This is a genomic window from Desulfatitalea alkaliphila (assembly GCF_022968795.1).
In the GTDB taxonomy this organism is placed as follows: Bacteria; Desulfobacterota; Desulfobacteria; order Desulfobacterales; family Desulfosarcinaceae; genus Desulfatitalea; species Desulfatitalea alkaliphila.
In genome coordinates this window covers 1-57,671 of the sequence record NZ_JALJRB010000017.1, presented here as the reverse complement: position 1 = coordinate 57,671, position 57,671 = coordinate 1, and the positions used below count along the sequence as shown (strand labels likewise).

Annotated in this window: 44 protein-coding genes and 1 tRNA gene (1 of these 45 running past the window's edge); 24 read left to right on the top strand and 21 right to left on the bottom strand. The window is 61.2% G+C overall.

Annotated elements, in window-relative coordinates:
* The 6 genes from tssH to MRX98_RS14460 all read left to right on the top strand — a co-directional run.
* Positions 1-819, top strand: the end of a protein-coding gene (gene tssH / locus MRX98_RS14485; RefSeq protein ID WP_246910971.1) for a type VI secretion system ATPase TssH. The gene continues 1,800 nt to the left of window position 1, outside the view; the window shows 819 of its 2,619 coding nt (coding positions 1,801-2,619); its start codon lies off the left edge, out of view; it ends in the stop codon at positions 817-819.
* Positions 816-3,002 carry a type VI secretion system Vgr family protein gene (locus MRX98_RS14480; protein WP_246910962.1) on the top strand — a complete coding sequence of 729 codons (2,187 nt, stop codon included), beginning with the start codon at positions 816-818 and terminating at the stop codon, positions 3,000-3,002. The genes tssH and MRX98_RS14480 overlap by 4 nt, the downstream gene beginning before the upstream one ends.
* A 6-nt stretch (positions 3,003-3,008) precedes the next feature.
* Entirely contained in the window at positions 3,009-5,588 is a 2,580-nt protein-coding gene (locus MRX98_RS14475) for a DUF2169 family type VI secretion system accessory protein (RefSeq protein ID WP_246910959.1), read from the top strand.
* Complete coding sequence (locus tag MRX98_RS14470) at positions 5,588-6,715, top strand: pentapeptide repeat-containing protein (protein ID WP_246910954.1); 1,128 nt, start codon at positions 5,588-5,590, stop codon at positions 6,713-6,715. Before MRX98_RS14475 ends, MRX98_RS14470 begins: the two co-directional genes overlap by 1 nt.
* A 39-nt stretch (positions 6,716-6,754) precedes the next feature.
* On the top strand, positions 6,755-7,405 hold the full coding sequence (locus MRX98_RS14465) for a DUF3540 domain-containing protein (protein ID WP_246910944.1): 651 nt from the start codon (positions 6,755-6,757) through the stop codon (positions 7,403-7,405).
* Positions 7,406-7,488: 83 nt separating this feature from the next.
* Positions 7,489-7,890, top strand: coding sequence for a DUF4150 domain-containing protein (locus MRX98_RS14460; protein ID WP_246910942.1), 402 nt, complete (start codon positions 7,489-7,491; stop codon positions 7,888-7,890).
* 9 nt (positions 7,891-7,899) lie between these two features.
* On the opposite strand, the gene MRX98_RS14455 is transcribed toward MRX98_RS14460, so the two are convergent.
* Complete coding sequence (locus tag MRX98_RS14455; protein ID WP_246910936.1) at positions 7,900-8,130, bottom strand: hypothetical protein; 231 nt, start codon at positions 8,128-8,130, stop codon at positions 7,900-7,902.
* 31 nt (positions 8,131-8,161) lie between these two features.
* On the opposite strand from MRX98_RS14455, the gene MRX98_RS14450 reads away from it, so the two are divergent.
* Positions 8,162-8,938 carry a hypothetical protein gene (locus tag MRX98_RS14450; RefSeq protein ID WP_246910933.1) on the top strand — a complete coding sequence of 259 codons (777 nt, stop codon included), beginning with the start codon at positions 8,162-8,164 and terminating at the stop codon, positions 8,936-8,938.
* A 16-nt stretch (positions 8,939-8,954) separates the two neighbouring features.
* Here the strand turns inward: MRX98_RS14450 and parE are convergent, their stop codons facing one another.
* The 9 genes from parE to mnmG all read right to left on the bottom strand — a co-directional run bounded on the left by parE (position 8,955) and on the right by mnmG (position 20,194).
* Positions 8,955-10,880, bottom strand: coding sequence for a DNA topoisomerase IV subunit B (parE, locus tag MRX98_RS14445; protein WP_246910930.1), 1,926 nt, complete (start codon positions 10,878-10,880; stop codon positions 8,955-8,957).
* Between the two features lie 98 nt (positions 10,881-10,978).
* Entirely contained in the window at positions 10,979-11,773 is a 795-nt protein-coding gene (locus tag MRX98_RS14440; protein ID WP_246910927.1) for a protein-L-isoaspartate(D-aspartate) O-methyltransferase, read from the bottom strand.
* A gap of 121 nt (positions 11,774-11,894) precedes the next feature.
* Positions 11,895-11,971, bottom strand: a tRNA-Met gene (locus tag MRX98_RS14435).
* A 140-nt stretch (positions 11,972-12,111) separates the two neighbouring features.
* A complete protein-coding gene (locus MRX98_RS14430) occupies positions 12,112-15,072 on the bottom strand; it encodes a DUF3426 domain-containing protein (RefSeq protein WP_246910923.1) in 2,961 nt (986 codons plus the stop codon).
* Between the two features lie 16 nt (positions 15,073-15,088).
* Positions 15,089-15,610 carry a hypoxanthine phosphoribosyltransferase gene (hpt, locus tag MRX98_RS14425; protein ID WP_246910920.1) on the bottom strand — a complete coding sequence of 174 codons (522 nt, stop codon included), beginning with the start codon at positions 15,608-15,610 and terminating at the stop codon, positions 15,089-15,091.
* A 206-nt stretch (positions 15,611-15,816) separates the two neighbouring features.
* Positions 15,817-16,731, bottom strand: coding sequence for a DnaJ C-terminal domain-containing protein (locus MRX98_RS14420; protein WP_246910916.1), 915 nt, complete (start codon positions 16,729-16,731; stop codon positions 15,817-15,819).
* A gap of 124 nt (positions 16,732-16,855) precedes the next feature.
* Positions 16,856-17,653 carry an ABC transporter permease gene (locus tag MRX98_RS14415; RefSeq protein ID WP_246910914.1) on the bottom strand — a complete coding sequence of 266 codons (798 nt, stop codon included), beginning with the start codon at positions 17,651-17,653 and terminating at the stop codon, positions 16,856-16,858.
* On the bottom strand, positions 17,650-18,300 hold the full coding sequence (locus tag MRX98_RS14410) for an ABC transporter ATP-binding protein (protein WP_246910911.1): 651 nt from the start codon (positions 18,298-18,300) through the stop codon (positions 17,650-17,652). Before MRX98_RS14410 ends, MRX98_RS14415 begins: the two co-directional genes overlap by 4 nt.
* Positions 18,284-20,194, bottom strand: a complete 1,911-nt coding sequence (gene mnmG, locus MRX98_RS14405) for a tRNA uridine-5-carboxymethylaminomethyl(34) synthesis enzyme MnmG (RefSeq protein ID WP_281432364.1) — start codon at positions 20,192-20,194, stop codon at positions 18,284-18,286. The genes MRX98_RS14410 and mnmG overlap by 17 nt, the downstream gene beginning before the upstream one ends.
* 354 nt (positions 20,195-20,548) lie before the next feature.
* On the opposite strand from mnmG, the gene MRX98_RS14400 reads away from it, so the two are divergent.
* Positions 20,549-23,077 (top strand): glycogen/starch/alpha-glucan phosphorylase, encoded by a 2,529-nt coding sequence (locus MRX98_RS14400; protein WP_246910909.1) that lies wholly within the window; start codon positions 20,549-20,551, stop codon positions 23,075-23,077.
* 176 nt (positions 23,078-23,253) lie between these two features.
* Here MRX98_RS14400 and MRX98_RS14395 read toward each other — a convergent pair whose 3' ends face one another.
* Together MRX98_RS14395 and carB are read right to left on the bottom strand one after the other, a co-directional pair.
* Positions 23,254-24,657 carry an amidophosphoribosyltransferase gene (locus MRX98_RS14395; RefSeq protein ID WP_246910906.1) on the bottom strand — a complete coding sequence of 468 codons (1,404 nt, stop codon included), beginning with the start codon at positions 24,655-24,657 and terminating at the stop codon, positions 23,254-23,256.
* A gap of 66 nt (positions 24,658-24,723) precedes the next feature.
* Positions 24,724-27,960, bottom strand: coding sequence for a carbamoyl-phosphate synthase large subunit (gene carB / locus MRX98_RS14390; RefSeq protein WP_246910897.1), 3,237 nt, complete (start codon positions 27,958-27,960; stop codon positions 24,724-24,726).
* Positions 27,961-28,203: 243 nt separating this feature from the next.
* Here carB and MRX98_RS14385 point away from each other — a divergent pair, with 243 nt between their 5' ends.
* Both MRX98_RS14385 and MRX98_RS14380 read left to right on the top strand, forming a co-directional pair.
* Entirely contained in the window at positions 28,204-28,716 is a 513-nt protein-coding gene (locus MRX98_RS14385; RefSeq protein WP_246910874.1) for a GNAT family N-acetyltransferase, read from the top strand.
* 475 nt (positions 28,717-29,191) lie between these two features.
* Positions 29,192-31,303, top strand: coding sequence for a fibronectin type III domain-containing protein (locus MRX98_RS14380; protein WP_246910872.1), 2,112 nt, complete (start codon positions 29,192-29,194; stop codon positions 31,301-31,303).
* A 66-nt stretch (positions 31,304-31,369) separates the two neighbouring features.
* Here the strand turns inward: MRX98_RS14380 and MRX98_RS14375 are convergent, their stop codons facing one another.
* On the bottom strand, positions 31,370-32,959 hold the full coding sequence (locus MRX98_RS14375) for a PAS domain S-box protein (RefSeq protein ID WP_246910869.1): 1,590 nt from the start codon (positions 32,957-32,959) through the stop codon (positions 31,370-31,372).
* Between the two features lie 284 nt (positions 32,960-33,243).
* Between MRX98_RS14375 and MRX98_RS14370 the strand changes: the two genes are divergently transcribed.
* The 3 genes from MRX98_RS14370 (at position 33,244) to MRX98_RS14360 (ending at position 36,935) form a co-directional block, all read left to right on the top strand.
* Complete coding sequence (locus MRX98_RS14370; RefSeq protein ID WP_246910866.1) at positions 33,244-34,467, top strand: LL-diaminopimelate aminotransferase; 1,224 nt, start codon at positions 33,244-33,246, stop codon at positions 34,465-34,467.
* A gap of 22 nt (positions 34,468-34,489) precedes the next feature.
* A complete protein-coding gene (locus MRX98_RS14365) occupies positions 34,490-35,749 on the top strand; it encodes a diaminopimelate decarboxylase family protein (RefSeq protein WP_246910862.1) in 1,260 nt (419 codons plus the stop codon).
* Positions 35,750-36,194: 445 nt separating this feature from the next.
* Positions 36,195-36,935 (top strand): hypothetical protein, encoded by a 741-nt coding sequence (locus MRX98_RS14360; protein WP_246910859.1) that lies wholly within the window; start codon positions 36,195-36,197, stop codon positions 36,933-36,935.
* A 29-nt stretch (positions 36,936-36,964) separates the two neighbouring features.
* Here MRX98_RS14360 and MRX98_RS14355 read toward each other — a convergent pair whose 3' ends face one another.
* Positions 36,965-37,906, bottom strand: a complete 942-nt coding sequence (locus tag MRX98_RS14355; protein ID WP_246910856.1) for an SDR family oxidoreductase — start codon at positions 37,904-37,906, stop codon at positions 36,965-36,967.
* A 139-nt stretch (positions 37,907-38,045) separates the two neighbouring features.
* Between MRX98_RS14355 and MRX98_RS14350 the strand changes: the two genes are divergently transcribed.
* From MRX98_RS14350 to MRX98_RS14340, 3 genes are read left to right on the top strand one after another with little or no spacing between them, the layout of a single operon-like run.
* Positions 38,046-38,258, top strand: coding sequence for a uracil-DNA glycosylase (locus MRX98_RS14350; protein ID WP_246910854.1), 213 nt, complete (start codon positions 38,046-38,048; stop codon positions 38,256-38,258).
* A gap of 45 nt (positions 38,259-38,303) precedes the next feature.
* Positions 38,304-38,546 (top strand): MoaD/ThiS family protein, encoded by a 243-nt coding sequence (locus tag MRX98_RS14345; RefSeq protein ID WP_246910852.1) that lies wholly within the window; start codon positions 38,304-38,306, stop codon positions 38,544-38,546.
* Positions 38,547-38,549: 3 nt separating this feature from the next.
* A complete protein-coding gene (locus MRX98_RS14340; protein WP_246910850.1) occupies positions 38,550-39,413 on the top strand; it encodes a HesA/MoeB/ThiF family protein in 864 nt (287 codons plus the stop codon).
* Here MRX98_RS14340 and MRX98_RS14335 read toward each other — a convergent pair.
* Positions 39,410-41,341 carry an oxidoreductase gene (locus MRX98_RS14335; RefSeq protein ID WP_246910849.1) on the bottom strand — a complete coding sequence of 644 codons (1,932 nt, stop codon included), beginning with the start codon at positions 41,339-41,341 and terminating at the stop codon, positions 39,410-39,412. The two genes, MRX98_RS14340 and MRX98_RS14335, sit on opposite strands and share 4 nt — an antisense overlap.
* A gap of 265 nt (positions 41,342-41,606) precedes the next feature.
* Between MRX98_RS14335 and iorA the strand changes: the two genes are divergently transcribed.
* From iorA to MRX98_RS14320, 3 genes are read left to right on the top strand one after another with little or no spacing between them, the layout of a single operon-like run.
* Complete coding sequence (iorA, locus tag MRX98_RS14330) at positions 41,607-43,463, top strand: indolepyruvate ferredoxin oxidoreductase subunit alpha (protein ID WP_246910847.1); 1,857 nt, start codon at positions 41,607-41,609, stop codon at positions 43,461-43,463.
* Positions 43,464-43,470: 7 nt separating this feature from the next.
* A complete protein-coding gene (locus MRX98_RS14325) occupies positions 43,471-44,064 on the top strand; it encodes an indolepyruvate oxidoreductase subunit beta (protein ID WP_246910845.1) in 594 nt (197 codons plus the stop codon).
* A complete protein-coding gene (locus MRX98_RS14320) occupies positions 44,064-45,179 on the top strand; it encodes a S1C family serine protease (protein WP_246911109.1) in 1,116 nt (371 codons plus the stop codon). The genes MRX98_RS14325 and MRX98_RS14320 overlap by 1 nt, the downstream gene beginning before the upstream one ends.
* A 127-nt stretch (positions 45,180-45,306) precedes the next feature.
* Here the strand turns inward: MRX98_RS14320 and MRX98_RS14315 are convergent, their stop codons facing one another.
* Positions 45,307-46,998 carry an ATP-binding protein gene (locus MRX98_RS14315; protein WP_246910843.1) on the bottom strand — a complete coding sequence of 564 codons (1,692 nt, stop codon included), beginning with the start codon at positions 46,996-46,998 and terminating at the stop codon, positions 45,307-45,309.
* A gap of 566 nt (positions 46,999-47,564) precedes the next feature.
* Here MRX98_RS14315 and MRX98_RS14310 point away from each other — a divergent pair.
* The 3 genes from MRX98_RS14310 (at position 47,565) to mepK (ending at position 49,506) form a co-directional block, all read left to right on the top strand.
* Positions 47,565-48,026: an Hsp20/alpha crystallin family protein gene (locus MRX98_RS14310; RefSeq protein ID WP_246910835.1), complete on the top strand. Its 462-nt coding sequence runs from the start codon at positions 47,565-47,567 to the stop codon at positions 48,024-48,026.
* A gap of 33 nt (positions 48,027-48,059) precedes the next feature.
* On the top strand, positions 48,060-48,470 hold the full coding sequence (locus tag MRX98_RS14305) for an Hsp20/alpha crystallin family protein (protein ID WP_246910833.1): 411 nt from the start codon (positions 48,060-48,062) through the stop codon (positions 48,468-48,470).
* A 490-nt stretch (positions 48,471-48,960) separates the two neighbouring features.
* Positions 48,961-49,506 carry a peptidoglycan L,D-endopeptidase MepK gene (gene mepK / locus MRX98_RS14300; protein WP_246910831.1) on the top strand — a complete coding sequence of 182 codons (546 nt, stop codon included), beginning with the start codon at positions 48,961-48,963 and terminating at the stop codon, positions 49,504-49,506.
* Here mepK and MRX98_RS14295 read toward each other — a convergent pair.
* The 5 genes from MRX98_RS14295 to MRX98_RS14275 form a co-directional block, all read right to left on the bottom strand.
* Entirely contained in the window at positions 49,452-51,251 is a 1,800-nt protein-coding gene (locus MRX98_RS14295; RefSeq protein ID WP_246910828.1) for a L,D-transpeptidase family protein, read from the bottom strand. The two genes, mepK and MRX98_RS14295, sit on opposite strands and share 55 nt — an antisense overlap.
* 22 nt (positions 51,252-51,273) lie before the next feature.
* The gene (locus MRX98_RS14290) at positions 51,274-51,732 is read right to left on the bottom strand and encodes a ferritin-like domain-containing protein (RefSeq protein ID WP_246910825.1); all 459 of its coding nucleotides are present in this window, start codon (positions 51,730-51,732) and stop codon (positions 51,274-51,276) included.
* Between the two features lie 210 nt (positions 51,733-51,942).
* Complete coding sequence (locus MRX98_RS14285) at positions 51,943-53,025, bottom strand: AI-2E family transporter (protein ID WP_246910822.1); 1,083 nt, start codon at positions 53,023-53,025, stop codon at positions 51,943-51,945.
* A 13-nt stretch (positions 53,026-53,038) separates the two neighbouring features.
* Positions 53,039-53,383: a cupin domain-containing protein gene (locus MRX98_RS14280; RefSeq protein WP_246910819.1), complete on the bottom strand. Its 345-nt coding sequence runs from the start codon at positions 53,381-53,383 to the stop codon at positions 53,039-53,041.
* On the bottom strand, positions 53,380-54,570 hold the full coding sequence (locus tag MRX98_RS14275; protein WP_246910816.1) for a THUMP domain-containing class I SAM-dependent RNA methyltransferase: 1,191 nt from the start codon (positions 54,568-54,570) through the stop codon (positions 53,380-53,382). The genes MRX98_RS14280 and MRX98_RS14275 overlap by 4 nt, the downstream gene beginning before the upstream one ends.
* Before the next feature lie 155 nt (positions 54,571-54,725).
* On the opposite strand from MRX98_RS14275, the gene MRX98_RS14270 reads away from it, so the two are divergent.
* Both MRX98_RS14270 and ssb read left to right on the top strand, forming a co-directional pair.
* The gene (locus MRX98_RS14270) at positions 54,726-55,832 is read left to right on the top strand and encodes a DUF362 domain-containing protein (protein ID WP_246910813.1); all 1,107 of its coding nucleotides are present in this window, start codon (positions 54,726-54,728) and stop codon (positions 55,830-55,832) included.
* Positions 55,833-55,910: 78 nt separating this feature from the next.
* Positions 55,911-56,375: a single-stranded DNA-binding protein gene (ssb, locus tag MRX98_RS14265; RefSeq protein WP_246910810.1), complete on the top strand. Its 465-nt coding sequence runs from the start codon at positions 55,911-55,913 to the stop codon at positions 56,373-56,375.
* Positions 56,376-57,671 lie beyond the last annotated feature (1,296 nt).

Below are 57,671 nucleotides of genomic sequence, written 5' to 3'. Positions count from 1 at the left end.
CAGCCATTGGGCGTGTTTCTACTGGCCGGTCCCAGCGGCGTCGGCAAAACCGAAACCGGCCTGGCCATGGCCGACCTCTTGTTCGGCGGCGAGCACTTCATGGTCACCGTCAACATGAGCGAATTTCAAGAAAAGCACACCGTCAGCCGCTTGATCGGCTCCCCGCCCGGTTATGTCGGCTACGGCGAGGGGGGGGTACTGACCGAAGCCGTTCGACAAAGGCCCTACTCGGTGGTGCTGATCGATGAAGTGGAAAAAGGCCACCCCGAGGTGATGAACCTGTTCTATCAAGTGTTCGACAAGGGGGAGTTGGCCGACGGTGAAGGGCGGGCCATCGATTTCAAGAACACGGTCATCTTCATGACCAGCAATCTGGGCACCGATATCATAACGGAAATGTGCAGCGAATCCCCTTCGCCCCCCCTTGAAAGCCTGGGCGCCGCCGTGCGCCCGCTGTTGAGCAATCACTTCAAACCGGCGCTGCTGGCACGCATGAAGGTTCTGCCCTATCAACTGCTGCCCGCCGATGTCCTCAAAGAGATCGTCGTTCTCAAGCTGGAGAAACTGGTGCGGCGCCTGCACGCAACGCATCGCATCGCCCTGAGCTATGCACCGGCGCTCGTCGACCAGATCGCCGAACGCTGCACGGAGGTGGAAACCGGTGCCCGCAATATCGATCACATCATGAGCGGCACCATCATGCCGCGGCTCTCGCAGGAGATCCTCACATGCATGAGCAGCGGCGAATTACCGTCCAGCGCGCACCTTGCGCTGGATGACAGCGGCGGCTTCACCGTCGTTTTCGGAGGTCCATCATGAGCCTGTCGAGCGCGGCCAATGCCTCCCGCTTCTTCCTCGAAGCAGGGGGGCATGAATGGCAAATCGTCGATTTCACCATTGATGAAAAGGTTTCGGCACCCTTCCAGGCGGATGTGAATCTGGCCTGCGAGGAAGAGGTGCCATTTGAGGATATCATCGGCCAAAACGCCGTGTTGACCATTGAGAGCGCCGACGGCGAACGCTATCTGCACGGCATCGTCAACCGTTTTGTGCACACTGGCCTTGCCGGCCGCTTCCTGCTCTATCGGGCCCGGATCGTGCCCCAGATGTGGCTGCTGAGCCTGGCGCAGGACTGTCGCATCTATCAAGACCAAACCGTACCGGACATCGTACAACAGGTACTGGAAGAGTCGGGCATTACCGCCGACCTGTTCGACTTTCGCTTGAAGAATCAATACCCGGAAAGAACCTATTGCGTGCAGTACCGCGAAACGGACCTCGCTTTTGTTTCCCGCCTGCTTGCCGAGGAGGGCATCTTTTACTTTTTCGAACACAGTGACGAGAAGCATCTGCTGATCTTCGGCGACGGGCCGGTCAACTATCAGCCCATTGCCGGAAACGACCAGGTCCCATTGAACATCGGCAGCGGAACGGTGGCCGAGGAAGAAGCGGTGCTGACCTTCCAAATGCAGCAGCAGCTGCGACCGGGCAAACTCACATTGAAAGACTTCAATTTTGAAAAGCCCTCCGTAGACCTGACCGCCGACCAAACCGACAGCGAAAACGAGTCACGGGAGATCTACGACTATCCGGGTGCCTACACCACGACCGAGCAGGGGCGCAAAATCGCCCGGGTGCGCCTGCAGCAGGAAACCATGGCCAAGACGCAAGCCGACGGCACGAGCGTGGTGCCGCGATTCATCCCCGGCTGCACCTTCGCCTTGACCGATCACACCATTGATCGTTTCAACAGCGAATACCTTTTGGTCGAGGTGCGCCACGAGGGGGCCCAGCCCCAAGTACTGGAAGAACAAACCGGAGCCGGCGGCGCCACACGTTATGAAAACCGATTCTTTGCCATACCCTCTTCGGCGACCGTCCAGCCGGAACGCAAGAAGGCCAAACCGGTGATGGACGGAGTGCAGACGGCGATCGTGGTGGGGCCGTCAGATGAAGAAATTTACACCGACGCGCATGGTCGCGTGAAGGTGCAGTTCCACTGGGACCGTTTGGGAGGACGCGACGAAAACAGCTCGTGCTGGATCCGCGTCAGTCAAGCGTGGGCGGGCGCGGGATGGGGCGCCATGTTCATCCCGCGCATCGGCCACGAAGTGATAGTCGACTTCATCGAAGGCGATCCCGACCGGCCCATCGTCACCGGCCGCGTCTACCACGGCACCAATTCACCCCCCTACACACTACCCGACGAAAAAAGCAAAAGCACCCTCAAATCCAACACCACCAAGGGCGGTGAAGGGTCCAATGAATTGCGGTTCGAGGATGAAAAAGGCAAAGAAGAAGTTTACCTTCATGCGCAGAAGAATTGGACCATCGGCGTCGAGAACGACAAAAACCAGACCATCGGCAACGATGAATCGCTCAGAGTGAAAAACGACCGCGAGAAGAAAGTCGACGCCAACCAGAAAGAGACCATTGGCGGCAACAAGACCATCGATGTGACCGGTGCCCACAAGGAGAAGATCGGCGGCAACCAAACGGTCAACGTGGGGGCCAAGCGCAATCTGACCGTCAACACCGAGGAAGTCGTCAATGTGGGCACCAACCGGACACTGAAGGTAGGCGGTATCCAGAAACACACCATCACCGGGCAAAACGATTTGACCTGCGCCACGGAAAAGTACACCGTCAGCGGCAATCGCACCGTCACCGCCGGCACCGAAAGCAAAACGGTCAACGGCATGCGCACCCTGAGCGCCAACGTGGAAAGCTATACCGTCAGCGGCAATCGCAATCTCACCGTGGGCAATGAAACCCGTACTGTGACCAACCAGCAGACATTTTTGGGCATGGACGTGACCACCGACTCGGGTGCCAAATTCGAGAATTTCGCCGGTCTCAAAGTCTCCAACGCCTTCGCCCTGTTGATGGAGTTGAAACAGATCAGCATTTCGGTCGCCAACGCCTCGATCGGCTACACCTCTTTCAACCTGAGTCAGGACGGCATCAAAGTGAACACCAACGCCCTGCATGTCATTGGATAGCGCGCCATGAAAGTGGTCAAACCGCTCAAGCTGGGTATCCTGCACCGCAGCTTCGAATACCGGAGCCGATGCTTCTGGGCGCCTACCGTGCTGGCCTTCTTCGACTTCGAGGACGGCCAGGCCCCGAAGCTGAGCACCGAAATCGATATGTGGACCTTCTGCGCCGACGAGCTGGGCAAGGCGGCCGTGGTGGATGAAGGCATGCCCAAAGAAAGGGGTGAAGTGCTGGTGCACGGCGCCTTTCATGCGCCCGGTGGCCAACCGGTGCCGGCCGGCCGGGTGCGTCTGCGATTGGGCGGGATCGACAAAACCCTTTTTGTTTTCGGTGACCGCCATTGGCGCCGGAATTTTCACCTGGTGGCGGACATCAGCGCGCCCGTCCCCGCCACCCGGATTCCCATCACCTACGCCAACGCCTTCGGCGGGCCGCGGTTCAAAGCCAACCCCCTGGGCAAGGGCCTGCCACCGGAAACGGAGGCCGGCGCCGGCGCCGCTATCGCACTGCCCAACGTGGAGCACCCGGATCACTTGCTTGGATCGTTGCGCGATCGCCCCGAACCGGCGGGATTCGCGCCCCTGGATCCCATGTGGCCCCAACGCTACCACAAATGCGGCACCTACGATGAACAGTGGTACCGGGAACGGTTTCCCGGCCTGGCCGACGACATCGACTGGACCTTTTTCAACACCGCCCCGGAGGACCAGCAGATCGAGGGCTTCTTCAACGGCGACGAACCCTTTCTCATCGAAGGCATGCACCCGCGGATGCAGCGGATCGAAGGACGCTTGCCGGACTTGCGACCGCGCTGTTTCATCAATCGACGCGGACAAGGGGAGCAGACCTTCGAGGAGGTGTCGCTGCAGCTCGACACGCTGTGGCTGTTTCCCCATGCCCAACGCGGCATCCTGGTTTACCACGGCCTGGTGCCCAGCGACAGCGATACGGCCAGGGAGATCGACCATCTGCTGATCGCCTACGAGGCCGGTCGCGACCCGCGCCGCGACCTGATGCACTACCACGCGGCGCTGCACCGTCGGCTGGACAAGGAGAACGGCGCCCTGGCCCTGCTCGACGAGACCGATTTGATCGCCGCCGGCGAACGCTCGGGCTACACTGAAATGATGGCCTCCGAAAGCGTTGCCGCCATGCGGGGCGAAGGGTTGCTGCAGGCCAAGCAGAAAGAACGCATGGATCGGGATCTGGCCGCTGTGCGCGCCCTGATCGCCGCCCAGGGAAGCGACCCGGACCAAGTGCTGCCGCTGCCGGTCGCGAACGAACCCGGCGACGGCGATCTGGATTTCGATCATATCCTCACCCAAGCCCAGGACCAGCGCAAGGCGGCCGACGAGCGACTGGCGGCCCAGCTCCAAAATTTAGGCCTGGACAAGGAAACCCTGCTGCAGCAGGCCGCAACCGAACCGGCACCGCGCCCGACCTTCACGGCGGCGGAAGCGGTGGCCACCTTTCGCTCGCTGGGCGTCAACGACCCCGATTTGGAAAACAAGATGGCCCTCATGGAGACCGGCTTCCAGCGCGCCTACCGCCAGGCCGGCCACGCCCTGCCGCCGATCCTGTCGGCACCGGACCATCTGCCGGAGCAAAGACGCCAGGCCCTTTTGGATGCCCACGGGGCCGGCAAACACTCGCCGGACAAGGATCTGGCGGGCATCGACCTCAGCGATGCGGACCTGCCCGGCATCGACCTCGCCGGCGCCCTGCTGGAGGATGCCCGCTTGCACGGCACCCGGTTGACCAAGGCCGAGTTGACGGAGATCGCCCTGATGCGCAGCGATTTGAGCGGCGCCGACCTGTCCGGCGCCTGCTTGAAGGGGGCCGGCATGGGCCGGGCGTGCCTGGCAAAGGCCGACCTGACAGGCGCCGATCTGTCCGGTGCCGCCCTGGTGGCCGCCGATCTGGGCAAAACGGTGCTGCGCGGTGCGAACTTGGAAGAAGCCGACCTTTCGGAAGTCAAGGCCGGCGGCGCCGATTTCAGCGACGCCCGCATGTCGGCGGTCCGATTGCTGGAGGCGGATCTGTCAAAGGCCTGCCTGGAGGGGGCCGATCTGCGCAAGGCGCTGTTGTATAAAACCCGCCTGACAGGGGCCGTGCTGGACCGATGCCGCCTGGAAGAGGCCGTCCTGGTCGAAGTCGAGGCCGCCGGGTGCCGCTTCCGCGGCGCGCAGATGGCGAACCTGCGGGCGGCGTTCCAGTGCACTTTGACCGGCGCCGATTTCAGCGATGCCGATTTGCGCGGCTGCAATTTCCGAGGGGCCGATCTGACCGGCGCCTGTTTTGCCGGCGCCGATCTGACCGGCGCCGATTTGAGCGAAGCGGTACTGAAGGACTGCAATTTCGTCCGCGCCAATGCGAGCGGCTGCCTCTTCATGGACGCCGACCTGACCAACGCCGACCTGCAGGCCGCCAACCTCTTCGAAAGCCTGCTGCACCGCGCCACCCTGTTCGACACCCGGTTCACCGGCGCCAATCTCTACGGCGCCGATTTCATGAAAGCCCGATTCCGGAACACGGATGTGCGCTTGGCGTTACAAGACCGATCCACCCTCAACCGATGGGCCCCCCGCTGATGGCAATGGAAGAAGAGGCGATTTTCAAACGCATGCGCGAGCAGTTCGGTTTCCACGACCGACCCCGCCGTATGACCCCCGCCGAGCTGGTGCGGCGCGTGGCCGATGGCGATTTTCTTTCGACCATCGATTGCGCGGCAACCGACCTGCGCGGCGCCGCCCTGACCGGCTGCATTTTCGAAAAGACCTCCTTTCGCAATGCAAATTTGCGTGGTGCCGACCTGCGTGAATCGGTGTTCACCCACTGCGATTTCAGCGGCGCCGATCTAACCGGTGCCCGTGCCGATTTGGCGGTTTTCCAGAACACCGACCTGACCGATGCACGCCTGCCCCAAGCGAAGCTCGACTTTGCCAAATTTCTGGAGTGCACTGCTCGGCGGATCGATCTGACCGCGGTCGATCTGACCGGCGCCCTGGCCTACCAGTGCGCGCTGCAAGAGGCCTGCCTGGACGACGCCGACCTGGAGCGCGCCATATTTCAGGAGAGCGACCTGGCCGGCGTACGCCTCGCCCGCATTCGCTGCCCCCAGGCGTTGATGAACGGCCTCGATTTCACCCAAAGCGTGCTCGACGGCGCCGACTTCCGCCAGGCGATCCTGATGAACAGCTGCTTTGCCGGCATGAACCTCGGCGGCATGGCATTCGCCCAGGCCCAACTCAACGGCACCGACCTGCAGGGGGTCGATTTCAGCAATGCCGATTTGACCCAAACCAGTTTTGTCCAGTGTCGTATGGACGGGGCCTGCCTGGAAAGAGCCCGGGCCCCCCTGGCCCTTTTCATTGAAGCCCGACTGCCGAACGCCCGCATGGGCGGCGCTGTCTTGCGCCAAGCCTCGTTTCAAAAGGCCGATTTATCAGCGGCCGACTTGAGCGCCGTCGATGCAACGGCGTCCGTCTTCCAAAAGGCGCTATGCCGGAATACAGGATTCAGGAGTGCCCAGCTGACCGATTGCGACTTCGCCCATGCCGATCTGTCCGGCGCCGACTTCACCAATGCCCGGCTGTTGCGCGCCAAATTACATCGCTGTGTCCGGGAACAAACCATCTGGACCGGCAGTGATGTCCAGGCCGCCTTCGGCGACGACCCCGTGCGTACGGCAGGAGAAGAATGGCAGCCGCCGTTCTGATCCCATTGCGCCAAACAAAAGCCCTTTCAAGAGGTGTTTATGAACCATTCGGCCCGCCAAACGTTTTCCCCGGAGATGGTCCAGGAAGAGGCCCGCGTTCTTCTCGCAGATGGCCGCCAATGCCGCTTGAGGTCGGCTTCGGGGGTTTACGATGCCCGCAGGGCGGTCAGTTGTCTGCTGGCGCCCCGCGCCGGCGACCGGGTCCTGGCCGCCCTCGACGCCCAAGGCAACGCCTGGGTGCTGGCCATCCTGGAACGCGAAACGACCGATGCGCAGCAAATCGCGCTGGAAGGCGATGTGCAACTGAAAGTCGACGGCGGACGCCTCTCCATCCTCGCCCGGGACGGCCTTGAAGTGGAGACGGCCCGGGATATCCGAACCCTGTCCGGGACGCTCGACGTCCGATCCATCCAGGCCGCGGTCCACTTGCAGGAGGGCGAGCTGCAGGCCGGCCGTCTCAGCGGTCGCGTCGGGGCCCTCCACTGGATTGCGAACACGGTGAACAGCCTGGTGGAAAGGATGACCCAACGGGTCAAACGGCTCTATCGGACGGTGGATGAATTCGAGCAGGCCAAGATCGGGCGGATGGACTATCGGATTGACAAACTGCTGAGCTTCCGCAGCCGCTACACCGTGATGACGGCCAAGGAGGATGTGAAGGTGGATGGCGAACGCATTCACATCGGCTGAAAGGGTCTGCGGTTCCACTGTCGCCGATGCGTTCCTTGATGAAAATGGCAAATGGTTGAAACAAAAAACGGAGGTATACACCCATGTTCGCCAACACCCAGATGATGGGCATGGACACCGGCTTTCCCGATGTTTGCCTGACACCGGCGCCGCCGTCGCCGGCACCGGTGCCCGTTCCCTATCCCAACGTCGCCATGGGCCCCATGGGGGTGCCCGCGGCCTACACGGTTCTCTTCATGGGGGCGCCGGCCCACAACATGGCCACCTCCATCCCCATGACCAACGGGGACAACACCGGCGTCGCGATGGGGGTGGCATCGGGATCGGTCATGGGCCCGCAGCGCCATTTGACCGCGGCTTTCACGGTGCTGGTCAAGGGCATGCCCGCCACGCGGCTCACCAGCATGTCCTTGCAGAACTCCACCAATTGCCCGGGCGCCCGTATCGTCCCCAGTCAGGTCAAGGTGATGCTGCTGGCGCCTTGAGAGATCGAATCAGCCGACCTTGTCCCACTTTTGGGCCACCCTTTTGAGGATCGCCGCATCGGTCAAATAATGTTCATAGTGACCACAGGTGGTGCACACCAGGGTCATCCGGTCGGTCGCGGCACTGCCGATCAGGGCCGTGCCGCGCACGAACACATTTTTACCGGAAGCGGTGGTGACGCCGTTACGCATCTGGTAAACGGTTTTGGATTGACACCGGGGACAACGTCCATCGCGCATGATGCAACTCCTTTTGCGGAAAGGTTGACGGATGATGAAAATAGGGTTGAGCGTGCTGTCCACACCCGAAGCGCAGGTCCACACACTCCTGCGCCGATTGAAAACCTACGGCTTGGAATGCGCCGCGCATGAGTGGCAGGACGACCTGACCGCCATGGCCTGGCGCGCCCCCAAAGCGACGCTGGTCAACGCCGATTGCGCCATGTGGGCCATCATGGGAGCCAAAGCGGCTTTCCGCCGAGCGGAAACGCGCTACGGCCTTTCCCTGCTCGCATTGTGTGTGCAGTCCCAGCGCGGACGGGGGTTCCCCATTGTGGTGTTGCAGACCGACGACGAACCGTTCACGGCGCAGGAGCTGCCGACGCCGTTGCAAAACGTCACCATACTTCCGGCCGCGGACGCCGGCACAGCGGCCAAGCTGGTGGCCAGGGCCCACGGCCGGTCCACATTCATTGCGCCGCCCTTTCATCTGGACATGGTGGGCGACCCCCGTCTCGGCCAGTGGCTTGAAGTGCGCCCGACAGCGGAAGAATGGCCGGGCATCATCTTCGGCATCGACGAGGGGGAGATCCAATTCCAGGCCGTGGGACCCGCCGGCGCCCTGCCCGCCACCAGCACCCTCCATTTTCCGATGCAGGGACTGCAAATCGAAGCCGGCGGCCGCACTTTCAGCGCCTGGGCCGTGCGCAATCCCATCACCCCCGAATCGGCCTATTTCGTCAAGCTGGCAGGGATGCCCGCGCGTTTGCTGTTCGGCCCGTTCTCCGAAGAAAGCACGGCCGAAATGGTGATCATCGACCTGCAATGAAAACACTCGCGGGCCATCAGACCGTATCGGCCCGGTCCCCCTTGCTTTCCAGCCACGCCTTGCGCTGGTCGGCCGCTTTCTTGCCCAGCAGCATGTCCATCAAGGTCTCGGCCGAAGCGGCGAATTCGGGGGTGTAGTCGAGGCGCAGCAAGCGTCGGGTGTCCGGGGCCATGGTGGTTTCGCGCAGTTGGGCGGGATTCATCTCGCCCAAACCCTTGAACCGCTGAATGACCGGCTTGGCCACCTGCTTGGCATGCCGCTTGAGAATCGCGGCCTTCTCATGTTCGTCCAGGGCGTAGTAAACCTGCTTGCCGATATCGATGCGATACAGCGGCGGCAGGGCCACATACACGTGCCCTTTGTCCACCAGGGGGCGGAAATGTTTCAGAAACAGCGCGCAGAGCAAGGTGGCGATGTGCAGGCCGTCGGAGTCGGCGTCGGCCAGAATGCAGATCTTGTGATAGCGCAGCCCGTTGATCTCGTGGGCACCGGGGTCCACCCCCAGGGCCACGGCGATGTCATGGATTTCCGCCGAGGCCAACACCCCGTCGGAGGGATCTTCCCAGGTGTTCTTGATCTTGCCGCGGAGGGGCATGATGGCCTGGATCTGGCGGTCGCGGGCCTGCTTGGCCGAACCGCCGGCCGAATCGCCCTCCACCAGAAACAGCTCGCAGCGGGCCGGATCCTGGTGGATGCAGTCGGCCAACTTGCCCGGCAGCACCGGTCCGGCCACCGCTTTTTTGCGCGCCACCGTCTTGGCGGCTTTCAAGCGCAAACGGGCGCTCTCGATGGCCGCTTCGGCCAACCGCTCGCCGATCTCCACATGTTGATTGAGGTAAATGCTGAAAGCATCCTTGACCACGCCGGACACCAATGGGGTGCACTGACGCGATCCGAGCCGTTCCTTGGTCTGGCCGGAAAACATGGGATCGGACAATTTCACCGAGAGCACATAGGCGCAGTTGTCCCAGATGTCGTCCGGTCCCAGTTTGATGCCCCGCGGCAACAGCTTGTGGATATCGCAGAATTCGCGCAAGGCGGCCAGCAATCCGGCACGAAAGCCGTTGACATGGGTGCCGCCCTGAACAGTGGGAATCAGGTTGCAGTAACTTTCGGCGATCACCGGGCCGCCCTCGGTCAACCAGGTCACGGCCCAGGCCACTTGCTCCAGCTCGCCTTCGAAATCCCCGGTGAAAGGCGGGTCGGGCACCCGCTCCGAAGCGTCCAGGGATTCGGTCAGATACTGCGCCAACCCCGTTTCGTAGTGCCAGTGGTCCACCTCGCCGGTTTTGCGGTTGTCGAAGCGCACATGCAGCCCCGGACAGAGCACCGCCTTGGCACGCAGGATGTGTTTCAAACGGCTGATGGAAAAAACGGGATGGTCGAAATAGCGGGGATCCGGCCGGAAACGCACCGTGGTGCCGGTGCGGGCGCGCCCGACCTTGCACACCGCCGTCAGGGGCGCCACCGTCTCGCCCCCTTCGAAGGCCATGGTGTACTGCTGCCCATCGCGCATCACCGTCACCTCCAGGCGCCGCGAGAGGGCGTTGACCACCGACACCCCCACACCGTGCAACCCGCCGGAAAATCGGTAATCTTTCTGACTGAACTTGGCCCCGGCATGCAGACGGGTCAGAATCACCTCAACGCCGGACACCTTTTCCGTCGGATGGCGGTCCACCGGCATGCCACGCCCGTTGTCGCTCACCTCCAGCGAACCGTCTTCGTGTAAAATTACCTCGATGCGATCGGCAAAGCCGGCGATCGCCTCGTCGGCGGCGTTGTCCACCACCTCCTGGGCCATGTGGTTGGGCCGCTGGGTGTCGGTGTACATGCCCGGGCGCCGGCGCACCGGGTCCAGCCCTTCCAACACCTCCACCGAAGCGGCCGTGTAGCCGCTGTTGGATTTGTTTTTGCCGTTGAACATATCACCGTTTTTCATATGGATCTCTCACGCATGGGCCGTTCAGCGCCTCCTTTTCCAAGTGGTCGTGTTTAGCACGCACCATGCTCGAATCACAATAGCCGCAATCAGCACCGTCAATAATTTTCGCCTCGCTCGTCCACCATGGGCACGAAACGCACATCGATGATCTTCTGCTGTGCGATGCGCCCCTCCACGCGCCGGAGCAGCACCAGTTCCTGAACACCGCCGGACCGGCCGACCGGTATCACCATGCGGCCCCCCTCGGCCAGCTGCTCCTGGAGCGGCTCCGGTATGCGCGTGGGGGCGCAGGTCACGATGATGGCATCAAACGGTGCGTGCGCAGGCCACCCCTTGTAACCGTCGCCGATTTTGACATTCACCCCGTCATAGCCCGCCTCGGTCAGCGCCGCCGCGGCCTGCCGGCCGAGTTCCGGCACAATCTCGATGCTGTACACCGCGACGTCCATGGCCGCCAACACCGCCGCCTGATAACCGGACCCGGTACCGATTTCCAGCACCCGCTGCCCCGGCGCCAATTCCAGCAAGGCGGACATCAAAGCGACGATATAAGGCTGGGAGATGGTCTGGTCGTAGCCGATGGGCAGGGGCCGGTCATGGTAAGCCAGGTGGCGCACCCCTTCCGGCACGAAAAGGTGCCGCGGCACCCGCTCCATGGCCGCCAACACCGCCGGGTCGACCACCCCGCGGGCACTTATTTGCATCTCCACCATTTGATGCCGCTGTTCGGTCAAGGGGTCCTCGACCTCGCCGGCGTTCACCGGCGAAGGCCCAAATCGACCGGATCCTGCCGGAACCACCCATGGCCCGTCCTCGACCTCGCCGGCGTTCACCGGCGAAGGCCCCCAAGCCACTGTTCCGACCAATAGGATATAAACCAATGCACGCATTGAATCACTCTCCTTTCATGTTGCATGAAAAAGCATTTGTACGCCGTGTCGAAAGCCCGTCGGTATGCCCCCAACAACGAAAGGGCCGTAACCCATTGGGATTACAGCCCTTGATGTTGTTTGGTGGCGATGCAGGGACTTGAACCCCGGACGCTGCGGATATGAGCCGCATGCTCTAACCAGCTGAGCTACATCGCCATTGGGTGTGTCGTGCAGGGCGGCCGCCCCGCGCGACGAACGGCTTTATTAACAGTTCGTCCGGCGACAGTCAACTAGAAAAACAGCGTTCGCGGCTCCTGCGCGCCGCTTGTCGCAGCCACCGCTTGCGATGTGGAGCGTCAGCTTGCCGGTTGGGAACGGATCAGCTCCACGGCGAACTCGTCCAGCTGATCGGCCGGGGGCAGATCGGCGAAAACCAGCATGAAAGGAACGGTTTGTCCCGCGCGCACAGTGGTCGCCGCGCCGGGTTCCCCCGGGGCCGTCTTGAGCAGTTGCTGAATCTCGACAATGGACTGGCCGGACAGGTCCTGATCGTTGAGCATCAGGCCGGCATAGCTGAATTCGGTTTTGGCCAGCACCTTGCCCTGGGTAAAGAGCCGTCCCTGGACACGAATCATTGACCTGGGTGCACTGTACCCGTTGCGCACCCGCCCGGTGATCACGAACAGTCGGCCGGCATCGGCGTTTTCGATGAATCGGCTGGCGATATCCGTGGTGGAGAGGTTGAGAATTCCCTGGGGATCCGCCGGCGCCGGCTTGAAGTAATCGACGGCTTGGCGGACATAGTCGCTGACGTAGGGAATCTCCACTCCCATCTCTTCGACGGTGTAGTAGAGACCGTAGCCGCCACCACCCAGCAGTGCCAGAACAAGCAGCAGCACCAGGGATTTGCTGGTTTTCTTCTTGGTTCTGTACGGTTTCGGCTTGGGAGGCGCGGTGGGTTTTTTCTCTTCACGGGCCGTGGGCGCCGTTTTGGCAGCGGCGGCGACGGCACCGGCTGTTTGGGAAGCTTTGAACGGTGTTTCCGCGACCTCCTGCTCATCCTCTTCTACATGAAACTCCAGCTCGATATCGCCGCTGTGAATGACATCGGTACCCTTGTCGTCTTCCCCATCCATCAGGTCGGCCAGGCCGAGTTCCTCTTCGTCACCGCTGACGCCCGCGGCGGCTCCGCGTTTGCCCTTGTCTTCAAGCTCCAGATCGAGATCCAGGTCCAAATCCAGGTCCAGCGAATCGTCGGCGCCATCCTTTTCCATGGTCAGGTTGTCCAGGCCGTCGATTTGCAAATCTTTGGCCGTATCCTCCGCGTCCAGATCGAACTCCAGCTCCTGATCGTCCTGGTCGGCGCCATCCACTTTGCGCTGGGGCATGAGATCGGCTTCATCGATGGCGGACTCGATTTCGCTGAGATCGAGTTCATCGTCCGGCCCGCCGAAACCGAGATCTTCCTCAACAGGGGGCGCCGCTTTTGCCTTCGCAGCGGACGCGCCCTCATCCTCCAACATCCGCTCGATATCGGAAAGGTCGATCTCCTCTTCGGCCAGGGTGTCGCCGCCCCGTGCGGCGTCAATGCCGTCTGCCGAAGACACCTCGGTCTCCTCTTCCAGCCGCAGATCGAAATCGAGGGCATCGTCTTCCCCGGTTTGCGCCTCCTGCGCCGCAGGGCTATCGTCCAAGCCGGTGGTCGCCATGAGGGCATCCAAGTCCGACAAATCGAGCTCCTCATCTCCCGCAGAAGCGGACCCCTGGGCGGCGGCCGCACGATCCGGCACAGCATGGTCCGCTGTCGCTTCCGGCTGATCAACGTCCAGATCCAGGTCCAAATCGAGATCCAGGTCGAGGTCGTCCGCGCCACCGGCGTCCGGTACCTGACCGGCAACAGGGGCCTTGGTGCCCATGGTGTCGTCGGTCAATACCGCATCATCCTCTTCTTCGACCGCATCCAGATCGTCGTCCAGGCTGAGTTCCAGGTCATCCGCCAAGGACAAATCCAGTTCATCGGCCGGTGGCGCCGTCTCCGTTTTCCCTTCGGCCGGCGCCGGTTCATCCTCCATGAACAGTTCCAGCTCCTGATCCTCTTCCGTGGCAGGCGCTTCGGCATCGCTCTCCAGGTCGAAATCCAGATCATCTTCCAGGCTCAACTCCAGATCGTCGACGGCCGCTGTGCCTACCTTCGCCGCTTCAGTCGGCGCCGGTTCATCTTCCATGAACAGTTCCAGCTCCTGGTCCTCGTCCGCGGCAGGCATTTCGGCCTCGGTATCCAGGTCGAAATCCAGATCATCTTCCAAGCTCAAGTCCAGATCGTCGGCGGCCGCTGCCTCTTCCTTCGCGGCTTCAGTCGGCGCCGGCTCATCCTCCATGAACAGATCCAGCTCCTGGTCCTCGTCCGTGGCAGGCGCTTCGGCATCGCTCTCCAGATCGAAATCCAGATCATCTTCCAGATTCAGGTCCAGACCGTCGGCGGCCGCTGCCTCTTCCTTCGCCCCTTCGGCCGGCGCCGGTTCATCCTCCATGAACAGCTCCAGCTCCTGGTCCTCTTCGGTCGCGGGCGCTTCGGCCTCGGTCTCCAGATCGAAATCCAGATCGCCTTCCAAATTCAAATCCAGGTCGTCTTCAGCCGCTGCCCCTTCTTGCGCCATATCGGTCGGCGCGGCGTCGGAAGCGCTGTCCGCCGAGGCTTCTTCCGCCAGCATCAAATCCAGGCCTTCCAGGTCCAAATCGTCGGCGGCAAAGGTCTCGCTCTCCGCCGGCGCTTCGTCCGCGGGGCGGTCTGCGGCCGCCGAGGCCGTGTCACGCGCCTCGGCATCCACCGTTGTGCTGTCCAGATCCAGCGCCAGCGTGTCGTGGATCTCAAAATCCATATCCAGGTCCAGCGCATCGACAGCATCCGCCGTTTCGGCGGCAAGGTCCTCTTCCGGCGGCGCCGCCGGTTCCAGGGCGGCTGCGAAATCCATGTCCGGGGACACTTCGTCCACCGGCGCCGCTTCCTCCGCAGGCGCCCCGGCGGCGGGCTGGGTGTCCCCTGCCGCTTCCTTGGCCAAGAGGGCGTCCAGTTCGGCCAGATCGATACCTTCCAACTCTTGCTCGGCGGTGGCGACATCGCTGTCGCCCATCGCCGCAACCGCCGCCGTGGCGGCCGCCGACGCCCAGGGTGCCGCGTCAGCTGCGGACCGGGCCATCGGAGGCTTGGCGACGAACACATGCCGGCACTGGGAACAGCGCACCTTGGAGCCGTCCGGCTGGAGCTGTTGTTCATCCAAACGATAGGTGGTGTTGCATTCCTGGCAGGTAATAAACATGGCACACCCTCTTAATTTATAATTTCAGATGGTAAACTTCCGGCAAATGGCGATATCCCTCGGCATAATCCAACCCGTAGCCGACCAGAAACCCCTTGTCCACGCGGTGGCAGGTGTAATCCGGAGCCAATGCCACCTGCCGACGCTCCTCTTTGTCGATGAATGCGCACAGTTTGACCGAACGGGGATGGAATTGCAGCAGGTGTTCTTTCAGAAAGGCAACGGTGAGACCCGTGTCGAGAATGTCTTCAACAATGAGCACATCCTTGTTTCGGACATCGATGGCGATATCATTGAGCAGGCAGACGGTGCCGCACGAGTGGGCATCGGCGCCGTAGCTGGCGAGGCGCACGAAATCGACGGTCACATGTTCAAGAGAGAGCCGGCGCATCAAGTCGGCCAAGAAAACAAAAGCGCCTTTGAGCACGCCGATGAGGATTAGTTCCGACTCCCGATAATCCCTGGAAATGTCTCGGGCAACACCGGCGACCTTCCGAGCGATGGTTTCTTTATCGAGGACAAGCGTTAAGTCAGGCATTTTTTCTGTTCATGCATCTGCGCAGACGTTCTCTGCACGGCCCATGCCGCACGGAAAAAGCGCTGGTCGGCCCTTTTTCGCGTCTGCTGCTTCACACCCATATCGCCCGTTCGACCCGGCACCTTTAGCAGAATGGTCCACCAGCTTGACTGAATATAGGCTAAAAGCTACATGACCAGAGTACTCTTGTCAATAAATTTAATTCCTTACAGACCTGTATCGGCCAACTGGGAAACCAGCTGGCGCTGTTCCACCGTCAATTGCCGCGGCATGTTCACATGCACCACCACATAGAGATCGCCCCGCTTGTCGCCCTTCATCTGGGGCAATCCCCGGGCCGCCAGGCGCATCTTGGTTTTGTGGCGGGTGCCGGGGGGAATGGTCAGGGTCATCTCCTTGCCGTCCACCGTCGGTACAAGAATCTGGGTGCCCAGCAACGCTTCGCTCAATTTGATGTCGCGGTTGACGAAAAGGTCATGATTCTCAACGGTGAAGCGCGGATCGTCCATGACCACCGATTTGATATAGAGGTCCCCGGCCGGCCCGCCATAGGGGCTGGGCTCGCCCTTGCCGGCAATACGCAGCTTCTTGCCGCTGATCATGCCCTTGGGAATCTTGACATTGATATTTTCCGAACGGCCCTGATGCTGAAAGGCCACACTTTTTTCGGCGCCCCTGACGACTTCGCGCAGGGTCAGGGGCAATTCGTAGACCAGGTCGGATCCCTTGGGGGCCGCTTGACGCCCGGGGCGACCGCCACCGAAGGGGGAACCGCCACCGAAGGTGAAGCGAAACCCACCGTCTCCGGTGGAGAAACCGCGGCCACCGAAGCCGAATTCGCGGAAAATATCGCCGAAATCGAAGTTGCGGAAGATGTCTTCCTGGCTGAAACGCTGCTTGAAATCTGCGGAGCCATAGGTGTCGTACTGCTTGCGCTTCTCTTCGTCACTGAGAACGGCATAGGCTTCGCTGATCTTCTTGAACTTATCCTCGGCCGCCTTGTCATCCTTGGCATGGTCGGGGTGGTACTTCATGGCCAATTTGCGGTACGCCTTTTTGATGTCCGCACTACTGGCATTTTTGTCCACGCCCAGAATTTTGTAATAATCGTTCTCCGCCATCGATGCTTCACTCCATCCAACTATTTTTCGTCACTTTGAAAACTTGCCTAACCACTGGAAAGTAAATTAAAATCAGCTCTGATAATAATGATCGTACCCTGTCCCGTCAAGGCCGGACATCCCCCTACCCTTTGCGCAACCGATCCAGCCGCAGCCGCTGCCGCTCGTCAAACAGGCGCTTGGAACCAAGCCAAACCGCCGTCATGGTGCCTAAACCGGTGCCGCCGGCAATCAGAAACATGATTAAAATCTGATATTTCACCGCATCCATGGGCGCGCTGCCGCCCAGGATCTGACCGGTCATCATACCGGGCAGGCTGACCAGCCCGGCGGCCATCATGGCGTTGATGATGGGAATCAGACCACTGCGGATGCTCTCGCTGCGCAGATGGGAGATGGCCTGCTGTCCGGTTTGACCGAGCATCAAGCGCCCTTCGATGAGGGTGCGCTGGTCCCATGCCGAACCGGTCAGCCGATCCATGCCGATGGCGATGCCGTTCATCGTATTGCCCAGCAACATGCCGAGCAAGGGGATCGCGTAGCGTGGTTCGTACCAGGGTTGGGGGCCGACAATGACGATCAGCGCCAGCACCGTGATGGCAAAGGAGGATACGAACATGGAAAGGGTGCCCAATCCGAAACCCCAAAGCCCGGTGAAGCGTCGCTTCTGCCGACCCACCACTTCCCGACCGGCGGCCAGCAACATCACGCCGGCCATGAGGGCCACCCATCCGGGATGGACCTGGCTGAACAACGCCTTGAGCACCAGGCCGATCAGCAGCAACTGCACGGTGGTGCGCAAGGCGGCCAGCAGCAATTGGCGTTCCAGGTGCAGTCCCATCCGTAAGGAAATGAGCGCCAGCACGATCACCAGGGCGCCAGCCAGGCCAAGGTCCAAGGGGGACAGAACAATGACATTCATAACCGGGGCACCTCCGGGGCACGGTCACCGCCGTCGCCGGCGGCGGCCTCATCCAAAGCGGTCAGCCGGCCATGGGCCAGTACCATGATGTCATCGCAGCAGCGCCGCAGTTGGTCCAGATCGTGGCTGACCCATATCATCACCGGATCGGTTTCCCGCCGCAGGCCTTCCAGCAGGGATTCCACGCGAGCGGTGTTCTTGGGGTCCAGATTGGCCGTGGGCTCATCGAGCAGCATCACCGCGGGCCGCTGCGCCAGCATGCGCAGTAAGCCCAGACGCTGCCGTTCGCCGCTGGACAGATGGCTGATTTGCCACTCCATGGCACGCGCATCGAAACCCAGCCCTTCGAGCCAGGAGGCCGGCAGGGCATCGAAATGGGGCGCCACCGTGTCATGCCACCAGGCGCTTTCGGCCGGCAGCAACGCCACCTTGCGCCGCCATTGGGGCGCCGGCATCCGGACCGCCTCGACCCCGTCGAGGAACATGCGCCCCTCGTAGGGATCCAGGTCGGCCAATGCCCTGAGCAGCAGCGATTTTCCGCTGCCCGACGGGCCGGTCAGCCCCAGGCAGCGACCGGCGGCCAGCTCCATGTTGAGCCCTTCCACCCCGCGGCAGCCGAAGTCGACGAGTTTAAATACGGTGCCCATCTTCCTCCCGCGGTTGCCGGGCCCGCAGCGCCACCATCAACACGGAGATGGCGGCCGGGGTGATGCCGTCGATCCGGGACGCTTGTCCCAGGGATGCCGGGCGTACCCGCGCCAGTTTCTCTTTAAGTTCGTTGGAAAGTCCGTGCACCGCGGCGTAATCGAAATCCTCGGGCAAGCGGATGCGCTCCAGGTGGCGGAAGCGCTCGATTTCCGTCATCTGCCGCCGGATATAACCCTCATATTTGATCTCGATTTCCACCTGTCGGGCCACCGCCGGTGCCACGGGCTCCGCCGCGGGGGCCAAGTGGTGCACAACGTCGTAATCGAGCTCGGCACGCCGAAGGAGTTGGTCCAGCGGCACGCCGTTGTCGATGGCGGTGGTCTGCTTGGCGCGCAGATAGTCCTGGACCGCCGGCAACGGCTTGATCACCGTGGCGCGCACCCGCGCGATCTCCGCCGCGATCTGTTCCCGACGCGCCTCAAGGGCCCGGACGGTGTCCGCCGAGACCAGACCCAGCTCGCGGCCGATGGCCATCAAGCGCAGGTCGGCGTTGTCTTCGCGCAGCACCAAGCGATATTCGGCCCGGGAGGTGAACATGCGGTAGGGCTCACGGGTGCCGCGGGTGACCAGGTCGTCCACCATGACGCCCATATAGGCCCGGGAGCGGTCCAGCACAAAGGGCGGACGGCCCTGGACCCGGCAGGCGGCATTGATGCCGGCCCACAAGCCCTGTGCGGCGGCCTCTTCGTATCCCGAAGTGCCGTTGATCTGGCCCGCCAGGTAAAGTCCCCCCACGGCCTTGGTCTCCAACGTCGGTTTGAGCTGCACGGGATCCACATAATCGTACTCGATGGCGTAGGCGGGGCGGATGATCTCGGCCGCTTCCAACCCGCGCACCGCCCGCACCACCTGCACCTGAATTTCCAGCGGCAGGCTGTTGCCTAGGCCGCTAGCGTAAATTTCCCCCGTATCGATGCCTTCGGGTTCCAGGATCACCGGGTGGCTCTCCTTCTCGCTGAAGCGCACCACCTTGTCCTCGAAAGAGGGGCAATAGCGGGCCGGAACCCCCTTGATCACCCCCCCGTACAGGGCCGAAAGGTGCAAATGGTCGCGTACCAGCCCATGCACCCGCGCATTGGTGCGTCCCATGTAGCTGGGCATGGGAGTGAGGGCACTTACCTGGCCGGAAAAAGAGAAGGGCCGCGCCGGCTCATCCAGCGCCTGGGCGGCAAAGGCGGAAAAGTCGATGGTCGCGCGGTCCAGACGCGGCGGTGTGCCGGTCTTCATGCGCCCCAGGGTCAGGCCCAGTTCGGCCAGATCGGCGGCCAAGCCGTAGGCGGCGAACTCACCGGCCCGACCGGCCTGGATGGCGGTGAAACCGATGTGCACCAAACCGCTCAGAAAGGTGCCGGTGGCCAGCACCACGGTCGCGGCCTGAAAACCGAAACCGGTCTGGTCCACCACACCGCGCACCTGACCATTGTCCACCACCAGCCGCTCGACCAAGGCCTGCTTGATATCCAGGCCGGGCTGCCCTTCCAGAACCGCCTTCATGGCCATGTGGTAGCGTTTCTTGTCGTTCTGGGTGCGGGTGGACTGGACCGCCGGTCCTTTCTTGGTGTTGAGGGTTTTGTACTGAATGGCGGTGCGGTCGGTGATCCTGGCCATCTCGCCGCCCAGGGCATCGATCTCGCGCACCAACTGCCCCTTGGCCATGCCCCCGATGGAGGGACTGCACGGCATGGCGGCCACCTTGTCCAGATCGATGGCCAGCAGCAGCACCGCGCAGCCCATGCGGGCCGCCGCCAAAGCCGCCTCGCACCCCGCGTGGCCGGCGCCCACCACGATCAGATCGTATGATTTTGCGTAAGTTGCCATGTTCGTCCAAGACATGGGCGCAATCGCACCTTTTCCAGGCGTGCCCGCGCCACTGCGCTTCATATTCGCGTTTGCGGCCATTTATATACCCATTGCCCATCAAAAGTCGAGGCCGCCGCGGCAAGGCAATGAAGAACCAGGGTGCATCGATAATCATCGGCACCATCCAAATCCAAATCGAAATCCATTCCACTTGATATCCACATGCGATTTGCCTGGCCCCGCGCGAACCAACCGTTGCTTCCGACTGCAAGTTTCGATAGACTAATATCAATAAAGGCGGCTGCCACCGGCAGCCATCATTCTGCTCCCATCAGAGCATCCGTTTTTCAACAACATCCTTACCCTGAGATTAGAGAGGTGGCCCCCATGTGTCCATCCCCAACCAAAAAGGAAGGCGCAAGAAGCGAGATCGCCGCGTCACCGGCGCGCACCTTGAAAGAGGATATCCTGCACCACATCTGCTACACTTTGGGCAACGATCCTGAGCGGCCCAACAAGTACAAGGTTTACATGGGGCTGGCCTACGCCGTGCGCGATCGGCTGATCGCGCGCTGGATCAAAACCCAGCGCGCACTTTACGACCACCTGGCCAAAAGGGTGTACTTTCTCTCGCTGGAGTTCCTGCCGGGCCGCTTCCTTAAAAACTATCTCATCTCGCTGCGCATGGAGGAGGAAACCCGTGAGACCTTGGCGGAGATGGGCTTCGACCTGGACGATCTGGAAGAGCAGGAGTGGGACGCCGGGCTGGGCAACGGCGGCCTAGGCCGTTTGGCGTCGTGCTACATGGATTCCATCGCCTGCTGCGACCTGCCCGGCTACGGCTACGGCATCCATTACGACTATGGCATTTTCCACCAGGTGATCGACAACGGCTATCAGCGCGAGCAGGCCGACAACTGGATCCGGCACGGCAATCCCTGGGACATCAAACGCCGCCACTACCTGGTGCCAGTGAATTTCAACGGCCGCACCGAAACCTATCGCGACGCCGCGGGCCGCATGCGCGTGCGATGGGTGGACACCGATCTGGTGATGGCCATGGCCTGCGACATCCTGGTGCCCGGTTACGGCGACGATTATGTGACCAACATGCGGCTGTGGGCGGCCCAGTCCAGCCGGGAGTTCAACCTGGAAACCTTCAACCAGGGCGACTATATCGGTGCCGTGGAAAGCAAGGTGATCAGCGAAAACATCTCCAAGGTGCTCTATCCCAGCGACGAAGGCGAATTCGGCAAGGAGCTGCGCCTCAAGCAACAGTACTTTTTCGTTGCGGCCACCCTCGACGACATTTTGCGGCGCTACCGCAAACTGCAACGGTCCCTTGCCGACCTGCCCAACTTCGTCGCCATTCAACTCAACGACACCCACCCGGCCATCGCCATTCCGGAACTGATGCGCCTGCTGATGGACGAGGAGGGGCTGGGTTGGGACGAAGCCTGGACCATTTGCGAAAAAACCTTTGCCTATACCAACCACACCATTTTGCCCGAGGCGCTGGAAAGTTGGCCGGTGGACCTGATCGGCCGACTGCTGCCGCGCCACATGCAGATCATCTTCGAGATCAACCACCGGTTCCTGGAGGCGGTGCGCAGCCGCCATCCGGACGATCCGGACCTGGCGCAACGGGTTTCCCTGATCACGGAGGGGGAAACCAAACAGGTACGCATGGCCCACCTGGCCATCGTCGGCAGTCACACCGTCAACGGGGTGGCGGCGCTCCACGGGGAGATCATCAAGCGGCATCTGTTCCGCGATTTCCATCGGCTCTATCCCCGGCGCCTGCAGTACGTCACCAACGGCATCACGCCACGCCGCTGGCTCAAACAGGTCAACCCGCCCCTGGCCGACCTCATCACGGAGGCCATCGGGCCGGACTGGATCTTCGACCTGGAACAGTTGCGGGGACTGGAGCCGTTGGCCGAGGACGCGGCCTTTCGGCAGCAGTGGGCGGCCGCCAAGCGCCAAAACAAGGAGCGGCTGGCCCGCTACATCCTGCGCAAGATCGGTCTGGGTGTGAACCTCGACACCCTGTTCGATGTACAGGTCAAGCGCATCCACGAGTACAAGCGGCAGCTGTTGAACGTGATGCACGTGATCACCTTGTACAACCGCATCACCGACCACCCGGACGAACCGACAACCCCCAGGACCGTCATCTTCGCCGGCAAGGCGGCGCCGGCCTACCACCAGGCCAAGTTGATCATCAAACTGATCCATTCGGTTGCCAACACCATCAACAGCGACCCGCTGGTCAACGGCCGGTTGCGGGTGCTCTTCCTGCCCAACTACTGTGTTTCCCAGGCGGAAAAGGTGATTCCGGCCACCGAGCTGTCCGAACAGATTTCCACCGCCGGCATGGAGGCCTCGGGCACGGGCAATATGAAGATGACCCTCAACGGGGCTTTGACCATCGGCACAATGGACGGCGCCAACATCGAAATCATGGAGGCGGTGGGGGCCGAAAACATCTTTATTTTCGGTTTGTCGTCGGAGGAAGTGGTGGAAAAGCGGCGCAAGGGATACGATCCCAATCACTACTACCGCAACGATGGAGAACTCAAGCGGGTGGTGGACATGCTGGCCACGGGCCATTTCTCCCCCCAGCAACCCCACCTGTTCGCGCCGATCGTTCAAGGCCTCCGGGAGAAGGGGGATTTTTACATGCTGATGGCCGATTACCGCCCCTACATCACTGCCCAGGATGCGGTGGACCGGCTGTTCAACGACAGCGATCAGTGGGTCCGCCGCTCCATCTTGAACACGGCCCGCATGGGCCGCTTTTCAAGTGATCGCGCGGTGATGGAGTATGCCCGAAGGATTTGGCATGTGCATCCCCTCGGCAAGGAGGGCGATCCATCGGCTTCATCGCGGCCGGCGGCCGCGCCGACTGTTTAAAAAATAGTTTTAAGTTTTAAGTGTTAAGTTTTAAGTTAATGTATTTTATCGATTTTATTGATCCGAAGGGCGGGATTTTATCCGCTGCAAAAGCGGTCTTGCCTGTTGCCGCAGGGAGGCGTTCGGCCCTCTTTGTTCGCGCACTGCGGGTTTACGGGTGACCCGTCACGTACGGATCAGTAGCTGCTGCTGCCGTCCCAGCAATGGGTGCACAAGCGTTCCTTGGGCAGTCCGATGGCGGTCACCAGGTCCTCCAGATGCTGGTATTTAAGGGTGGTCAGGCCCAGGTGGCGGCGAATCCGGTCGATCATGGCCAGGTTCCGCGGCGATCCGGCCCGGGCATATTCATCCAGGTGCCTGTCCTCTTCTCCCTCCAGCTCGTGTATGATCTTGCGGCCCGCAAGATCCAAGGTGGAGCGGGAGGTGGAGAAGTTGAGAAAGATGCAGGGGTGAATCAGGGTGGGGCAGGCGGGCCGCATGTGCACCTCCCGCGCCCCCCGATCGAACAGAATTTGAACATGATCCTTGAGTTGGGTGCCGCGCACAATGGAATCGTCGCAGAACATCAACCGTTGCCCTTCGATCAGGCGGCGCACCGGAATCAACTTCATGCGAGCCACCAGATCGCGCATTTGCTGACTCTGGGGCATGAAACTGCGGGGCCAGGTGGGGGTGTACTTCACGAAGGGTCGGCGGTAGGGCACATGGAGCGCATTGGCGTAGCCCAGGGCATGACCGATGCCCGAATCGGGAATGCCGGCCACCGCATCCACCGCCACATCGTCGTTGCGTGCCAGCAAGGCGCCGCAATTGTAGCGCACCTGCTCCACATTGATGCCTTCATATTCGGAGGCCGGATAGCCGTAATAGACCCATAGAAAAGCGCACACCTGCATGCGGTCGCCCGGCGGCACCCGCTGCTCCCAGCCATCGGGCGAGATCAGCACCACCTCGCCCGGCCCCAGGAAATGTTCCACCTCGAAGCCCAGGTTGGGAAAGGCGCTGGTTTCCGAGGTGACCGCCAGGGCGCCGTCGCGCCGGCCGATCACCAAGGGGGTGCGACCCAATCGGTCCCGGGCGGCGTAGACCCCTTCCTTGGTCAGCAGCAGCATGGAGCAGGAACCCTGAATGGCGTCCTGGGCGTTGCGGATGCCCTCTTCGAAACGCTCCTCCCGGCAAATCCGCATGGCCACCACCTCGGTGGGATTGGTGTAGCCGTCGGTGGTATCGGAGAAGTAACTTTTGCGGGCGAAGGCGTCCCGCACAAGGGCGTCCATGTTGTTGATCCGGCCGACGGTGACGATCCCGAAAACCCCCAGGTGGGAGCCGATGATCAACGGCTGGGGATCAGTGTCGCTGATGACGCCGATCCCTTGATTGCCTTGGAACTTGACCAGGTCGGACTCGAACTTGGTGCGGAAGTAGCTGTTCTCGATGTTGTGGATGGAACGATGGATCCCGTGGGAATTCCAGACGGCCATCCCACCCCGCTTGGTGCCCAGGTGGGAGTGGTAATCGGTTCCATAGTAGAGGTCGGTGACGCAATCGGTCTCGGAAGCAATGCCAAACAATCCGCCCATGCCAACTATTTCACTCCTTCGCTGCTGCCCGCCCTTGAACGGTCGATCTCGGTTCCGGGATGAGCACTAACTGATTTCACCGCCGGGGCGGTCCCCGCATGCGGCATTCTCGCCGTGGTAGCTTTGCAGGGATCGCACCTCGGGCTCTCTTTCCCTGCGCGCCGCGATTCCCTTGGCCGCCGCCAGGGCCGCCGCGGTCGTGGTGATGTAGGGAACTTTGTAGCGGATGGCCGTCCGGCGGATGTTGGAACTGTCGGCCGTCCCCTTCTTTCCGCTGGGGGTGTTGACCAGCAACTGCACCTGGCCGCTCTTGATGGCATCCACCAGGTTGGGACGTCCCAGGTCCAGTTTCGATACCGACACGGTTTCGATACCCTTTTCCGCCAAATAGCGGTGGGTGCCTTCGGTGGCCATCAGGGTGAAGCCCAGCTCCCGGAAACGCCGCACCGCCTCCAGGGACGCCGGTTTGTCCCGATCGGCAATGGTGAACAGCACCGCGCCCTCCAAGGGCAGAGAGGCTTGCGCCGCCTCCTGGGACTTGAAGAACGCCCGCCCGAAGGAGTTGGCCATGCCCAGCACCTCGCCGGTGGAACGCATTTCCGGACCCAGCAGGGGATCCACTTCCGGGAACATATTGAAGGGGAAAACCGCCTCTTTGACGCCGTAATAGGCGATCGGCGTTTTGCGCAAATTGAGATCGGCCACCGATTCGCCCAGCACCACCCGGGTGGCCGACCGGGCCATGGAAAGGCCGCACACCTTGGAGACGATGGGCACCGTGCGCGATGCCCGGGGGTTGGCCTCCAGCACATACACGGTGTCCTCGTGCACGGCATATTGGATATTCATCAGGCCCACCACCTTCAGTTCGATGGCGATGCGCCGGGTATACTCCTCGATGATTTCAAGATGCTTGGGCGCGAGGCTGATGGGCGGGATCACGCAGGCCGAATCGCCGGAATGGATGCCGGCCAACTCAATGTGTTCCATCACCGCCGGCACGAAGGCGTCCCGGCCGTCGGAAATGGCATCGGCCTCGGCTTCGATGGCGTTGTCCAAAAATTTGTCTATGAGCACCGGCCGTTCGGGGGTCACCTCTTCCACCGCCAGGTTCAGGTAACTCTTGAGCATCTGATCGTCATGCACGATTTCCATGCCGCGCCCGCCCAACACATAGGAAGGCCGCACCACCAACGGATACCCGATGCGCTCGGCGATCTTCATCGCCTCGTCCTCGCTGGCGGCCATACCCGACTCCGGCTGAGGAATGCCCAGTCGACGCATGATCCCGGCGAAACGGTCGCGATCCTCGGCCAAATCGATGGTTTCCGGGGAGGTGCCCAGGATATTCACGCCCGCCTCGGCCAGTTCCCGGGCGATGTTCAGGGGGGTCTGGCCACCGAACTGGGCGATCACCCCGGCCGGTTTCTCGTTTTCGTAGATGCTGAGCACCTCCTCCACGGTCAGCGGCTCGAAGTAGAGCCGGTCGGAGGTGTCGTAGTCGGTGGACACGGTCTCCGGGTTGCAGTTGACCATGATCGATTCCAGCCCCGCCTCGCGAATGGCCAGCGCCGCATGCACGCAACAGTAGTCGAACTCGATGCCCTGGCCGATCCGGTTTGGACCGCCGCCCAGCACCATGATCTTGCGCCGGTCGCTGACCGTCACCTGGTTGGGGGCGTTGTAGGTCGAATAGTAGTAAGCGGCATCTTCCACGCCGCTGACGGGCACCGGCGCCCAGGCCTGGGTCACCCCCAGGGCGATGCGCCGGTGGCGGATGGTTTTCTCGGGAACTCCCAGCAGCTTGGCCAGATACCGATCGGCAAAGCCGTCTTTTTTGGCCTGCACCAGCAAATCGTCGGGCAGATCGCCGCCCTTGCAGGCGATGATCCGCTCTTCCAGCGCCACCAGCTCCTGCAACTGCTGCAGGTGCCAGGTGTTCATATGGGTCAAGGCTTGAATCCGTTCGATGGTGGCCCCTTTGCGCAACGCCTCATAGATGATGAAAAAACGCTCGCTGGAGGGGGTCGCCAACCGCTGCAGCAGCGTATCCAAGGAAACCCGGTTGAAGTCCTTGGCGAACCCGATACCGTAGCGGTTGATCTCCAGGCTGCGGATCGCCTTTTGCAGGGCTTCCTTGTAGTTTTTCCCGATGCTCATCACCTCGCCCACGGCCCGCATCTGGGTGCCCAGGCGATCCTCTATGCCCGCGAACTTCTCGAAGGCCCAGCGGGCGAACTTGACCACCACGTAATCCCCCGAGGGGGTGTACTTTTCCAAGGTGCCGTCGCGCCAGTAGGGAATTTCGTCCAAGGTCAACCCGCCGGCCAGCAGCGCCGACACGCGGGCGATGGGAAAGCCGGTGGCCTTGGAGGCCAGCGCCGAGGAGCGCGAGGTGCGCGGATTGATCTCGATCACCACCACCCGCCCGGTCTTGGGGTCGTGGGCGAACTGCACGTTGGTGCCGCCGATCACCTCGATGGCCGCCACGATGGCATGGGCGTAATCCTGCAAGCGCTGCTGTAAAGCCGGCGCGATGGTCAACATGGGAGCGGTGCAGCAACTGTCACCGGTGTGCACCCCCATGGGGTCCACGTTCTCGATGAAACAGACGGTGATCATCTGGTTCTTGGCATCACGCACCACTTCCAGTTCCAGCTCTTCCCACCCCAGCACCGACTCCTCCACCAGCACCTGGTGGATCATGCTGGCCGCCAGCCCCCGCACCACCACCGTGCGCAACTCCTCCAGATTGTAAACCAGGCCGCCGCCGGTGCCGCCCATGGTGTACGCCGGCCGGATCACCACCGGGTATCCCAATCGCTCGGCCACCTTTTCCGCCGCTTCCAGGGTGTTGACCGCCTCGCTGCGGGGCATTTCGATCCCCAACCGGTCCATTGTGTTCTTGAAGGCGGTGCGGTCCTCGCCGCGCTGGATGGCCTCCATGTTGACGCCGATCAACTGCACCCCGTATTTGGCCAGAATGCCCTGCTCATAGAGTTCCGAGGAGAGGTTCAGGCCGGTCTGCCCGCCCAGGTTGGGCAAAAGGGCATCGGGCCGTTCCACGGCAATGATCTTTTCCAGGGTCTTCACGTTGAGCGGTTCGATATAGGTGATGTCCGCGGTGCCGGGGTCGGTCATGATGGTGGCGGGGTTCGAGTTGACCAGCACCGTCTCGTAGCCCAGGGACCGCAATGCCTTGCAGGCCTGGGTGCCGGAATAGTCGAACTCGCAGGCTTGGCCGATGATGATGGGGCCGGAACCGATAATCAAGACCTTGTGTATGTCATCTCGCCTTGGCATGCATGCTCCTTAAAGTTGGGTATGGGGCAACCGGTGGCAACCAAACCATATGGTAATGGATATTCGAACCACATCTGGTAAATTATGCGCCGGGGAAAATCAAGGCATAAATTGGCTGCCGGGTCTTGACCCGCGGTGGAAATCGCCTTATTCATATCCACCCTGAAAACATGCGACCGAGGATCGAACGTGGGAAGCGACCACTCCCCCAACGGGGGCGAGCCAAAAAAAAAGAGTGGCACCGTGCGCATCCGTTCCATGGAAGTGGACGATCTGGCGCCGGTGTTCCATTTGGGCGAGTTGCTGTTCACCGCCGCCGAAGCGCCCAACCTGTATCGTACCTGGGACGAATTCGAGGTGGTGGGCCTGTTTCAAAGCGATTGGGCCACCTGCTTCGTGGCCGAATACAATGACGAACTGGCCGGATTCGCCCTGGGCACCATCATCACCAAAACCCACTCCGCCTGGAAGTACGGTCACCTCATCTGGCTGGGCGTTGACCCCGCCTATGCGCGCAAAGGCGTGGCGGAAAAGCTGTTCCGCCATTTTCGCGACATCACCAGCGAAGAGGGGGTGCGCATGTTGATCGTGGATACGGAGGCCGACAATCTGCCGGCCTTGCAGTTTTTCCGCAAAATGGGGTTCGGCAACCCCCAGGAGCACATCTACCTCTCCTTGAATCTGAGCACTTGGCAGCGCAGTGCGTCCAATGGACGAAAAAACGGATCCGCCAAACGTCCGCTCAAAGACACATGAACCGACAATATGCGGCTTTCCAAATCGAACCCCCCAACATGTGGTAGACTGCCAAAAACCTTTTGACTTATCCCGCTTTTTTCTTTTATAAAAACTATGTGCGCTACCTTCCCCCAAGGTGATGAAACAGGCTGAGTTTTGCAAGTGTGTTGTGTGCCATCAAGGTAGTGAACACCCATCACGAAACGGCAATTGCGGATACGATCTAAGCTGCGGCCCTTTCGCGTGTTGGGTCCGGCCGGGCTGAGGTTTATCAAACAGCAGGAGCACCAATGCGGGCTGCAAGCTACCGTCATCGGATGGCCATGGGTTTAGGTTTCACCCCATGCTTTAATGGAAATTTGGGAACTTCGTTCGGGCACTTTCAGCTTGCCGGCAATCCCGAGAGATTGTTGCACACAAGGTGCGTCTGGCATCGGTACGAACCACTTCCCGAACAGTGGCGCATGCCGAACCGCAATCCAAGGAGATCTCAATGCACCTTCGGAATTGGTTGAGCAGTCCCGCTTTGTACGCTCCTTTCAAGATCACCTGCAAACCCTGTCTTCTCTTTTTTTTGGCGTCGGCGATTCTTCCGGCCGCTTTTTGGGCCGCACCGATTTGGGCGGCGCAGGTCACCCTCGCCTGGGACTACAACGATCCTGCGCCGGAGGAATACCGACTCTACCAAGCCATCGGCACGGATCACTTCAACGCAGCACCCGTCTGGCGCGGCACAAAAAAGACCTGCATCGTTAACGATCTCCGACCCGATACCCAATACCATTTCGTGGTCCGGGCTTATGCCGACGGCATCGAAAGCGGCGACTCCAACAAAGTGACCTATCGAACGCCACCGGTCGCCACGCCCCCGGATAAGGGTTCCATCGACAACGATAAGGTTACCGACGAAGGCACAGACCCTGGCAACAACAACGACAGTGGCAGCGGCACAAACACCGACAAAGTCACCATCGGCGATCCACCCCCGTCGCCCCATCCAACCCCCCCGAGAAATCCCAATCGTGCGCCCATTGCCGATGCCGGAGAAAATCGTACCGTTTCCCCCGACACATGGGTCACCCTCGACGGGGCGGCCTCCACGGACCCCGACGGCGACTCCCTCTCCTTCAATTGGCAACAAACCGGCGGCCCTGCGGTGCGCCTCTACCAATCGAATACGGCCCGTCCCGGTTTCACCGCCCCGGCAGCCGCATCGACCCCGTCGGTGTTGACTTTCCAATTAACTGTGGGCGACCCCCACGGCTTGAGTGCCACCGATCTTTGCCACATCACCGTCCCAGCCACTGCGGCGCCCGGCGAACCGCCCAATGCGCAGGCCGGGGGCAATCAAAGCGTGGCCTCGGGAAGCAGGGTGCAACTCAATGGTTCGGCATCCGTCCATCCCCTGGGACTGCCCCTTACCTACCGATGGATACAGACGACCGGCCCGACAGTGGCATTGACGGACGCCGAAACGGCCTGGCCCAGTTTCACCGCCCCGGCCGTGCCCGCCGGCGATACCATTACCCTGGTGTTCGAAATGACCGTTACCGATGCCCGGCAACTTGCCTGCAGCGACACCTGCCTGGTGGTGGTCAAGGGAACACCCCCCACAGAGGTTCCGGAGACCGGCACCGATGGCGACGATGAACCGGCGGCGGATGAAGATCCGCGCCTCGGCCCGACGCAACCCATTGTCTATTATCCCGCGGAGAATGCCGACGGCGTACCGCTGACCCCCTGGCTGACCGCCTCCGAATTCTCCGATCCCAAATGTGCCGCCCGCCATGCGCACACCCAGTGGCGCATTGTGCATGCAAGCCCGAATCAGCCGATGGCAATGGATGCCATGCGCGCCCACCGACCCCTCACGCGCCTGTGGGTGCCCTTTTTCACCCTGGCGCCCGACACCGCCTACACCTGCCAGGTACGGTACTACGACGACCGCGGCCAGGCGTCCGAATGGTCCGCCCCGGTGCGCTTCTCCACCCGCGGCAGTTGGTTCGGTCGCAGTGATGCGGTCATGGCTTACAACGACCCGCCACCACCCAGTACCGATCTGAACGGCAACGGCATCCCCGACCAAGAGGAGAGCGACCGGATCCAGGCCGTTCAAACCGCCGACGGACGGCACAGCATGGCAGTGAGCATCCACAACAGCCCACAGGTGCGGGCCATCGGCCGAATTGCCGCCATCGACCCGCATACGGTCGATGCATTACCCGCCGACGCCGTCTCATTACCATACGGCTTGCTGGCTTACCGCCTCGAGTTGGATCGCCCCGAAAGGCAGGTGCAGGTGACCATCCACCTGTCGGACCCCGTCGATCCCCATGCCCCATGGCTGGTTTACGGCGCCGACGGCCAATGGACGCAGGCCGACCCGGAAAGGTTGCAAGTGCGCGAAGACGGCCTTGCGGTTCTGCGCACCATCACCGACGGCGGCCCGGATGACGCCGACGGCGTGGCCAATGGCATTATCATCGATCACACAGGCCCCCTGGAATCGGCCACGACAACGGCCACCCCCGGCAAAAGCCTCGACGGCGACGACGGAAGTCACGTTTTCGTAAAAGGATGCCTTATCGATACCCTGCTGCCCTGACAAGAAACATAAAAATCGACAGCATTCATTAACTTAAAACTTAACACTTAAAACTTAAAACTCTCCTTACCGGCCATCTTGATCTCCGTCCGGATCGCTACGGGAAAGAAAAGTACGCAAATTGACCTTGCGGTTTTTGAGGCCCAGCTTGCGTCGAATGTTGTCACGGTAGGACTCCACCGTACGGGGTGATAGATTGAGCAGGCGCGCCACATCCTTGGTGGTGCGCCCATTGCGGATCAAATTGGCCACCTGCAGCTCGGTGGGCGAGAAGGCGTAGTATTGGGCGGAGAGCTCGGGCATGGGGGCCCCGAGCACTTCGCCGATGTTCATCCGGATCACATCCAGATACTGCTTCTGGGTGGCGTTCAGGCCGCTTTTGCCAAGTCGATCCAGGTACGGCTCGATGAGCTGGGCCAGGTTGACCCGGATATTCTCTTCGGTTTGCAGACGGTCTTCGTTGCGTTTGTCCAGCAGCACCCGCATGGCGGTGTTCAGCTCCTCCAAGCGCGATGTGTTCAAGCGCAAGGCGTCGGCCGTTTCCCGCCCCCTGATGATTTCTTCCCGCAGCTTTTCATTGGCCAAGGAAAGCGCCCGGGTCCGTTCCTGCACCAGGGATTCCAAACGCCGCCGGTAGCGCTCCAACTCCTTCTCGTTCTTCTTCTGCTCGGTGATGAAATGGGCCACCACATTGGCGCCCCAAAGGGTGTCGCCCTCATACAGATGGCGCACATGAAAACGGACCCACTCCGTACGACCGCTTTTGGTGCGCACATCCCAATCCACATGGCTGGGCACGGATTTGCCGGCGGCCATATCCACAATCCGCTGATGAAACCTGCGACGGCTTTCGGGGGTCAGCAGCGATTCGGGATTCATCTCGAGCAGTTCGGCTTCGCTGTAGCCGGTGGCTTCACACATGTAGTCGTTGACCATGATGAAGCGGTTGGCGCGGATATCGAGACGGTAAATGGCCGTGGGGGAAAGTTGCAGCATCTGCTCGTTCAGGGCCTGGCTCTCATCCAGGGCGCGGGAGATGGAGAGCCCCTCTTTCCATTGCGTCATGAACGCCATGGTGGCCAGCAGCGTGTTGAGCGCACTGCGCTTTTCGCGCGCCGTGCGCTCCGCATCTTCGGCGCCGTGAGCCGCTTGGCCGACCCAATTCGCCACCAGCGACAAATAGTCGCCATGCCACGGAAGGAATTGCCGCGGCCGATCATCATAAAGCGCCAGGCAACCGACCGGCTCGCCGGCCCGGCTCACCGTTGCGCCGATGAAGGCTTTTATTTTGTACCGCCGGATATCGGGATCGCTTTGCTGATAGGGGGTGTCGGCAAGATCCAACCATACCGCCCCCGGTCGTGCCCTGCGAAGACACAACTCATAGGCGATCCTGCCGGCTGCGCGGCCCACCGCCGGAAACCCGTCCGGCAGCGCCCAGCCGTCGCTTCTGATCAAACGCTTGCCGGAAGCATCCAGTCGGCTGTAAACGGCAAACCGCCCGCCGATGGTGCCCAAAGCGTCTCGCAATACCTGTCGGACGGCGTCGGCAGGGTTGTTTTCAACCGCATTGGCCAAAGTCGTTAAACGGGACACGAATGCCGCCGGTCCGGCATCGCCGTCACCCTGAGCGCCCGCTGTCGCTTTCGTTGACATATTCACCCTCTCGTACCAGGAAGCCTCGGCGGGCAGGACATCCAACCGCCAGGGACACTATTGGCACCGATCAGGGTTTGAAGTCAATCATGGATATCCGATTTCATTGAGTTTTTTGGGTTGGTTGGATTTGTTGAGTGGTCCATGGTTGACCAAAAGGCAATTTTTGCATATCCATGCGGGGATTGACCCTTTTAGGACCCGACAATACATTACCGCTTGTTTTGTGCGCGGTCGGTGAAACGGTGCTCGCCGCCGAAACACAACGGAGACAAGGACGACCCATGATCCGCATCAATGACCACTTTCTGAAACTGCAGGCCAGCTATCTGTTCGCCGACATCGCCAAGCGGGTGGAGCACTTTCAGGCAAGCCACCCGGACAAGGCGATCATCCGGCTCGGCATCGGCGATGTGACCCACGCCCTGCCCGATGCGTGCATTCGTGCCCTGCATCAGGCCGTCGATGAAATGGCCCGGGATCAATCCTTTCGCGGGTATGGACCGGAGCAGGGATACGCCTTTTTGCGAGAGGCCATCGCCCGGCACGATTTTCAAAGCCGCGGCGCCGAAATCGAAGCCGACGAGATTTTCGTCAGCGACGGCGCCAAATGCGACACCGGCAACATCCAGGAGCTTTTTGCCACCGATATCCGCGTGGCGGTGCCCGATCCGGTCTATCCGGTCTATGTGGACACCAATGTCATGGCGGGTCGTACAGGAATCTATCGCAACGGGGGTTACGAGGGGCTGGTCTATCTCGCGTGTACCAAAGACAACGGTTATGTGCCCCGTCTGCCCGATGCGCCGGTGGACCTGATCTACCTGTGCTTTCCCAACAATCCCACCGGCGCCGTCATTACCCGGGAACAGTTGCAGACTTGGGTCGATTACGCCCGCGAGAACAAGGCCTTGATCCTTTATGATGCGGCCTATGAAGCCTTCATCCGGGACGACCGGCTGCCGCGCTCCATCTATGAAGTGCCGGGCGCCCGGGAAGTTGCGGTCGAATTTCGCAGCTTTTCCAAAACCGCCGGCTTCACCGGCACCCGCTGCGCCTACACCGTGGTGCCCAAGGCGTGTCAAGCCTACGGACCGGACGGGCGGCCGGTGGCCGTGCGCGACCTGTGGAACCGCCGCCACGCCACCAAATTCAACGGTGTCTCCTACCCCGTCCAACGAGCGGCCGAGGCGGTCTACTCTCCCGAGGGCCAACGCCAGGTGCGGGAACTGGCCGATGGTTACCTCAAAAACGCCGCTTACGTGCGCCAGGCCTTCAGCGATATGGGATTCGATTGTGTGGGTGGCGATCACTCCCCCTATGTGTGGATCGACGGTCAACGTGATTCCTGGGCCTTTTTCGACTTACTGCTGGACAAGGCCGGCGTCGTGTGCACCCCCGGCGCCGGATTCGGCCGCTGCGGGCAAACCCACATCCGCATCAGCGGATTCAACAGTTTTGCCAATGTACAGACAGCCATGACGCGGATTCAAGCCGCCCTGCAATAATCAGTAGAAAGATGACGACGCCATGCCCATGAGCCCCGACTACAGAGACCGCCTCTTTCCCATCCTGCCCGAAGTGGCCGCCCATTTCGGCACGCCCTTCCACATTTACGACGAAACGGGCATCCGTGAAACCGGCACACGCCTGCGCCGCCTGTTCGCCCGGCTGGGCGGCTTCCAGGAATATTATGCCGTCAAGGCGCTGCCCAACCCGCGCATCCTGCAAATCATGCAGGAGCTGGGCTTCGGGTTCGACTGCAGTTCGGTGGCCGAACTGCTGCTGGCACGGCAGGTGGGCGCCCGGGGCGAGGCGCTGATGTTCACCTCCAACAACACCAGCGCCGAAGATTTCCACACGGCCCTGGCCGACGGCGGCAGCCTGTTGAATCTGGACGACATCTCGTTGGTGCCCAAGGTGCCGCGAATGCCGGAAACGATTTGCTTTCGCTACAACCCGGGCCCGCGTCGCAGCGGCAACAGCATTATCGGCAACCCGGTGGAAGCCAAATACGGCGTTGCCCACCACCAGTTGATCGACGCTTACCGCGCGGCCATGGCGCGCGGCGCGCGGCGTTTCGGCCTGCACACCATGCTGGCCTCCAACGAACGCAATCACCTCTATATGGTGCAGACCGTCGAAATGTTGCTCGAAGTGGCCCGCTGGATCGGCGCGGAGCTGGGCATTCGTTTCGATTTCATCAATATGGGCGGCGGGCTGGGCATCGCCTACCATCCCGACGAAGCGCCCTTCGACCTGGAAGCGATGGCCGACGGCATTCTACGGCAGCTCGATGCCTTCGGCGCCGACCAAGGGTACGTGCCCCGCCTTTTCATGGAAAGCGGCCGCTACATGACCGGCCCCCATGGCGTCTTGGTGGTGAGGGCCATCAACCGCAAAGAGATCTACCGCACCTACATCGGTGTGGATGCCAGCATGTCAGCCCTCATGCGGCCCGGCATGTACGGCGCCTATCATCACATCGAAGTGCCGGGCAAGTCGGCCGATCTGCCCGTCGAAACGGTGGATGTGGTGGGCTCGCTTTGCGAAAACAACGACAAATTCGCCTTGCAACGCCCGCTGCCGCCCATCGACGAAGGGGACCTGCTGGTCATCCAGGACACCGGTGCCCACGGTCACGCCATGGGGTTCAATTACAACGGCAAGTTGCGCCCCAAGGAGCTGTTGTTGCGCGCCGACGGCCGCGTGGAGTTGATCCGCCGCGCCGAAACCGTGGAAGACTATTTCGCCACCCTGCAGTTCGAAGCACAAACGCTGTTGCCGTAGGGGCAGGGTATGCCGCATTATCGTTATTCCACCCGAAGGGGCACGGCATGCCGTGCCCGGCGATGGATGCAATTGGAAGGTTACCCGTGACCTTTCGGAAAGATGGGGCAGACACCGATCAAGGTGTTGACCTTTGGCCGAAAAAGGATTAGCTTTGCCCGTCTGTGCCATGACAGAGCATCTTGATCGGGTTGACACCCGAAAAAAAAGCCCACATGGCAGAACGACATCACTAAAGTCATAATCCGAAAAGACCGATATACTTGGCACACAGCCGAACCGCATCGATGCAGAACCCCCTTCCTTGTCGTTACTAAGATTCGCGTCGAGCCAAACCCAGCGGCCTTATAGAATGGTGCGCATTGCGCGTGCAATAAAGGCGGCGGTGAAACAGACGGCCGAGGTGTCGGCAACACCGGGGGCACACCCCCAAGGAGACCATTGAATGGATGATTTTTTGCACAATCTGCGCAGCGGCAAACTCAAACAAGCCGATCGACAAAATCGCTCCTACGGCGACCAGCACAAAGGCGGCCAGCGGCGCAATATGCCGGACCGACGCAAGCGGGACGGCGAAAACAAAGAAGTCTGCGAGCGGTTGCAGGCCATCAAAGAGATTCTGGAAAACCTGGCCGCCACCCAGAAGCGCTTGGCCGATGCCTTCATCGAACGCAACCGCACCGAAGCACGCCGGAACAAGGCCATGGAGATGATGACGGAAAGCATTTACCGCCTGCTCTTTCCCGATGCGGAAAACGCCGGTCGACTGCTTGCCGCCGCATCCTCAGCGGCCGACCCATCACAGGAGGCATCCCCTCCGGCGACTGAGGCACCCCAAGCGGCAGCCTTCGTCAAGCCAACCGACGACGCATCACCGACACCTTCCGGAGAAAAAATGGAAGAAGTGCCGGTCGCCGCAAGCCAACCGAGTGCGGAGGCCGTAAAAGATACCGGGGAAGATAAAGTAGATAAGCAGGAGGAGCGCCAAACAGCAGATGGCGGTCTGAGCGAAACGGATCGCGATAGGCTCTTCGCCGTTATTCATCAAATGCGGGCAGAGGGAAACAACTGGGAGCGCATCGCACGCCACATCGCAGCCCAAGGTTATCCCACCCTATCCGGAAAGGGTATCTGGCGCGGCGTGACCGTCAAAAACCTTTACAATAAGATGGCGGCCCCTGCATAATCAGCCCCCTGCCGCAGGAATGGCATGCCTTATCGGCGGCACCAGTCGAAGGTGCGCCGCAACCCTTCCTCGAAACGCACGACGGGCTGAAAGCCCAAAGCATCCCTTGCCCGTTGAATACTGGACAAGGAGTGGCGTATGTCACCCGGCCGGGGCGCCTCATGGCGTGGGTCCGCCGAGACCCCGGCCAGGGCGGCAATGCTATGCCACAGTGCACTGATGGCGACCGATTGGCTGGTGCCCACATTGAACACGCGGCCCGGGGCATCCGGGTGGGTCGCCGCCAGCATGTTGGCCTGCACCACATCTTCCACAAAAACAAAATCCCGTGTCTGGCCGCCGTCACCGTAAATCACCGGCGCCTGACCATCCCGGGCCCTGGTCATGAAGATGGAGATGACACCCGAATAGGGCGACGAGGGATCCTGGCGTGGACCGTAGACATTGAAATAGCGCAAACACACCGTTTCCAGGCCATACAACTTGAAATAGAGATCGGCATAGTACTCGTTGGTCAGCTTCTGCACCGCATAGGGACTCATGGGCGCAGGGGTCATGGACTCCGTTTTGGGCAGCTGCGGGGCGTCTCCGTATACAGCGCTGGAGCTGGCCATCACCACCCGCCGCACGCCATGACGGCGGGCGGTGTCGAGCACCTGGATCGTTCCCAGGTCGTTGATCCGGGCGGAAGACACCGGTTCCTGGACCGTGCGGGTGACCGACACCACGGCAGCCTCGTGGAACACCGTATCACATCCGGGCAAGCACTTGTCCAGCAGGGCGTCGTCCTGGATATCACCCTCGATGAAATCGATACGGTCCATCACTGCTGCCAGATTGGCGACCGAACCGCTGGACAGGTCGTCCATTACCGTCACGGCACACCCGGTCCGCACCAGTCGATCCACTAAATGGGAGCCGATGAATCCGGCACCACCCGTCACCAACGCCTTCTTGATCTCCAATGCCATTGCGCACTCCTCGATGGTGGCCCTTCGTGAATGGCATGCGGCGGTCCGCTACTGCCTTCTCTACTTGTCATGCCGCGCTATCGTTAGTATGGCATGAAAGAGGCGTCAACTCTTTTTCTGCCATACTACGGATGAGGAAATGACCGACAACGCCCCCATCGACTGCCACAAATGCCGGCACTATTATGTGACCTGGGAGAAGGCCCATCCCCACGGCTGTCGTGCCCTTGGCTTCAAGAGCCGGTTTCTGCCCGGTGCGGTGGTGCGCAGCAGTTCCGGCACGACCTGCCTCTATTTCGAGGCCCGGCGTCGCACCAAGACCGCCTCAGGGCGCCGTGGGCGCCGAACATAGATCAGCTATCACAGACCAGCTATCCATCGACCGGAGGGATGCTCCATGAACCAGACGCCGACCACCATCGATCTAAGACTTTTCGCCACCCTGGCGAAATACCGTCCGCAGCAAGAAGCCCGGCAACCCATCCGGCGAGGCATGACCGTCGCCCAATTGATGCAGGCCCTCGACATTCCGGCATCGGAAGTCAAATTGATCTTCATCGACGGCGTGCGCGCCGAATCCGACAGCCCGCTGCAGGGCGGCGAACGGGTGGGTCTCTTTCCACCGGTGGGAGGAGGATAGGCGATGCACCAAAGCCTGTTGGAAATCGTGTCTGAGCACATCGAATCCCCCGTGGCGCCCGACGACACCGTTCGGCCCGTCCTGACCCTGGACCAGGGGCGGCGGATCGCCGACACAACCGGTGCCTCTTTGCGCAAGGTGGAACGCACGGCCCTGGCCGCCGGCGCGCTGCCCGAACGCTATATGCGCAACAGCCGTTCCTATTCAGTTGCCGACCAGATCCGGCTGTGCGACGCCCGGGTGGCCGTCATCGGTCTGGGGGGATTGGGTGGGGCGGTGGTGGAAATACTGGCGCGGGCGGGCGTGGGCGCCCTGGTGCTCATGGATGGCGACCGGTTCGAAGCCCACAACTTGAACCGGCAACTGTTCAGCGATGAAGCCCAGCTGGGCCAATCCAAGGCGACCGTGGCCGCACGGCGTGTGTCGGTCGTCAACAGCACCGTTCAGGTGACGGCCCGGGCCGAGTATATCAACGACCGCAACGCCGCCGAGCGGATCGCCGGCTGCCAATTGGTGATCGATTGCCTGGACAATATCGAGGCCCGCTTCGTGGTGGCCCGGGCTGCCCGGCAGACCGCCATTCCCATGGTTTCGGCGGCCGTGGCGGGCTCGACCGCTCATGTGACCACCATTTTTCCCGATGATCCGGGCCTGGAGGCGATTCATGGCCCGTATCATGCGCTCAAGGACGCCAAAGGAGCGGAAACGGTTCTGGGCAATCTGCCCCAAACCGTGACCATGGCCGCCGCCATGGAGTGCTCCGAAGCGCTCAAGGTGCTCACCGGCCGCACGGACCGACTGTTGCGCAACAAATTGTGGATCATGGACCTGAGCGACAACACCTTCGAGGTGCTGTCGCTGGTTTAAAGCGACCTGCCCAACTCCTCTCCCTCGCTGACGGCATACATCAGATGACGCGGTTGTTTGGCGTCCCCGATGAAATGGCAGGCCACATCCCGCTGCCGCAGCAGGTTGGCCGCCTCCCGCAGCGGTGTGAAACGATCCGCCAGCACGACGGTGTCCAGTGCATCCAGGTGCTCCGGCCGGCCTTCAACCGTGAAATCGACGCCTTTGTCGGCGAAACGGGTCACCACCACCTTCTTGAAAAGGACGACCCGCCCCCGGGCAAGTCGCTCGCGCAGGTAATAACGGTCGTTGCTGGACATCTCCTCGCCGAAATGGGCCTTGGGGTGCAGCACCGTCACGGCCTTGCCCTGTTCCGCCAGGTGGTCGGCCAACACCAGGCCGGCCTGATTGCCACCCCACACGACCACCCGCGCACCGGTGGCGGCCTGTCCCGAAAACACCTCGGTCACGGTGCAAATCTGCAGCGACGATTGGTACAACCCCTTGAGCATGGGCATTTCGGGCAAGCTGCCGGTGGCCATCACCACCACATCGGGCCGCACTTCATCCAACAAGGTTTGATCCAGGGGCGTCCGCAGGCGACAGGCCACACCGAGCCGCTCCAGCTCCGCCCGGAAATAGATCAGCAAATCGCCCAGATCGCCTCTTCCGGGTGCCTTGGCCGCCAGGGCCAACGCGCCGCCCAGGGTGCCCTCCTGCTCGCAGAGAGTGACGGTGTGCCCCTGCACAGCGGCCATGCGCGCGGCCGCCAGGCCGGCCGGACCGCCCCCCACCACCAGAACCCGGCGGGCTTGCGCCGCGGCCGGGGTATCGCCGAGCAAGTACTCGCGGCCCACATCGGGGTTGACCACGCAGCCGCCGGGCTCCAATTGGAGCACCGTATGGATGCAGCCCAGACAACATCCCACACAAGGCCGAATGCGGTCCACCTCGCCGGCCGCCGCCTTGCACGGCCAGTGGGGATCGGCCAGCAGCGAACGGCCCAGGGCCACCACATCGGCTTTGCCGGATTGAATCAGCTCATCGGCCAAGGCCGGGGATTTGATGCGGCCCACCGTCACCACGGGGCACCGCACCCGCTCCTTGACCGCCACCGCCAGATCGACAAAGCAGCCCTGAGGCACGTACATGGAGGGTATGGTCAACTGTTTGCTGCCGTATACCCCCGCCGACACATGCAGATAGGCGACCCCTTCGCTTTCCAGAATCGGGGCCAGGCGCAAGGCATCGGCCAGGGTCCAGCCGTTATCGATATAGTCCTCGCCGTTGATGCGAATGCCCACGGGAAAAGCGGCGCCGCACTTGTGGCGGATGTCGGCCAACAGCGCCATCAAAAAGCGGATGCGATTTTCAAAGCTGCCGCCATAGGCATCGGTGCGATGGTTGCTGTTGGGCGCGAAGAACTGGTTGATCAGGTATCCATGGGCGGCATGGATCTCGATGAAGTCGAACCCGGCCGCCTGGCAGCGGCGCGCGGCGTCACCGAAGGCACCCGCCAGCATCCCGATTTCCTCGATGGTCAGGGCGCGGGGCGTACCCTTGACCACCGCCGGGGCGGGGATGGCGGAAGGGGCCACCTTTTCATCATGGTAGGATTGCCGTCCGCCGTGCATCAACTGCATGCCCAGACGGCAATCAAAGGGGCGCACCGCCTCGGCCATGCGCGCCAGGGCCGGCACGCAATCATCCTCCCACAAGGCCGGCAGATGGGGCAGTTCGACGCCCGAAGGGTGGATGCCGCCGCCGCCCACCAGCATCATTCCCACGCCGCCCCGGGCACGGGCCACCATGTATTGAATCAGCGAATCGGTCACATAACCATGGTCGTCCACACCGAAATTGATACTCATGGCCGACATGAGCAAACGGTTCTTAACGGTCATGGTGCCGATTTGAATGGGCTGGAACAGATGGGGATAGGCAGTCATGGGCCTCCTTGCGAGCAAAAAATGAATTTGACTATTGAATCTTCCTATAGACAATGACGACTATTCATTGTCAACATAAAATAGCACGTACAAAAAATTCTGCATGGTGCGTACTTAACACTGAAAACTTAAAACTATCGATTTCACGTACTATGGACAAATCGATCAATCCATGTCATGTTCGGCACCGCGTCTCGGCGGTGAGGTGCCGGGTTTTTGGACCCGCCGCCGCGTTACGCTGACCCAATTCAACAGAGGAACCGAAATGCACAAACTACTCCAAAATGATCCGGGCGCCCGCATCCTGCTGCTGGGCAACGAAGCCATCGCCCGGGGGGCCCTGGAAGCCGGTGTGGCCTTTGCCACCACCTACCCCGGCACGCCGTCGTCGGAAATCTCCCTGAACCTGTTCCAGATTGCCCGCGAAAGCGACCTCTATTTCGAATACAGCACCAATGAAAAGGTGGCCTTGGAAGTGGCCGCCGGTGCCGCCAATGCCGGCCTGCGCACCCTGTGCATCATGAAGCACGTAGGGGTGAATGTGGCGGCCGACCCCTTGATGACCTTGGCCTATGTGGGCGTCAGAGGAGGTTTGGTGCTGATTTCGGCCGACGACCCCAACATGTTCTCCAGCCAGAACGAACAGGACAACCGCTATTATGCCAAAATGGCGGGCCTTCCCATGCTGGAGCCCTCATCGGTGCAGGAGGCCAAGGAGATGATCGGCCAAGCCTTCGAACTGTCCGAGCAGTTGGGCGAGCCGGTCCTTCTGCGCACCACCACGCGCATCAACCACTCCAGCGCCTTCGTGGATTTCGGCCTGCTGCGCAAACCGGTGACCAAGGGTCACTTTCAAAAAGACCCGCTCAACTATGTCACCGTACCGGCAGTCTCGCGCAAACTGCACGTCAAGCTGCTGGAGAACCTGGCCAAGGCCGAAGCGATCTCCGAGCAGAGCCCCTTGAACAGGGTGACCGGCCAAGGTCGCTGGGGGGTGGTTTGCAACGGCGTCAGTTACAACTATGTGCGCGATGCGGTGGCTGATTTGGAGTTGACGGACAAGGTCGCCATACTGCGCATCGGCATGTCCAACCCCCTGCCGGCGGCCAAAATCAAGACTTTTCTGGCCGGGTGCGACAAGGTGTTGGTAGCGGAGGAGGGGGAACCCTTCCTGGAAGAGGCGGTCAAGGCCCTGGCCCAGGAAGCGGGGTTGACGCTGCCCATCAAGGGCAAGGGGGAGGGGCTGTTTTCCCGATTGTACGAATTCGACCCGGCCTTGGTGCGCGGCGTGTTGGCCGCCTATTTCGAAGTGCCCTACACACCGCCGACGCGCCTCGATCTGTCCGGGGTGCCGGAGATGCCGGCCCGGCCGCCCAACCTGTGCGCCGGCTGCTCCCACCGGGCCACTTACTATGCCATAAAACAGGCGGCCCGGGGCATGGACACCATCTATCCCACCGACATCGGCTGTTACACCCTCGGTTTTCTGCCGCCGCTGAGCATGGGGGATTTCGTCATCTGCATGGGCTCTTCGGTCAGCTCGGCCTGCGGCTTCTCCCGCGCCACCGATCAGAAGGTGGTGGCCTTCATCGGCGACTCCACCTTCTTCCACTCGGGCATCACCGGGTTGATCAACGCGGTGCACAACAACCACAATTTCACCCTGGTGATCCTGGACAACGGCACCACCGCCATGACCGGGCACCAACCCCATCCCGGTGTGGACATGGACGCCCTTCAAATGCAAGGCTACCACCACGTCTCCATCGAGGCGGTGGTGCGCGCGGTGGGCGTCGAGCACCTCACGGTCATCAAACCGTTCAAGGTGCAGAAAAGCATCGAACAGATCAAATCGGCTCTATCCCACAAGGGGGTGTCGGTCATCATCTCCCAGGAGATCTGCACCCTCTACGCCCGCAGTCTCAAGACCCTCAAGGCGCGGCCCTTCCAGGTCAGCGACCGTTGCAAGAACCATCGCACCTGCATCAGCGAACTGGCCTGCCCGGCCTTTTACCTGGAAGGCGAAAAGGTGCGCATCGACGCCAACGTCTGTGTCGGCTGCGCCGTTTGTGCCCAGATATGCCCGGAAAACGCCATCGTCCCGGTCAAGGCCAAAGGATAAACTGCTTATGGAAACCATTCGACTGATCATCGTTGCCGTCGGGGGCCAGGGCAACCTGCTGGCCTCCAAGATTCTAGGTGAAGCGGCCTTGTTGGCCGGCGTACCGGTTAAAATGAGCGAAATCCACGGCATGGCCCAAAGGGGCGGCGTGGTGGAGTCGGCCATCGTGTTCGGCCCGGCCCACAGCAACCTGATCGCCGACGGCGAAGCCGATCTGCTGCTGGGTTTCGAACCTTCGGAAACCTTGCGGGCCCTGAACAAATGCAACCCCGGCACCACGGTCATCACCAACCTGGCACCCCTGCCGCCCTTCACGGTCGCCATCGGCAAAGGCACCTATCCGGACCTGGACCGTCTGCAGACGGTCATCCGGGCCAAGACCCGGCAATTGATCGCCTTCGATGCCGCGACCCTGGCCAAGGCGGCGGGCAGCATCCTGAGTCTCAACGTCGTTTTGTTGGGCGCCCTGGTCCAGACCGGCTTGCTGCCTGTCACCGCCCAACAGGTGCAGCAAGCGATTCGTTCCAAAACAAAGCCCGACTTTGTGGATCTCAACCTCAACGCCTTGGATAAAGGCATGGCAGCAGCGCGCAAAGTGTGATGCGACCGCCGGCATCCTCCCTTCATCGCCTTTACCGCAAGGCACTCCTGCTCCTTGTGCTCGGATGGCTGTTGGTCTGGTGGACGGCCGCGGCCGCCGGACCGGTCTACCGCTATCAAAAGGACGGCGTGTGGTATTACACCGACACGCCCCCAGCCGATCCGCCCGGCGAGATTCAGAACCTCACGCCCGGTCTGTCGGTCGCCCCACCGGAAGGCGGTCAGCGGCCGGTGCTGGTCATCGATTACCCGACCCGCAACCCCATCGAGACGGCCACCGCCGCCACCGTTGCCGTACAAAGCACATTGGGCGCCGGCAGCGGTTTTTTCGTCACCACCGCGGGGCACATCCTGACCAACAAGCACGTGCTGCGAACCACCGAAGCCCAAACCAGCCAAACCCAAGCGCGGTTCCAAGCGGTCGATGAACGTATCGCCGCCGTCGAACGTGCGCTGGACGACGAGCGGCAGCGACTGCAAACCGCGCGCCAACGGCTGGCAGCCATGGCAGAAGCGGCCCGGCAAGAACGTCATCCCCAGCGGCGACAGGCTTATCAGCAGGATTATGCGGCGCAGCAACGCAGCTTCGACAACTGGCAAGCGGACTTCAAACAACGGGAGGAGCGGTTCGCGGCGGAAAAGCGGCGTGTTCGCGACAGCCGCCAGGACTATCACTACAACACCAGTCTGGCCGATCTGGCCCAACGCTTCACCATCACCCTGGCCGACGGCACCACCCGCTACGCCCATCTGCTTTCGCTGAGCGCCCGACACGACCTGGCTTTGTTGAAACTGGACGGCTTCCAAACGCCGGCGCTACAACCCGCTGCGGCCGGGCGGGTTGCCCAGGGCGATCCGGTCTATGCCATCGGCAACCCGGCGCGACTGCAAAACTCGGTCACTTCCGGCGTTCTCTCCGGTGTCCAACAAGGCTTTTTGCAAACCAACGCCCAGATCTATCCCGGCAACAGCGGCGGTCCCCTGGTGGATGCCGAAGGCCGTGTACTGGGCATCAACACCTTCAAATCCCTGACCCATAAGTTCGAGGGGCTGGGCTTCGCCATTCCCATCCATACCGCCCTGGAAGCCTTCAAGGATCATTTGGCAACTCGCTGAAGATGCCCCCAAGACAGGTCTTTGATAAAGGTGCCCGTATTCTGGTCGCGTCGTGCCCGCAAGGGAACATACGGGTGGCCGGTGCCGACCATGGAACATTCGGCGAAGTTATGGCGTTGGGTGCTTTTCAGGTTCCCGGTGGTTTTTCGGGGAAGGCCAAGGTAAAGGTCGATCCCTTGCCCACTTCGGATGCTAAATGGATGGTCCCGCCCATTTTGTCCATGAACTTCTTGACCATGGACAACCCCAAGCCGCTGCCGCCCGTGCCCTTGGTGCTGTAAAACAGATCGAAAATGCGGGCATGGTGATCGGGAGAGATGCCGGTGCCGTTGTCGGCCACGCTTACCTCCAACCACCCCTGTTCGTTGATCCGAGTGGAAACCACAATGCGCCCGCCCGGCTGCTCCTTGACCGCATCGATGGCATTGACCACCAGGTTGATGAAAGCCCGCTGGAACTGGCTCCCATCCATCAACCAGCGCGGATTGTCGGGCGAAAGTCGCATTTCCAGGGCGATCCCTTTGTTGACCAGGCTTTGCTCGAAAGCCTCCCGGTGGGACAGGATCAATTGGTTGATCAAGGTGGGACGCGGCGCCATCTCCTGCTCGCGGGCATAGGCCAGCATGTTGACCGCCAAATTGTTGATGCGGGTGAAGCTCTGGGTGATATAGCGCCAGCTTTTCTGAATGCGCGGGTCTTCGAGGTCCCGCAATTGAAGACCCAGCAGATCCAGGGCGTTCTGATTGAGGGTCAGAAGGTTTTTGATGTTGTGGGCCAGGTTGGTCATCATCAAACCGATGGCGGCCATGCGCTCGTTCTGGATCAACTCCTGCTGCAATTCGATATTCTCGATGCACAAGGCCAACTCGTTGGCCACGGCGGCGGCGAAGGCCACATCCTGTTGGGTGAACGCCTCCAGAATGTTGTGGCCGTCGACATAGAGCATGCCCATCACTTTTTCACCCTTGAGCAAGGGCACCACCAGGATGGCATTGAGGTTGTGGATGCGGATGGACTCGGAGTCCTGGAACCGGGAATCCTCCGACAAGTTCTGGCTGACCAGCACCATCCGCTCGCTGAGCACCCAATCCACGATGGTCCGACTGATGGGGATGGAGCGCTCCGCGGCCTGCGGGTCGCGCATCTTGACGGCGCTGATCTTCAAGGTGCCGTCGGCCTGCCCGCCCAACATCACCACCCCCCGCGCAGCCGCCGGGATGGCCGTCAGGATCAATTCCAGACCCTTTTGTAGTATCTCTTCCGTCACCCGCGTAGAACGCAACTTTTCGCTCAATTGATACAGCAAGGAGAGCCGCTGGTGGGCCAAGGCCGCCTCGCCGGCCTCGACCGCCGGCAGGCCCACGGATGGCGGAAATATCCCCAGGGCCGCCGATGCCGCCGTTTGGGCCAATAGCTCGGACGGCTCAACGCTGTCCTCGGTGATGGCGACGGCATCGTTCTGGGAAAAAAGGGCGGTCAACGGGCCGCTGCGCGCAGGATCCGCCTTCATCAGGAAAAGGAAAGTGCGATCACCGAAGGAGATCTTGTCATGGTGTTTGAGCACGCCCGAACGGATCTTCTGTTCGTTGAGAAATGTGCCGTTACGGGATTCCAGATCGGTCAGGACGTACTGCCCGTCTTGAACGGCAATGGTCGCATGCCGCGGCGATACGGACCCCTGCAGGATCTGGATGGAGTTCGCCACGTCCCGGCCGATGGTGGTCTCTCCGGTCTGAATCGGCACCGGCTTTGAAAAGGACTCCGCAGGATAGGGAATCAAATAAGCTTCCGAAACACTGTTGGCGGCGGTGCGCATCATTCCGATTCCTTGGCGTAGACCATGCATTGAACCGCATGGGGATCAAAAGAGCTGCCGGATAAAACGCCAACGGCAGGCGAGTCGCTCAGGGCCATGAGCCCTGCGAGCAGTCGGTTATCGTCAACTTGTTCAATCCGGTGGTCCCCTACCATCCGCCACGAAACCATAATGTCGCGGCGAATCCTGTGAAGCCGAGCCTCTTACAATACCCTTAATGAGCATACTATCCTAATAATTCGAACAATTGTCAAGGACTGCGGCACTCTGCACAACTGCGCGGGGCCCCCCTACAGCGACCACCCACCGAATCCTGCGGCGACGTTCGACCGGTAACGCCCATATTACTTCAGCCGTGGGTGGATCTTCAAATCGGCAAATGGATCCAAGATGCAATTACTGTAGTTACTATTTAATGATTAGTAATGCCACCAATTCTTTCAATTCATGTATTGACAACAAATAATTCGTTTATAATTTTGCGGCAACAAGCATCGATGCCGTCACAGGGCATGCAGCGCGAGCGATGTTGCATGCCGACAACACCACCAGCAAAAAGGAGGTTCATCATGTTCAGTCCCCGATTCTTTGGTCCCGCCGGCTTCGGTCCATTGCGCATGTTTGATGAACTGAGCCGCATGCGACGCAACATGGACCGTTTGATGGAAACCTATGGCGACCGGCCGGCCTATGCACCGAGCGCAGGTGTTTTTCCGGCCATCAATGTGAGTGAAAGCGACAGCCACTACACCCTTCGTGCGGAACTGCCCGGTGTGGGCGTCAATGACCTGGACATTACCGCCACAGGCAGGAATCTGACCATCTCCGGCGAACGCAAATTGGCGACGGAGGATGCATCGGCCCGTTACCACCGGCGTGAACGCGAAGGCGGACGCTTTTCCAGGGCGCTGGCCATGCCCGGCGACATTGATGCCGATCGCATTGAAGCGCGCATGGCCAACGGCATTCTTACCCTGAAAATACTCAAGGCCGAGTCGGCCAAGCCCCGTCGCATCCCCATCGGCAGCTAATGCCCCGTCAATGATGGAAAGGAGGAATCCGCCATGACCGAAACCACCAGCAACGAAATGAAAGTTCAGGAGAAGAAGGAGGTCGCCGCGCCGGCCGAACAAACCCGGCCGGGTGTCCTCTTCTCGCCCGATGTGGATATTTTCGAAACCGACCGGCAAATCACCCTTTTGGCCGATCTGCCGGGCGTTACGCCCGACCAGCTGACCATCGACCTGCGGGACGATGTCCTGACCATCACAGGAGATGTGCCATCAGCGGCCGGACCGGAGGAAAAAGCGCTTTTCACCGAATACGAAACCGGCCGTTACTACCGGCAATTCACCCTTTCGGAAGTGATCGACCAGGCCCGTATCGAGGCTCAGCTCAAGGATGGCGTACTGCGATTGAACCTGCCCAAAGTGGCCAAAGCCACACCACGCACGATCACCGTCAATGCCGGATAGGGACAATGGCAAGCGTACCGTTTTTCGGGGGCGGCTTACATCCACGGTTCAACGTGGTGCAAGCTGCCTCCCGTGACGGTTGGTACCGGCGCATCCGTTGAGAGCCGCCAAATGAATGACGACCCCGAGGTTCATCGGCATTGGATTCTCGACTTCGACCGATCAGCCCCCCAAACCTCCGGAAGTACACATCATTGCACACACCGTTTCATTCTTGTAACCGCAGACCGCTGAACGATCCGCGCGACGACACGCCACCCCCGGGCGCACCCATTGCCCAAGGGCGTCGGCACTTGCTCCACGCCGCCGCATGATGTATATATAGCCATTCTCCGCAACGGAAAGGCGGCAATCGGCGACAACCACCAGGGCTTCATTCTCTATTTCGGCACTTAATTTGCATACCCTGCATCCAGCCATCAACCGAAAGGATCGTCGCCCGCCGCAAGGCACGCGGACACCGGCAATCCGAAACAGGGAATGACAGCGCATGCAAGGATATCACCGAAGGGATTTTCTTAAAATTTCAATGGCCACACTGGCGGCAGCAATCTTGCCCCGCACGGCCTTGGCGGCGATTCAGGCAAGTGATGAACGCCGCACCCTCTCTTTTTACAACACCCACACCGGGGAACGCATCAAGACCTGTTATTTCGAAAACGGCGATTACTGCCCGGACGGCTTGGCCCGCATCAACCATGTTCTCCGGGACCATCGCACCGGCACAATTTCGGAGATCGATCCGCACCTCCTGGATCAACTACACGCCATCAAACGGAATGTGCAGACAGACCAGCCGTTCAGTGTGATCTCCGGCTACCGCTCCCCCCAAACCAATCGCCAACTGCGCCAAAACGGCGGCGCCGTGGCGCGCAAGAGCTTCCACACTATGGGCCAGGCCATCGACGTGCGGCTGCCCGGTCTGAGCACCCAACGGCTGCGCCGAATAGCCCTTGATTTGAAAGCAGGCGGCGTCGGTTACTATCCGCGCTCCGATTTCGTCCACCTGGATACCGGCCCTGTACGCAGCTGGTGATCCTGGCCGCCCTCCATCGGCAGACGTTGCCGTAACGCCCTGTCAAGGACGCGATCACGCTCGTAGATATCGTCACGGAACTGCAGCGTACCGTCCTCTTCCACCCAGGCCGTCATATACAGCAAATGAACCGGAATTCGGAAAGCGAGCGGCACCACGCGTCGTTGCCCAGCATCCAGGATCGATTGGATGGCGTCGTAGGTCCAGCGCGGGTTTTCCATCAGCAGATAATGGGCCAATGCGGCCGCATCTTCCACCCGGATACAACCGGAGCTGAAGTCCCGTTTCGATCGTGCGAACAAACCGCGCCCGGGTGTGTCGTGCAGAAATACCGCGAACTTGTTGGGCATCATGAATTGAATCCGTCCCAAGGCGTTCATCGGCCCCGGGGCCTGCACCAGGCGAAAGGGAAATCGCTTGGCGTGATAGGCGTGCCAATCGATCTCCCACGGATCAATGGCCGGGCTGTCGGCGTCCCACCCGCGATAGATCCGAATACCTTGGGTCTCCAGGTAGGTCACGTCCTGCTGGATGCGCGGCAGCATGTCTTCCACCGCGATGGTATGCGGCACGTTCCATTGGGGATTGAACACCACATGGGTCAGGGGGGCACTGAAGACCGGTGTCTGTCGATGGGGCCGGCCCACCACCACCCGCTGCCGCATGGTCACTTGTCCGTCTTGCACCACCCGCAGATTGAAATCGGCCGTGTTGACCACAATGTACCGATCCCCCAGGTCATTGGGCAACCAGCGCCAACGCTCCAGATTGAGTTCGATCCGGCGTACCCTTTCCTGCACCGTCACATTCAGCGCCCGCAGGGTGTTGCCCCCCACCAATCCGTCCGATACCAGTCCGTGGCGCTTTTGGAATCGGACCACCGCCGCCCGCAGATCCTCATCGAAGATCTCGGGCGCCTCGGGCCACGCTTCGGCCGGCAAATCGCCACCGATGATCAACCGATGCCGCAACACCAGGACCCGTGCATCCTGGTCTCCACTGCGCATGGTGGGCCCGACCGGTATGAGGGGCCAGCCACCCTCCAGCGCCAAGTCTCGCATGGCCTGCAACGCGACCCGTAAACCGCGGTAACCGGCATGCAAAGGCCGTATATCGTCAAGGAACCGGTGGATCCGATTTGCCGACACCCCCTCCTGCAACATTTCCAACAGATCGATGGCGGTTTCACTCAGCACCCAGTCGGCGTGCAGGGTTTCCGGATTGACGCGACCCCGCGCCAGATGGGCGCCGAGCAACAGAAAGGCATCGGTCAGGAGAAGATCGATATCGGCCCATGCGGCCGGCGCCGCTTCCAGGCTTGTGCCTTGATCGCGCTGCAGGGCGGCCAACAATCCCGACACCGCATCCAGGTGATAGTCGCCGGGATGCAACCCGTCCGCCTCCGCCTGTCGAAGCTCACGCATCAGAACATAGGCCGCGGGACCCAACCCTCGATCGTCCAACCATACGGGCACATGGTCCCGCGCGGCATAGAAATCGGGAATCCACCGGATGCCGCACACCAACTCACCACGACAATGAAAGCCCTCCGCGCTGTCCCGCTGGGCGATCAGGTCCCGCAACCGGCCAGCCACCGCCGCCAAAGGCGCCTCGGATTGCGCGCCGGCCGACGTCGCCGCAAGACCGGCCCCCACCAGCACAAGGAGCCCCCAAAGCGCGGCCAGCGGCCAGCGGCGCTGTCTGAGCGCACCCCCTGCGGGTGCCGCCTTCCCACCGTTATCCATCACAATCACATCCACACCCCGCTTACCACACCTCCGGATACCCGATATCCACGAAAGCATTTTCCATTTTGGCCTTATGCCCGCGCTCCATGGCGGCCAACTCGAAGAACACCTTCTGCTGCGCCGCGTCGGTGCACGCCTCGGCCAACCGGGTGTAACGCTGCATGGCGGCCTCCTCCTTTTTCATGGCCAGGGCGATGGCATCGGCGGGCGACATATCCATGGACAAGGGCGGCGAAGATATCACCGTTTCGGCCACATGGTAATCGAGCACCGTCGGAAAATGGATCGCCATATCCTCCTTTTCCCGAAACCCTTCCAAAATCTTGCGATGCATCCCCTCCTCATCGGCCAACGCGCTGAACAGCTCATTCAGAAAGGGGCTCTGCACCTTTTCGGCCACCTCCTTGTAGAACCGTTGCGCCTCGATTTCGCCTTCAATGGCATCATCAAGAATGTCGCGATAGGTCTGCTTGTCCATAAACATGGCCTCCCTTTGGTGTGTCCGAATGGTTCCGCCTTGCCCACTGCCGTCATTTCCATTCTAACAACGTCGGCGAATCTGTCCACTATGATATTCGGTAAAGCGAGGGTGGTGGCCTTGGTGGGCAGTTTTAAGTTTTAAGTGTTAAGTGTTAAGTTGAAGGAATTCTGCCGGTTAGAGTTGGTTGGATGGAGTGGATTGCACTTACTACCCAACTTCGCGATCCTCAACCGACCCATCTGTGCCACCGGATATCCCACGGGCCGGCGGGCCGACCCGGACGATCTTTTCCGGGCCGAGCAAGATGGCCAGCCAGCGGGTGTCCGGCCGACTGTCAAGGGCGATTTTGGCGGTGATGGTCAAGGGTACGGAGAGCAGCATGCCCACGGGCCCCAGCACCCAGCCCCAGAACAGTAGAGAAAGAAAGACCACCAGGGTGGAAAGGCCCAGGCCGCGGCCCATGAAACGCGGTTCGACCACACTGCCGATGATCACATTGACCGCTGCAAACCCGCCGGTGGTCAGCAGCGCCGGGGCCAGGCCATCCTGCACCAGAGCCAGCAACACCGGCGGTACGGCGGCGATGATGGAGCCGATATTGGGCACGAAATTCAAACCGAAAGCCAACAACCCCCACAACAAGGCATAATCCACGCCCAATACGGTCAGCCAAAGGGCGATAATGACCCCCGTGGCCAGGCTGACCCATGTTTTGATGGCCACATACCGTTTGACATCGTTCAAAAATCCCTCCCAGCGCGCCAAGGAGGCGTCGGGATTGCCCATGATCGTCTTGATTTTGGCCGGAAAACTGGCGGCCTCCAACAACATGAACAGCACTGTCATCAGAATCAGAAAACCGTTGGTGAGCACATTGCCTAGGCTGTTGAGCAGGGTGCCCGCCAAGCGCATGGCGGCGCCGGGATCGAAGATGCGGTCCAGGGCCAAGGCGCTTGCATCGACCCCATGTCCGTCCAGCCATGCCAGCGTCCCCTTGGTCTGTTGCGCGATCTTTTCCTGGTAGGCGGGCAAGTCGCGGGAAAAATCGCTCACCGACTGCCCCACCAGGGCGGCCAACAGGGTGATGACCACCACCATGGCCACCACCACGATGAACAAGGACAAGAAGGGGGGAACCCCCTTGCGCTGCAACCAGAACATGGGCGCCGCGCTGATAATGGCGATGAAGGCGGCCAGCAGAAAAGGCACCAGGATCACGGTGGCGGCTTTCATGCCGGCCACCACCACCACGAAGGCGGCCAACGTCAACAGCACTTCCGATGTACGCACTTTTCCCTCCCCACTACTGTACGCTGGGCATCATGTGGATGGCCAGCCAAACCGTCTCCTGGTCGGGGTCCGTCCAGGAGACGCGGTGTTTCGTCCGGGCGGGGATGCGCACCCAATCACCGGGGCCCATGGCGACCGGGGCGGCGCATCCGGCGAAGACCAGCTCCGCGGCGCCCTTGATGACCACGACCCACTCATCCCATTCCTGGTCATACCAGAAACCGGCCTCGGACCGATGGCCGCGGGAGACAATCCGCTCGATGCGGGTCCTCCCGTCGGCCCACATGGTTTGCAACCACTCCTCGGGCAGATCTGCGGGAATCCCTTCAAACAGATTGCCTCTGTTCCAGCTGCTCATGTCGTATCCTCCATCCGCCCGACCAGCAATTGCAAGGACAAACCGCCGTGCACCAACGGGAAGGGTTGCAGCAAATAAGGCAAGGCGCTCTCCAGTAAACCGTCGGGCGCCAGCAAGGCCACATCCCAACCGCGAAAATCGCGTTGCAGCTTGCTCAGCAAGCGCCGGTAATAGGCCAAGGGATCGGCGGCCGGGGACAACCGGCGGCCATAGGGTGGATTGAGCACCACAAGGCCGGGTATGGCACCAGGGCCGGCCGATACCTCCGGAACCATTCCGAAAAAATCGCGGCAGGCCACGCGCACCGCATCGGCCAAGCCGTTGGCGGCCACACAGGCGGAAAGTTGGCGGCACGCCGTCTCATCCAAATCGGAAGCCAGGATCAGGGGCTGCGACAGTACCCGCTGCTGCATCGCCGCCATTTTCAGCAAATGGCGCCAGCGGGACGGCTGGAAAGCGGGCCACTGCATGAAGGCGAAGGATCGACGACTGCCCGGCGCCACCTTTTTGGCCATCAGGGCCGCTTCCAGGGAGAAAGTGCCGGCTCCGCACATGGGATCGAGCAAAGGTCGGCCCGGATCGTAGCCGGCCATCCGCAAAACGGCCGCCGCCAGGTTCTCGCGCAACGGCGCCCGGGCGCCATGGGTCTTTAATCCGCGACGGTACAGATGCTCGCCGCTGCTGTCCAGCGAGACCGTCGCCCGATCGTCCTCCAGGCGAATCAACAAGGTCTGCCCCGACCCCCCGGACAAGGGCACCGCTTGCGCCTGCCAGCGGCTTGCCACCGCCGCGGCCGCCCGCTGGGCCAGCGCACCGGTGTGGTAGAGCCGGGATCCGCGGGCCACCGCTTTGCATTGCGGTACGCAGCCGGACGGCAGGTAGTGTTCCCAGGCCACCGCCGCGCACTGTTTCTCCAGTTGCCTGAAGTTGGTCGCCTTGAAGGCCGTCACCCGCAACCAGATCCGAACGGCGGTACGCAGGTGCAGATTGGCACGGTAGAGATCGATCAACCGACCACTGAATGCCACACCGCCGGCCGTTTCGCCTTCGACCCGGATGGTGTCCGAAAGCGCGGCCAATTCCGCGGCGCACACCTTCTCGGCACCCGGCGCGGTCACCGCAAGCATTTGATGCCGGGGGGCGATCACATGCCGCTTGATCTGTTTGTCCAATCGTACGGCAGCCATCTGCCTGCATATCCGAGGTTTGAAAAGCTCTTGATTAAGCCCGGCATCGATAATAGAGTGGGCGCTGATTGCTGGTGCCTTATCAGCCGCCCGCGCATTTGTAAACGACTTGTACCCCGACCCTGAAACCCCGGTGACCCGACACACATCGACCCATGAGCAAGGTATTCATCCGACAAGCTGGCTACGATCCGCCCCTTCTGCGACAGCGCATCGACGAGATGCTCGACAGCATGGGGCCGAACTGGATCGCGCCGGGCACCCGCGTGCTGATCAAGCCCAACCTGCTGCTGCCGGCGGCACCGGACAAAGGCATCGTCACCCATCCGCATGTCGTCCGGGCGGTTGCGGCGCATGTCCTCGACAAAGGCGCCCGGGTGCAGATATCGGACAGCTCCGGCACGGGCAGCTTCCGCAAGGTGGTCACCGAAACCCGCTACAAAGAGGTCCTGGAAGGGCTGGATGTCACCCTCACCCCCTTCGAAGCCTCGGTGGATGCCGACATCGGCGAGCCCTACGGCCGGATCCCCATCGCCCGGGACGCCATGGAAGCCGACCTGGTGATCAACCTGGCCAAACTCAAGACCCATGCCCAGATGTATCTCACACTGGGCGTGAAGAACATCTTCGGCTGCATCGTGGGATTGCGCAAACCCGAATGGCACATGCGCGCGGGGGTGGACCGGCGGCGCTTCGCCCGGCTGCTGGTGCAGATTCACCAGGCCGTGCGGCCCGCCTTCACCATCGTGGACGGCATTCTGGCCTTGGAAGGCCAGGGGCCGGGGCGCAGCGGCCAACCGAGGCAACTGGGACTGCTGGTGGGCGGCGCCAACACCCATGCGGTGGACAAAACCATCTGCACGTTGCTGGGCCTGGCGCCTGAGGCGCTGCTCACCTACGCCGAGGCACGGGCAATGGATCTGTTCGACGGCCAGGTGCATGTCAACGGCGATCTGAAGATCATCCCCGATTTCCGATTTCCCGCCCTGCACTCCCTTAGCCTGGGCACCGAAACCCTCAGCCGCTTCATGCGTCGCTACGTCATTCAGAAACCGGTGGCCGACAACCACCTTTGCAAATTGTGCGGCGAGTGCTGGAAGATCTGCCCGGCAACCGCCATCTCCCATAACACCCGCGGCGTGATCTTCGACTACGACCGGTGCATCCGCTGTTATTGCTGCATTGAAGTGTGTCCCCACGCGGCCATCCACGCCAGGGAACCCTTGCTGGGCAGGGTACGGCGACACTTGATCCGGGATTGAGGTGCGTGCCGCCCACACCCTTTTTACCCAACGCCGAGGGCAATCGTCTTCATCACCAAGAAGAAAGGAAGGTAATGCATGGCAGGAGTAAACAAAGTCATCATCGTCGGCAATCTGGGCCAGGATCCTGAAATCCGATACATGTCCGACGGCACCGCCGTGGCCAACTTCAGTGTCGCCACCTCGATGACCTGGAAAGACAAACAAACCGGTGAAAAGAGAGAACTCACCGAATGGCACCGCATCGTCGCCTGGCGGGCCTTGGGCGAGCTTTGCGGCAAGTATCTCTCCAAGGGGCGGCAGGTTTACGTGGAAGGCCGGCTGCAAACCCGATCCTGGGAGAAGGACGGCGTCACGCGCTACACCACGGAGATCGTGGCCAACGAGGTGCAGTTTCTGGGCAGTCGCGACGACGGCGCCCGCGGTCGCAACGACGGCGGCCGAGGCCGCCCTGCCGGCAATCGCAGCGGCTATCCCGATGAGGACCGGGGCTATCCCGAGCCCCCGATGGCCGATACCCGCGATGACGACATCCCTTTCTAACACAAGGTGACCCAGTGATTATCTTCTCCATGACCACCGACCGAAACACCGGACCTGACTTGAATCACTGCCGGACCCCATAAAAATGCCGCTGGATGCGACCGCCCCATCGGCCGCATCCAGCGGTATCCAAAGAAAACCATCCATGCCGCGCTGCCGGCTTGCCCCTCACTCCGTCACGACGGCATCGCACACATACCGCTGCACCGGATCAACACATTCATACACCGGCCGAAGGTCACCATCGAATGCAACCCGCCCATCCCCGGCCTGCAACCGCCCGCAATACGCCGCCTCCAATCGCAGCACCCGCTTCAGATCGGCATCGGCCCAAATCCCCACTTGCAAAGACCGAGTCGAAGAAAATTCAATGGCGGCCCGAGTTACAGAGCAGGCCAGGCATCGCGAGCTACACCCGATGGGCTCGCTCGCCTGCCCTGCCTCTATAACTCGGAAACGTACCAGCTTTAAGTTAATGAATTCTGCCGTTTAGATGTGTGTGCGGAAGTGGGGTGTCGGGGTGGCACCGGCAACTGGTTGCCGAAGGCCAGGAGGTTTTTCCCAAAAGCGACGTCAACCGTACACCCATCACCCTGTTCAACAGATACCGGGCGGCAGAGCTGAACTGCCAGGGCGGTCTTGTACCCTAGTGACCGAACCAGCGGCAACCGGATGGCTTGTGCATGTGGCATGAACGCTATCAACCTTGCCGGTGGCGAAAGTGATGCACATAACCTCTTGTTGCTGCGCCACACTGGCAACCAGTTGCCAGTGCCACCCGCGGGCAGAACCACCGCCAAGCAAAGCGATGATACTTGTCAGCGCAATAGTTGCCAAATGACCACCCATACGAATGCGTTTTCGATGCATGAGGTTCCATTCTAAGGCAGTCGGGCATGCCTTTTGGGCAATCGCATGTAGAAATCAAGTGAAAGTATTTTGATCAGACAGCCATTGTCACACGCCGAGGGCCCTGGCGGGCCAGTTTTAAGTTTACCGTTTAAAGTTTTAAGTTGATGAATTCTATCGATTATATGGGGTTGAAAGGTTGCATCAATCGATTATGATGGTGATCATGCGCAACCCCTTACAGCGGCCTCGACCATAAAGGGTCTTTTTCCAGGGTAAAAGTGACATTGCATGTTCTCGCACGGAGGCGGGTGGGTCGGGGGGTGGGTGATGCAATGCGTGCAGGCACATAGGGGCCGTTATGGGGTGGGCGCAGGGCGTTCGGCCCGCACCTGTTTGAGCGCAGCGAGTTGTGCGGGCCGCCCGGAGCCCACCCCATTACGGCCC

Bases quoted from the DNA above. Each gene is read 5' to 3' on its own strand.
- MRX98_RS14290 (WP_246910825.1), bottom strand. From the start codon at position 51,732: ATGGACAAGCAGACCTATCGCGACATTCTTGATGATGCCATTGAAGGC.
- mepK (WP_246910831.1), top strand. From the start codon at position 48,961: ATGCAAGGATATCACCGAAGGGATTTTCTTAAAATTTCAATGGCCACA.
- MRX98_RS14335 (WP_246910849.1), bottom strand. From the start codon at position 41,341: ATGACTGCCTATCCCCATCTGTTCCAGCCCATTCAAATCGGCACCATG.
- MRX98_RS14295 (WP_246910828.1), bottom strand. From the start codon at position 51,251: ATGGATAACGGTGGGAAGGCGGCACCCGCAGGGGGTGCGCTCAGACAG.
- MRX98_RS14345 (WP_246910852.1), top strand. From the start codon at position 38,304: ATGAACCAGACGCCGACCACCATCGATCTAAGACTTTTCGCCACCCTG.
- MRX98_RS14470 (WP_246910954.1), top strand. From the start codon at position 5,588: ATGGCAATGGAAGAAGAGGCGATTTTCAAACGCATGCGCGAGCAGTTC.
- MRX98_RS14340 (WP_246910850.1), top strand. From the start codon at position 38,550: ATGCACCAAAGCCTGTTGGAAATCGTGTCTGAGCACATCGAATCCCCC.
- MRX98_RS14480 (WP_246910962.1), top strand. From the start codon at position 816: ATGAGCCTGTCGAGCGCGGCCAATGCCTCCCGCTTCTTCCTCGAAGCA.
- MRX98_RS14415 (WP_246910914.1), bottom strand. From the start codon at position 17,653: ATGAATGTCATTGTTCTGTCCCCCTTGGACCTTGGCCTGGCTGGCGCC.
- MRX98_RS14370 (WP_246910866.1), top strand. From the start codon at position 33,244: ATGATCCGCATCAATGACCACTTTCTGAAACTGCAGGCCAGCTATCTG.
- MRX98_RS14375 (WP_246910869.1), bottom strand. From the start codon at position 32,959: ATGTCAACGAAAGCGACAGCGGGCGCTCAGGGTGACGGCGATGCCGGA.
- MRX98_RS14275 (WP_246910816.1), bottom strand. From the start codon at position 54,570: ATGGCTGCCGTACGATTGGACAAACAGATCAAGCGGCATGTGATCGCC.
- MRX98_RS14450 (WP_246910933.1), top strand. From the start codon at position 8,162: ATGATGAAAATAGGGTTGAGCGTGCTGTCCACACCCGAAGCGCAGGTC.
- MRX98_RS14460 (WP_246910942.1), top strand. From the start codon at position 7,489: ATGTTCGCCAACACCCAGATGATGGGCATGGACACCGGCTTTCCCGAT.
- carB (WP_246910897.1), bottom strand. From the start codon at position 27,960: ATGCCAAGGCGAGATGACATACACAAGGTCTTGATTATCGGTTCCGGC.
- MRX98_RS14325 (WP_246910845.1), top strand. From the start codon at position 43,471: ATGGAAACCATTCGACTGATCATCGTTGCCGTCGGGGGCCAGGGCAAC.
- MRX98_RS14455 (WP_246910936.1), bottom strand. From the start codon at position 8,130: ATGCGCGATGGACGTTGTCCCCGGTGTCAATCCAAAACCGTTTACCAG.
- MRX98_RS14475 (WP_246910959.1), top strand. From the start codon at position 3,009: ATGAAAGTGGTCAAACCGCTCAAGCTGGGTATCCTGCACCGCAGCTTC.
- ssb (WP_246910810.1), top strand. From the start codon at position 55,911: ATGGCAGGAGTAAACAAAGTCATCATCGTCGGCAATCTGGGCCAGGAT.
- MRX98_RS14410 (WP_246910911.1), bottom strand. From the start codon at position 18,300: ATGGGCACCGTATTTAAACTCGTCGACTTCGGCTGCCGCGGGGTGGAA.
- MRX98_RS14380 (WP_246910872.1), top strand. From the start codon at position 29,192: ATGCACCTTCGGAATTGGTTGAGCAGTCCCGCTTTGTACGCTCCTTTC.
- MRX98_RS14280 (WP_246910819.1), bottom strand. From the start codon at position 53,383: ATGAGCAGCTGGAACAGAGGCAATCTGTTTGAAGGGATTCCCGCAGAT.
- MRX98_RS14430 (WP_246910923.1), bottom strand. From the start codon at position 15,072: ATGTTTATTACCTGCCAGGAATGCAACACCACCTATCGTTTGGATGAA.
- MRX98_RS14315 (WP_246910843.1), bottom strand. From the start codon at position 46,998: ATGATGCGCACCGCCGCCAACAGTGTTTCGGAAGCTTATTTGATTCCC.
- MRX98_RS14305 (WP_246910833.1), top strand. From the start codon at position 48,060: ATGACCGAAACCACCAGCAACGAAATGAAAGTTCAGGAGAAGAAGGAG.
- iorA (WP_246910847.1), top strand. From the start codon at position 41,607: ATGCACAAACTACTCCAAAATGATCCGGGCGCCCGCATCCTGCTGCTG.
- MRX98_RS14270 (WP_246910813.1), top strand. From the start codon at position 54,726: ATGAGCAAGGTATTCATCCGACAAGCTGGCTACGATCCGCCCCTTCTG.
- MRX98_RS14355 (WP_246910856.1), bottom strand. From the start codon at position 37,906: ATGGCATTGGAGATCAAGAAGGCGTTGGTGACGGGTGGTGCCGGATTC.
- MRX98_RS14465 (WP_246910944.1), top strand. From the start codon at position 6,755: ATGAACCATTCGGCCCGCCAAACGTTTTCCCCGGAGATGGTCCAGGAA.
- mnmG (WP_281432364.1), bottom strand. From the start codon at position 20,194: ATGTCTTGGACGAACATGGCAACTTACGCAAAATCATACGATCTGATC.
- hpt (WP_246910920.1), bottom strand. From the start codon at position 15,610: ATGCCTGACTTAACGCTTGTCCTCGATAAAGAAACCATCGCTCGGAAG.
- parE (WP_246910930.1), bottom strand. From the start codon at position 10,880: ATGAAAAACGGTGATATGTTCAACGGCAAAAACAAATCCAACAGCGGC.
- MRX98_RS14365 (WP_246910862.1), top strand. From the start codon at position 34,490: ATGCCCATGAGCCCCGACTACAGAGACCGCCTCTTTCCCATCCTGCCC.
- MRX98_RS14395 (WP_246910906.1), bottom strand. From the start codon at position 24,657: ATGGGCGGATTGTTTGGCATTGCTTCCGAGACCGATTGCGTCACCGAC.
- MRX98_RS14360 (WP_246910859.1), top strand. From the start codon at position 36,195: ATGGATGATTTTTTGCACAATCTGCGCAGCGGCAAACTCAAACAAGCC.
- MRX98_RS14350 (WP_246910854.1), top strand. From the start codon at position 38,046: ATGACCGACAACGCCCCCATCGACTGCCACAAATGCCGGCACTATTAT.
- MRX98_RS14400 (WP_246910909.1), top strand. From the start codon at position 20,549: ATGTGTCCATCCCCAACCAAAAAGGAAGGCGCAAGAAGCGAGATCGCC.
- MRX98_RS14320 (WP_246911109.1), top strand. From the start codon at position 44,064: ATGCGACCGCCGGCATCCTCCCTTCATCGCCTTTACCGCAAGGCACTC.
- MRX98_RS14310 (WP_246910835.1), top strand. From the start codon at position 47,565: ATGTTCAGTCCCCGATTCTTTGGTCCCGCCGGCTTCGGTCCATTGCGC.
- MRX98_RS14440 (WP_246910927.1), bottom strand. From the start codon at position 11,773: ATGCGTGCATTGGTTTATATCCTATTGGTCGGAACAGTGGCTTGGGGG.
- MRX98_RS14420 (WP_246910916.1), bottom strand. From the start codon at position 16,731: ATGGCGGAGAACGATTATTACAAAATTCTGGGCGTGGACAAAAATGCC.